We start from the raw sequence: 56110 nt of genomic DNA, 5'->3' as shown, positions 1-56110 counted from the left end.
TACGCCTGGCGTTACCCGTTCCTGCTGGGCGGCGTGTTCGGCGTAATCGGCGTCTGGCTTCGCCGCTGGCTCAGCGAAACCCCGGTGTTCATGGCCATGCAGGCCCAGCGGGATGCAGCTGTCGAACTGCCGTTGCGCACGGTCTTGCGTGAACACCGTCTGGCCATGCTGCCGGCGATGATCCTCACCTGCGTATTGACCTCGGCGGTGGTGGTGTTCGTGGTGATCACCCCGACCATGATGCAGAAAACTTTCGGCATGACCGCCAGCCACACCTTCGCCCTGAGTGCCTTGGGCATTGTCTTTTTGAATATCGGCTGTGTACTCGCCGGGCTGCTGGTCGACCGCATTGGCGCCTGGCGCACGGTGATGCTTTATAGCCTGCTGCTGCCATTGGGCATCGGCGTGCTCTATACCTGTCTGATCATCGGTGGCAACTGGATCGGCCTGGCATACGCGGTGGCCGGTCTCGGTTGCGGGGTGGTCGGCGCGGTGCCGTCGGTGATGGTCAGCCTGTTCCCGGCGCGGATCCGTGTCTCGGGGATTTCCTTCACCTACAACATTGCCTACGCCGTCTGGGCGAGTATCACACCGTTGTTGCTGATCGGTCTGATGCCGTGGAGCCCATGGATCTGCGTGATCTTCTGCGCGGTGATGGGGGCTGTGGGTGTGAGCAGTGCCGCGTATTTCGGGACGCGGATGCCAAAAGTTGGCACCTGCTCGACTGCTGGCGCGATGTAATCGTAGGCAGCACCGTACGTGTAGCAACTATTTTTGTAGGACAACCCTGAAACACTCTTCAGAAAATATCCCCCAGGCCGATGGTTAGGCTGCATACCGCTTTCTATCCCTGTCCATCGGTGTATCCCCATGTTCAACAAACGCTTGAAGCAGGAGCTGTCGGCTCTTCGCGAAGAACTCTCCAGCCTCCAGCAAGTGAAGGAAAGTCTGGAAAGCGAGATGCTGGTCCTGACCCTCGATGCCGATGGGCGGATTCAATCGGTCAACCAGAACTTCATCGGCGAGATGCTCTACAAAAGCAGCGACCTGATAGGGCGACACATCGAAGACATCGTCCCGGCGCATGTGAAGTCGGACGAATTCCACCACCGCTTCAAGGTCGCGCTGACCCGTGGCGAGCACTTTGCCGGCACGGTGCGTTTGTTGCGCGGCAATGGTCAGGAAGCCTGGCTGCGCTCGATCGTGCAGCCGGTCCGGTCCGCGGGCGGCCAAATCAAGAACTTCTCGATTTATTCCAGCGACCTGACCCGCACCATCGAAGCGTCTCGTGAACATGAGAACCTGATCGGCGCGCTCGTGCGTTCCACGGCAGTGATCGAGTTCGACCTCAATGGCAACGTGCTGGCGGCCAACGACCGGTTCCTCAGCGGCATGGGTTACAGCCTGGCGCAGATCAAGGGCAAACATCACCGCATGTTCTGCGAGCCCGAGGAATACAACAGCGCCGGGTATCAGGACTTCTGGCGCCGCTTGAATGCAGGCGAGTTCTTCGCCGAGCGTTTCAAACGTATCGACAGCCATGGCCGTGAGGTCTGGCTGGAGGCGTCCTATAACCCGGTGGTCGATGCCAACAACAAGCTCTACAAAGTGGTGAAGTTCGCCACGGTGATTACCGATCAAGTCAATCAGGAGCAAGCCGTCACTGAAGCTGCCAACATTGCCTACAGCACCTCGCAGCAAACCGACAGCAGCGCGCAGCGCGGTAACGCCGTGGTGACTCAGGCGGTCAACGTGATGCGTGATTTGGCCAAACACATGCAGACCGCCGGCGAAGGCATCGAAGCGCTGAACGAGCAATCGCTGGTGATCGGCACTATCGTCAAAACCATCAGCGGGATTGCCGAACAGACCAACCTGCTGGCGCTCAACGCGGCCATCGAAGCGGCTCGGGCCGGGGAACAGGGGCGTGGTTTCGCGGTGGTGGCGGATGAGGTCCGGCAATTGGCTTCGCGCACCAGCCAGGCAACCGATGAGATTGTCGGCGTAGTGCGCCAGAACCAGGACATGGCGCGCAACGCCGTGGCGCTGATGACCGAGGGCAAACTCCAGGCTGAACAGGGGCTGGCGCTGGCGGCAGAGGCGGGGACGGTGATCGTCGAGATTCAGGACGGTGCACAGAAAGTGGTGAACGCAGTCGGACAGTTTGCCAATCAGTTGGCGACTTGATGCCTGCCATCGCGGCGTAAATCGCTACAATCGGCGTTTTCCCCAGGAGCAGCCATCATGAGCGTTTCTCACCGCCGCCCGGTTCCCTTGGCCAAGGCTTATCGTCTGCTTAATCACGGCCCGACCGTGTTGGTCAGCGCGGCGCATGACGGCCAGCGCAACATCATGGCGGCGGCCTGGGCCATGCCACTGGATTTCGAGCCGCCGAAAATTGCCGTGGTGTTGGACAAGTCCACCTGGACACGGCAATTGCTGGAGGCTTCGGGTACGTTTGTGCTGAACGTTCCCTGCGCCGCTCAGGCTGATATCGTCCAGACCGTGGGTTCGACGTCCGGCCTGGAATTGACCCGGGACCAAGGCCGGGACAAATTCCAGGTCTATGGCTTGGCGACCTTCAGCGCTGAATTGATCGATGCGCCGATGCTCGAAGGCTGCGTCGCCTGGCTGGAGTGCCGACTGCTGCCGGAGCCAAGTAATCACCAGCAGTACGATCTGTTCCTGGCCGAAGTGATTGCCGCTCAGGCAGACGAGCGGGTGTTCAGTGACGGTCGCTGGCACTTCGAAGGGCAAGATGCGTTGCGCACCTTGCACCATGTGGCGGGCGGACACTTCCTGAAAATCGGCGATCCAGTGGACGGCAAAACCTTGCAGACGTAAGCAGCCGGCCTTTCACACCCAGACGTCATTTTGCGCCGTGCGCTCGCCACCTTCGTTCCCCGTGTTCAGCACACCCTTGGGTTCGATCAGCAGGAGTTTCACCTCCTGCTCGGCGAACGGTTTGTGCTCGACACCTTTTGACACCACATACATTTCGCCGGCGTTCACCAGCACGTGGCCATCGCGAAAGTCGATGCGCAGTTGCCCTTCGAGGACGATGAACGTTTCGTCGGTATCCAGGTGATCGTGCCAGATGAAATCCCCCAGCAGCTTCACTACCTTGAACTGGTAGTCGTTCATTTCGGCGATGACCCTGGGCGTCCAGTACGGGCCGATCCTGGCGATTTTTTCAGCGAAATTCAGGCTTTCGTAAGCTTTCATGAAGCAGCTCTCGTGGTTGATCGTAAATCCACGATAGCCCGCGCATCAGTGTGCTTCTTGAACGATTGTGCGTGGCTCAGCGGCGGTGCATTTTCATCCAGCGGGCCGGCGACAGGCCGTAGGTTTTGCTGAACTGCCGGGTCATGTGGCTCTGGTCGGTGAAGCCGGCGATCAGCGCGGCGCTGACCAGTGACTGGCCCTGGATCAGCAGCGAGCGGACCAGGTCGAGGCGGCGCATGGTCAGGTATCGATAAGGGCTGGTGCCGAACAACAGACGAAAATCCCGCGACAGACTCCAGCGATCGCGGCCGCTGTGTTGCGCCAGTTCTTCCAGCGTTACGGTGCGATCCGGCGCGCTATGGATGAACTCCCGCGCGCGTTCGGCGGCCACGTAGTCGAAACTCTGGCGGGTGGCAGACACGCCGGAAACGCTGTTCAAGGCTTGGGCCAGGTCGAACAGTGCATCATGTTCTTCCAGAGGCTCGAGGGGGCCATCGAGGCTTCGCAGCAGCACGGCAGTGGCGGCGAACAAACGTGGATCGTTCGACAGTCCGGTCTTGATAAACGGCAACGGCTGGCCGCCGAGCATCTGCTGGATCAGCGCCGGCTCGATGTACATCATTCGGTATTGAAAGCCGGTCTCGGTGCCGGCTTCGCCATCGTGAACTTCGTCCGGGTGTAGCACCATGGTCCCGCCCGGCAGACTGTGGCGCCAGCCACCGCGGTACTGAAAGCTCTGCACACCGGCCAGTGTGTGGCCGATTGCATAGGTATCGTGGCGGTGAAGGTCGTAGCCGTGGCCTGCAAAAAAGGCCTCGAAACGCTGAAGCCCGCCAACGTCGGGCGCGCGGTGGAACCAGTCGATGGGAGGCGTGTGCTTGGCCATGGTGGTGTTGCCTTGAGCTCGATGCTGAACACGTTACCCCACCGAGCAGCCGCCTGTCTGCCGCCGATCGAATCATCCGGCCGGTAGAAAATCCCGGACTAATGTTGCAAGGTGTTACATCTTCTCCCTAGCCACGAAGGCGACCCACATTATGGATATGTTCCCTCTTAGCTACGCCGCTCCATTGTTGTCATTGGCGCTGCTGTGGACGGTTGCGGTGGTGACGCCGGGGCCGAACTTTTTCAACATCGCGCAATTGGCGGCCAGTCAATCCAAGCATCACGGCGTAGTGGCCGCACTGGGCGTGGCGACAGGCACTGTGCTTTGGGGCCTTGCGGGCGGGTTGGGAATCAAGTCACTGTTCAGCGCAGCCCCGACCCTCTACCTGAGCTTCAAGATTGTCGGTGGTTGTTACTTGATCTATCTGGGATTGAAGCAATTCAAGCGCAAACCGCCTTTGGTTGCGGACGATAGCGGCTCGGTTGAGGGGGCGGGGCGCACGTTGTTGTCAGTGTATGGCCAGGGCTTTCTGGGCAATATGACCAACCCAAAATCCGCACTGTTCGTCGCGACGATCTTCGCTACGGCCATGCCCGCTTCTGTGCCACCAATGTTGCTGGCGTTGGCAGTGCTGACCATGGCGACCTTGTCCTTCAGTTGGTATTGCAGCGTGGCGCTGCTGTTTGCCAGCCGTCGGGTCGCGGGTGCTTATGATCGTTCGCGTAAATGGCTGGATCGCTTCGCCGGCAGTTGCTACCTACTGTTCGGCGCGCGTCTGGTGGCCAATCGTTGAGGAGTTCTGAATGAGCAAACTGCGGGTAGGCATTATTTTTGGCGGCCGTTCGGCTGAACACGAAGTGTCGCTGCAATCGGCGAAAAACATCGTTGATGCATTGGATCGGTCGCGCTTCGAACCGGTGCTGATCGGCATCGACAAGCAAGGCCACTGGCATCTGAATGACCCTTCAAACTTCCTGCTCAATCAGGAAAACCCGGCGCTTATCGCCCTTAACCAATCCAACCGTGAACTGGCCGTCGTGCCGGGCAAGGTCAGTCAGCAATTGGTGGAAACCTCCGGTCAGGAACTGCTGGGCCACGTTGATGTGATCTTCCCGATCGTCCACGGCACCCTGGGTGAAGACGGTTGTCTGCAAGGGCTGCTGCGCATGGCTGACCTGCCGTTTGTAGGGTCCGACGTGCTCGGTTCCGCCGTCTGCATGGACAAGGACATCAGCAAGCGCCTGCTACGTGACGCCGGGTTGGCGGTTACGCCGTTCGTCACCTTGACCCGCGCCACCGCTGCGCGCACCGGGTTCGCCGAGGTGCAAGGCAAACTCGGCCTGCCGCTGTTCGTCAAACCGGCGAACCAAGGATCTTCCGTCGGCGTGAGCAAGGTGAATGACGAAGCCGAGTACGCGGCGGCAATAGAACTGGCCCTGGGTTTCGATGAGAAAGTCTTGGTGGAGTCCGCCGTCAGCGGTCGCGAGATTGAATGCGCGGTGCTCGGCAATGAAGACGCCATCGCCAGCGGTTGTGGCGAGATCGTGGTGCGCAGCGGGTTTTATTCCTACGACAGCAAATACATCGATGCTCAAGCGGCGGAAGTGGTGGTGCCGGCTAACATCAGCATCGAAGCCAGTGAACGCATCCGCGCCTTGGCCGTCGAGGCGTTTCAGGTGTTGGGCTGTTCCGGGCTGGCGCGGGTCGACGTGTTCCTGACCGAGAGTGGCGAAGTGCTGATCAATGAGATCAACTCGTTGCCCGGCTTCACCCGCATCAGCATGTACCCCAAGTTATGGCAGGCCACCGGTATGACGTACAGCGAGCTGGTCAGCCGTTTGATCGAGCTGGCGCTGGAGAAACATCAGGCGCGGCAGGCGCTGAAGATCTCTCGCTAGGCTGAATACAACAATAGTTATTCGAGGAGACACGTCAGGCTGTGGCGGAACGAGGCCTGGCGTCGGGCGTGAGTGCGACGGCGGTGATCAAGGCGTCGCATATCATTTTGGGTGTGCCGGCCTGATTCAAACCCGGCCGGCACATGATCAAGCCTGCTTTACCGGCTTGATCAGGCTCTGCGCGGGTATCCCGAATAAATCGTGAAGTTTCCAGATCATTGGACGCGTCAACGCACGTTTGCCATTGAGCACTTCATACACTCGGTTTGTGCGGCCAATGGCAGGTGCGAGGTCAGCAGCAGACAGTCCGGACTGCTCCATACGAAACTTGATTGCATCGATCGGATTGGGCAAGTCCACGGGAAACCGCTTCGATTCATAGGCTTCGATCAGCGTGATCATACTGTCGAAGTAATCATCCTCAGGGGTGCCAAGCTCTGGTTCGTTGTCGAACAGCACTGGCACGTTCTTAAGGGCTGCACGGTAGTCCTCGTCGGTGTGAATGGGGCGAATGTTCATGGGTTACTCCATCTCGACGGTATCAGCGTCGATTGCGTCGTACTGTTTATGAGTGCCAACTCTATCCAAGAAGCAGTCACTTGCGGGTAGGAAAAGGCTACGTGAAGTGGCTGATCAGGATTTGTCAGATGTAAAAAAGGGCCTACCTCCCGGTAAGCCCTTGCTCATTCCAGCGTAAGACTCAATCCCCCAACGCCGCCCCCTCACGCCGCGGATCAGCCCCGCCCGCCAACGACGTTTTCCCCTGCGCATCCTTGACCCGGACAATCGCCTGGGTCCCGCTGGTCATGTCGATCTCGTTCACGCTGTGCCCTTTGTCCTTCAGCGCCTGAATCAGTGCCGGGCTGAACTGCCCCTGTTCCAGTTCTGTCGGGCCGTTGCGGCTGCCGAAGTTGGGCAGGCTGATGGCGGCTTGTGGGTCGAGGTTCCAGTCGAGCAGGCCGATGGTGGATTTGGCGACGTATTCGATGATCTGCGAGCCGCCGGGGGAGCCGATGGTGGCGAGGAATTCGCCGCTCTGGCGGTCGAAGATCAGCATCGGTGCCATGGACGAGCGTGGGCGTTTGCCGGGTTCGACGCGGTTGGCAACCTTCTGGCCGTTTTCTTCTGGGATGAACGAGAAGTCGGTCATCTGGTTGTTCAGCAGGAAACCCTGAACCATAAGGTGCGAGCCGAACGCGGATTCCACGGTGGTGGTCATGGACACGGCGCCGCCTTCGTCATCCACCGCCACCACTTGCGAGGTGGAGATGCGCAGGGGCGAACGGTCCGGTGCGTAGGCGACCTGAATGCCCGGCGGGGTGCCGGGTTTGGCGGTGCCCATGCTGCGATCGCCGATCAGCGCGGCGCGGCTGGCCAGGTACGTCGGGTCCACCAGACCTTTGACGGGGACGGGCACGAAATCTGCGTCGGCCACGTACAACGCACGGTCCGCGTAGGCCAGGCGTTCGGCTTCGGAGATCAGGTGCACGGCTTCAGGCGCCGGCTCAACGCCCGCAGGTTGGCTGGTCTTGACCGGTTTGAGTGGTGCCAGGGCAAAACGCGGGTCACGGGTTTCCAAAGCCTGCAAGGTGCCGAGGATCTGTGTCACGGCGATCCCGCCTGACGACGGCGGCGGCATGCCGCAGACCTGCCAGCGCTTGTAGTCGGTGCACAGCGGCGCGCGCTCCTTGGCGCTGTAGCCTTTGAGGTCGTTCAGCGACAGGCTGCCGGGGTTGGCGTGGCCCTGAACCTTGGCGACGATCTCTTGTGCGACGGGGCCTTTGTACAACGCATCCGGTCCTTCCTTGGCAATGCGTTTGAATACGGCGGCCAGCGCCGGGTTTTTCAGCGCCGTGCCGACGGCTTTCGGGCTGCCATCGGCATTCAGGAAGTAAGCCACCATATCCGGTGAGCTTCGTATGGATGAGTCCGAGGCGATCAACTGATGAAGGCGTGGCGAGATGGCGAAGCCTTGCTCCGCGAGTTTGATCGCCGGTTCGAACAGCCGCGCCCACGGCAGATGACCGTGTTTCTGATGGGCCAACTCCAGCGCCCGCAACACGCCCGGTGTCCCGACTGAACGACCGCCAATCTGCGCCTGGGTGAACGGCATCGGTTTGCCGTCGGCTTGCAGGAAAAGCTTCTCGGTGGCGCCGGCCGGAGCGGTTTCGCGACCGTCATAAGTGCGTACAGCCTTGCCATCCCAGAGCACGATCAACGCACCACCGCCAATGCCCGAGGATTGCGGCTCGACCAGGGTCAGCACGGCCTGCATCGCAATCGCGGCATCGATTGCCGAACCACCCTGGCGCAACATCTCCCGCCCGGCCTCGGCCGCCAGCGGATTGGCCGCGGCCGCCATGTGTTTTGAGGCGTATTGGGTTTGCAGGTCAGCGCGATAACCCGACGCGACTTCTGGCGCAACCGGCAACGTCGAAGAGGTCGGGGCACTACAGGCTGCGAGGGTTAAAGCAGCGGCGATCAGCGAAAGGGCTGACAGGCGATAGCGACTCAAGTGGAAGGCTGAGAACACGTGGGGGGCACTCCGTCCGTGGGAAAAGATCAGGGGACTTTATCGGCCGAAAGGGAGTGACGCAAACCAGGGGCTACAGTAAAGACACTTTCGCCCTTCATGACTCCACGGATTTTCTGTAGGGTCGAGGGCAACAGACTGGCCAGAAGATCAACAAGAGGCAGACATGCAGACCGAGTTCCCCACCCAGCCAAGTTACCGCACCCAGCGTGATCAATTCCTGGCCGCAGCGACCGCGGCCGGTGCGACGCTGACCGAGTACCCGCATCCACTCAAAGGGCCGTTCGGTGAGCCGTTGAGCACCGCTGTCGCCGTGCTGGGTGATCCGGGCGCCAAGCGTTTGCTGATTGCGCTGAGTGGCACTCATGGCGTCGAAGGCTTCTATGGTTCGGGATGTCAGATCAAGTGGTTGCAGGAGTTGGGCAAGCGTTCTCTGCCGGCCGATGTTGCGGTGGTGATGATCCACCTGATCAATCCCTGGGGCACTGCGTGGCTGCGTCGGGTCAACGAAGACAACATCGACTTGAACCGCAATCACCTGAACTTCGACCAAGCATTGCCAGATAATCAGGCCTATGCAGCGCTGCATGAAATCTATGCCTGCACCCAGTTGCAGGGCCCGGAGCGTGATCGCGCCGATACCGTGCTCGACGAACAGATCAGCGAGCACGGTTGGCCAGCGGTCATGTCGATTGTCGAGGGTGGCCAGCACCGTCATCCCGATGGTTTGTTTTACGGCGGACTGGCACCGAGCTGGTCGAACCGCACGTTGCATCAAATCATTCAAAAGCATGTCTCGCATGCCGAAGTGGCCATGTGTTTCGACTTGCACACCGGCGCCGGGGAGTACGGTCATCCGATGTTGCTGACCATTACCGAGGCGGCGTATCCAGCGCTTGCAGATGCGCAGGCCATTTATGGTCCGTGGCTCTATACCTTGCATACGGGCGCCGACACACTGAGCGAAACCGGCGTTGCGGCCACCGCCACCGGCTACACCTCGCAGGCGTTGATCAATGCGTTGCCGCACGTGCGGTTGATGCCGTTTGTGATTGAGTGCGGGACGTATCCCGGCGCGGAGGTTCATCGTTATCTGCGCGATGATCACTGGCTGCACCTGCACGGCAATCCGAGCGATGCCGTGGGGCGCGGGATCAAACTGAATCTGGTTGAGCAGTTCTATCCCGCCGACAGCGACTGGCAGGCGATGGTCTGGCTGCGTACCTGGCAGATTTGGGAACGGGCGTTGTCAGCATTGCCGGCCATTCGTTCCTGACGCGACCTGCGGGGAAGTGGGTTCTTGTTGCCGGAACTTATGCGGTTCGACTCTTCCTGAACCGCAGCATGCTTTCTTCGCCGTAGGCACTTTTCTCGAGGCATAAAAAAACGGCCTACCTTTCGGTAAGCCGTTTTTAGTACTTGGTGGCTACACAGGGACTTGAACCCCGGACCCCAGCATTATGAATGCTATGCTCTAACCAACTGAGCTATGTAGCCAAGTGGCGCGCATTATTGGCTCGTAACAGAGATGTGTCAAGCGTAAATCTAAAATATTTCTCTACGCTTTCAACCGCTTATCCGCCTGACCCGAAAAAACGGGCCAGGGGAGGGCGTCAACTGAGCTGAAATCTCCCGGTATTGGCACTCAAGGCCTTGCTGCCCTGGCTCAAGGTGTCCGCTGCCAGATTCACCGCCTGCGCGCCTTCGAGCAAGCGTACCGCCGCCTGATCGACTTGCTGGATGTTGCCGCTGACCTCGTCGGCGGTGGTCGCTTGCTCGTCGACCGCGGTGGCGATCTGCGCCAGGGTGTCGGTGACGCTCTGCACCGCACTGGCAATTTCCCCCAGGCGTTCGCCGAGGCCGGTGACGGCCTGGGCGTCGGACTGAGCCTGGTCGCAAGCGGCTTCCATCAGGCTCACCGCTTCGTTTACGGTGCTGCGCAGGCTGTCGACAGTGCCGGCAATCTGCGCGGTGGAGGTCTGTGTGCGTTGCGACAGGCTGCGCACTTCATCGGCCACCACCGCAAAGCCGCGACCTTGCTCACCCGCGCGAGCGGCCTCGATGGCGGCATTAAGTGCCAACAGGTTCGTCTGCTCGGCAACCCCGCGAATGGTATCCACCACCAACTGTATCTGCTGCCCTTGCTCACTGACCCGGCCCAGTGCCGCAGCGGTGTCGTTCAAGCGCTGATTGAGTTGCTGAATGCTCGCCGTCGTGCGCTGGCTGTCACGGCTGCTGTCGGCGGCGATGCGCTGGGTGTGCTGAGCGCTGCCAGAAGCCTGTTCGCAACTCTGGGCGACCCCTTGGGAGGTGGCGGCCAATTGCGTGGCCGCTGCCGCGATCTGGCTGATCTGCAACTGCTGAGCTTCGACTTCCCCAAGGGCGCCGCTGGAGTGATGGTTGAGGGTGCGTACCGCGTTGCTCAGCTGCAAGGTTTCATGGTCGACCCCCAGCAGGCTGTTGCGCAGTTGCACCACCGCGACGTTGAGCGCGGTGCTGATGGCGGCCAGTTCGTCGCGGCCTTGCACCGGTACTTGCAGGCTCAGATTGCCGTCGCGCAAGGCTTCGGCCAGCAGGGTGATGCCGCTGGCGCTGCGACGGATCGAGGTCTGCAAGCAGATGAACAGGTACAGCGCGGCCAGCAGCAGGCAGCCAAAAATGCTCGCTACCAGGATGAACTGGCGGACGGCCGAACCGTGGTAATAGTCCAGACGCTGATCCAGCGACACCAACGACTGCTGACGCAACGAAGCGAGGTCGGAGAGTAGGCCGTCGAGGCTGCGTTCAAACTCTTGCGGCTTGAGTTTGATGCTGCCGTCGAACACGCCGTCATCGAGAACTTTCAACTCGGCGTCCAGGTGTTTGAGGCTGTCATGGTATTGCCCGGCCCAGGCTTGCAATGTGCTGGGCAGTCGCGTTTCCAGCAGGCTTGCGGTTTTGACCAGTTGCTCCCGGGCATCGCCGATGCGGCTGCGCAAGTCCCGCAGTTGCAGACGGCTTTGCAGGGTGAATTGCCCGGACACCACCGATGCCTGACCAACGCTGGCGAGACGGCCGACTCGTTCAATCAGGTCTGGCGCGTGCTGCGTGGAGATCTGCGTCAGCAAATAGGTCTCCAGCCACGGCGCCAACGTCAGGCGATTATCCATGGCAATCTGTTCGCGCAAGGCTTGCAGGGCACTCAAGGCATTGGTGAAACGATCGTAACCGTCCGGCCACCAACCGACGCTGCTCAGGCTTTTCGAATCCAGGCCGTTGAGGGCGGTTTGCAGGGCCTGATAACGAGTCAGGGTTTCGCCCTCGGCGCCTTCGGTTTGCAGCGCGTTGCCGAGGTCCAAGGTGGCTTGGGCGACGGCTGGCTGAACCGTATCGAAAGCAGCCATCGCGGCGATCGTCGCGGGTGTCGGCTGACGGCTGGTTTCCGTGGCGCGCCAGCGAGCCGCGCGGTCACGCTGAGCCGCGAGCAGATTATCCAGAGCATCCAGGGCGAGCAGTTGCCGAACCCCGGCACGTTCGCCGGCGATCAGGTGCAGTTTGTCGCGATAGTCCTGACCGATCATCCACAGACTGCCCGTCAGCGGCAGGATAAACAGTAGAAATAACAGCTGAAATTTGCGTGCGAAGCCAAAACGCCCCAGCAGCCCGATCCCCGGTGATAAAAAAGCCTGCATGCCTCATGACTCCTCTGAACACCACGCACCATTGGCGTGCGTCGCAACCGTTGCGATCGCGACCTGTGTCCTTTTAAAAGGCCTCGAAAGTTCACCCTCGTCAGCTCTGTAGGCCGGCTCTGTAGCGAAACTTCCCATTCTCGGTCCCCTTTGTAAGGGGCCGCGTTGAAGCGGATTACCAAGGCAAGATTCAGACCATGGCGTTGCGCTATCACCTTTTCAACGATGAAAATCGAGGTCGTTAGCAGGCTAAGGGGATGGCGCTGCTGCACCGAAAAATGGCACATTGACGCACCTGCCCGTGTGCACCCATCTGTTGTATGGAAACTCTTATGGCTATCAGCAATGTCCAGACCGGCGCGCAGCCGGCATCCGCGACTTCACAAAGCAGCCCTTTGGTCATGCGCATCATCGGCGCCGTGGCACTGGCGCATTTGATCAACGACTTGATCCAGTCGGTGCTGCCTTCAATCTATCCGATGCTCAAGGCCAACTATGGCCTGACCTTCACCCAGGTTGGCTTGATCACTTTGACGTTCCAGCTGACGGCTTCGCTGTTGCAGCCGTGGGTGGGTTACTACACCGATCGGCACCCCAAACCCTGGCTGCTACCCGCCGGGACGGTTTGCACATTGATCGGCATTTTGATGATGTCGGTGGTGGGCAGTTTTCCGATGATTTTGCTGGCTGCAGGGTTGATCGGTATCGGCTCCTCGACCTTTCACCCGGAAGCTTCTCGCGTGGCGCGATTGGCCTCGGGCGGGCGATTTGGCCTGGCGCAATCGACCTTTCAGGTCGGTGGTAATGCCGGCTCGGCCTTCGGTCCGTTGCTGGCGGCGGCGATCATCATTCCGTTCGGTCAGGGCCATGTGGCCTGGTTTGGATTGTTCGCGGTGTTTGCGCTGTTCGTGCTCTATCGGATCAGCCGCTGGTACGCCAACCACCTGAGTCTGTTCAAACTCAAGCAAGGCCAGGCGGCGACGCATGGCTTGTCGAAGAACCGCGTGATCAGTGCACTGGTGGTACTCGGGCTGCTGGTGTTCTCCAAGTATTTCTACATGGCCAGCTTCACCAGTTACTTCACCTTTTACCTGATCGAGAAATTCGACCTGTCGGTGGCCAGTTCACAGTTGCACCTGTTCCTGTTTCTCGGCGCGGTAGCGGCGGGGACCTTCTTCGGTGGGCCGATCGGCGACAAGATCGGGCGTAAGGCAGTGATCTGGTTCTCGATCCTAGGCGTAGCGCCGTTCACCCTGATCCTGCCTCATGTGGACCTGTTCTGGACCAGCATCCTCAGCGTCGTGATCGGCTTCATCCTGGCGTCAGCATTCTCGGCGATCGTGGTGTATGCCCAGGAACTGGTGCCGGGCAATGTCGGAATGATTGCCGGGGTTTTCTTCGGACTGATGTTCGGCTTTGGCGGGATTGGTGCGGCGTTGCTTGGGCATTTGGCGGACATACACGGCATCGAATACGTGTACTTGCTGTGTTCGTTCCTGCCGTTGTTTGGTGTGCTGGCGATCTTCCTGCCAAGAACCAAAAAGGCCTGACTCCACATAACTCCCCCTGTGGGAGCGGTGGTGTGGCGGACAATTATTTCAGGTGCAAAAAAGCCGCGTAAGAGCGCGGCTTTTTCTTGGGCGGGTGTTTGACGCGTTATCAGACTTTGGCGGGGTTCTGTTTCTCCGGATCAATGCCATAAAGAGCAATCGCTTTGGCTACTTTCTCCCGCGGCAAAGTGCCTTCGTCCGCCAGAGCCTTCAATGCGGCGACGGCAATAAAGTGGCGATCGACCTCGAAAAACTTGCGCAATGATTCGCGCGTGTCCGATTGACCGAACCCATCTGTGCCCAGTGCGATGAAGCGACGCTTGGGCACGAAGGGGCGGATTTGATCAGCGAATATTTTCATGTAGTCGGTCGCGACCACGATGGGCCCCTGTTTGTCCTCCAAGCTGCTCTCCACATGGCTGACGCGTGGCGTCTCTTGCGGATGCAGCAAGTTCCAGCGCTCGACGTCCTGACCTTCACGACGCAGTTCAGTCAGGCTCGTCACGCTCCAGACTTCACTGCTGACGCCGAAGTCGGATTCCAGCAGCTGTGCGGCGGCGATGACTTCCAGCAGGATCGAACCGCAGCCCATCAACTGCACATGCTTGTCGTCGTTCTGCACGCTGGTGGCCGGAAGCGGGTACAGGCCCTTGAGAATCCCTTGTTCGGCCCCTTCGGGCATGTCCGGGTGGGCGTAGTTTTCGTTGAGCAGGGTGATGTAGTAGTAGATGTCCTCGTTCTCGACGTACATGCGCCGCATGCCGTCCTGGATGATGACGGCCAACTCGTAGGCGTAGGTCGGGTCGTAGGACACGCAGCAGGGGACGGTCGAAGACAGTACGTGGCTGTGGCCATCGTCGTGTTGCAGGCCTTCACCCATCAGGGTGGTTCGCCCTGAGGTTGCGCCGAGCAGAAACCCCTTGGCGCGCGCATCACCGGCAGCCCAGGCGAGGTCGCCTACGCGCTGGAAGCCAAACATGGAATAGAAAATGTAGAAGGGCACGGTCATCACTCCGTGGGTGCTGTACGACGTGCTGGCCGCGATCCAGGAGGAGATCGCGCCGGATTCGTTCAGGCCCTCCTGCATGATCTGACCGTCCTTGGCCTCCTTGTAGTAGCTGAGTTGGCCAGCATCCTGGGGCGTGTAGAGTTGGCCGACATGGGAATGAATGCCAATTTGGCGAAACAGGCTTTCCATGCCGAAGGTTCGTGATTCGTCCGGGACGATGGGTACGATCACTTTGCCAATATTCGGATCCTTGAGCAGCGTCCCCAGGATGCGCACGAAGGCCATGGTGGTGGAAATCTCGCGTTCGCCCGTACCTTTGAGCTGGGTGTTGAGAGTCGACAACGGCGGGATCTGCAGCGGCTCTGCCACACTGATTCGTTCTGGAATATAGCCCCCCAACTGGGTGCGCCTGGCTTGCAGATAGCGTGCTTCGACACTGTCCGCAGCAGGCTTCAAGTAGGGCATTTCACTCAGTTGGTCGTCAGTGATGTCCAGCGAAAAACGATCACGGAATGCCTTGATCGCATCGTCGCCCATCTTCTTCAGCTGGTGATTGATGTTCTGTCCTTCGCCCGCTTCGCCCATACCAAAACCTTTGACGGTCTTGGCCAGAATGACGGTCGGCCCTCCGGTGTGGCGCATGGCAGCCGCATAGGCGTTGTAGACTTTCTCCGGATCGTGGCCGCCGCGAGAAAGCTTCCAGATTTCTTCATCGCTCAAGTCACTGACCAGCTCCAGCAACTCGGGGTATTTACCGAAGAAGTGTTCGCGTACGTAAGCACCGTTCTGGGATTTGTAGTTTTGATATTCGCCGTCGACGCACTCCATCATGCGCTGGCGTAGCAGGCCGCTTTTGTCCTTTTCCAACAAGGAATCCCAGCCACCGCCCCAGATCACTTTGATCACATTCCAGCCTGCCGCCCGGTACAGGCTTTCGAATTCCTGGATCACTTTGCTATTGCCGCGCACCGGACCGTCCAGGCGCTGCAGGTTGCAGTTGACGACGAAGATGATGTTGTCGAGTTTTTCCCGGCCCGCCAGGGAGATCGCTGCCAGGGACTCTGGTTGGTCCATTTCCCCATCGCCCAGGAACGCCCAGACTTTTCGACCTTGGTGTTCTTTCAGGCCGCGATCCTCGAGGTAGCGCATAAAGCGTGCCTGGTAGGCTGCGGTGATCGGACCCAGCCCCATGGACACGGTGGGGAACTGCCAGAAATCGGGCATCAGCCGAGGGTGTGGATACGAAGACACGCCATCGCGATCGGTCTCGCGCCGAAAGTTATCCAGTTGATCTTCGCTCAGGCGTCCCTCGAGGTAGGCGCGCCCATAGATGCCTGGTGAGGAGTGACCCTGGATATACACCATGTCACCACCAAACTGCTCGGTCCGGCCGCGGAAGAAATGTTCGAAGCCGACGTCGTAGAGGATGGCGGCCGAGGCATAGGAGGCGATATGCCCGCCAACGTTTGAATGTTTTCCGGCGCGCAGGACCATGGCCAGGGCATTCCAGCGGATATAGGCATTGATCCGTCGCTCCACGCCCAAGTCGCCGGGATAAGCTTGCTGCCGGTCCACGGCAATGGTGTTGACGTAGGGAGTGGTGACACGCCCATAAAAGTCACCATGCTGGCTGACATCGAAATCCAGCAACTGATCGATCAAGTAATGGGCTCGAGGGCGACCTTCGACGCTCAAAACCGATTCGATGGATTCGAGCCATTCGCGAGTTTCTTGTGGATCCTCGTCGAGAAACACGGGTTGTTGTGCCATCGTCGTCTCCTGGATAGTGCAGCGGGAGCACCGAGTCATTCGGTGCCGTGGCGAAGGGGGATCGTCGTGCGCCAATCCTTTAGAATGCTTGTAGTTGCAATTGCAACCATGTGGGGAACTTATCGTGCTGCGCGTTACAATTGCAACTAAATCGATTTCATTGGAAGGGTGAAGCATGTCTTCAAGCGAGCCGGATACCTGGTTCAGATTCGTCAGGGCTCATCGGTGCCTGATACGGGAAATCGAGCGCCGTCTGGCAGCGGCCGGGCTACCTGCTTACGCTTGGTACGATGCGTTGTGGGGGCTGGAAAGCGGCCCGAATGGAACCCGACGCATGAATGAATTGGCCGATGTAATGGCTATCGAACGCTACAACCTCACGCGCTTGATCGACCGCCTGGAAGCCGAGGGCCTAGTCGAGCGCAGTCGTGCCAGCGATGACGGCCGTGGAGCCTATGCCGCCATCACCGAGAGCGGCAAAGTGTTGCGCAAGAAGATGTGGCAGGTTTACGAGGGCGCCGTTGACGAATTGTTTCTGTCGCAATTCGATGATCAGCAACAACGCTTCTTCAGTGATGCCCTGGAGCGCGCGGCCAGTGCCGCGCGAAACAGCGCGCGTTAGCCGCGAATGCTTCATTGCAACAGATAGCGCCGCATCGCCTGCTCGACGTACTCCTGGGGGATCTTGTCTTCCTGAGCCAGGGCTCGCAGCGCCAGGGTGACAATCCAGCGCTTGTCTATCGTCCTGCCCGACGTCGGTTCGGCGGGTAACGATGCGGTTGAGTCGGCACCGAGTGCTACAAAATGCGCGGTTATGTGTGCACCGATCGGATCGACTACATGCTGTGCGTAGCCGGTCACGGCAATGACCGGAGAGTTCTCTTCATTCAGGCATTCGCGCAGATGCGAGGAGCGCTGGGGCATGCCGGGATGCACCCTGTTCCAGCGTTGTGCGCTGTCGGCATCCCGCGCCAGACGTGTATAGCTAGGGCAACTCCAGAGCTCGCTGGCCACGCCCCAATCGTCACGTAACATCCGTGCCGCTGAAATCACTGCGCGCAAGGCCAACCCGGCGCCCAACAGGCGAACTTTGGGTTGCTCTACGCCGGTTTCCATCTCGCTGACTTTGTACATTCCCTTGGGGGCCTGGCTCGCACCGAGATCACTTATTGGTCCAATGAAGTCATTGGGCTGATCGTGAAGGGCCATGTAATAAAACCCGTTGCTACCGTCGACATACAGACTCTGCAAGGCCGCAATCGCAATGGCACGCGCCTCTGCGCCGCTGGCTGGATCGTACGGCAGGCATTGCGGATTTGCGGCCAGCCAGAGCGGCACCCAAGGATGAGCCCCCTTGGGCCAGGCGCAGGACACCGTTTCAATGTCATTGCAGAAAATTCCGCGCTGATCAGACTCATTCGACTGTGCGCAAAGCTCTGCCGAAGTCGCGGCACTGGTCAGATACAGCAAGGGTTTTTCGCTGGAACGGGCCTGTGGGCTGAATCGCAGTGGCCAAGCGCTGATTCGTGTGTGCGCTGCTTCAGCGCCCGGTTGCTGGTTGGATCGCACCACCCAGATATTCCTTGCCGTTTTCGGATCCCTTTCCAGGCGATCAGCTATATCGATCATGGTGTAGAGCGGTGAAGAGAGTCCTTCATTGGCCTGATGTGCAAACGTCTGGATTTTTTCGATGCAGGCCTGGGCCGCCAGGCCGGTCTCTCGGGTTGTGCTGAAACTGGAAAAACCGATCATATTTCAAAGCACTCCGTGCGTTCCGTCGTCCTTGCACCATACTGCAGGCCTCAATGTGATTGCAAATGCAATTATATTCAGAGCCGCCAAAAGGAGTCGATCTATGACCATGGGCGTCATTGGTCGCGTACTCAATCAACATTTCGGATGGAGGAGGATGGCAATCCCAAGACAAAAAAATCCCCGTATCATCGAATGATTACGGGGATTTGGAGTTTATCGAGGTCCGTGTAAATCCACGGTCACCGTCACACGTTAAAACGGAAGTGCATCACGTCGCCGTCTTTAACGATGTAGTCCTTGCCTTCCAGACGCCATTTACCGGCTTCTTTGGTGCCGGCTTCGCCCTTGTACTGGATGAAGTCGTCATAGGCGATGACTTCGGCGCGGATGAAGCCTTTTTCGAAGTCGGTGTGGATCACGCCAGCGGCTTGTGGTGCGGTGGCACCGACGCGGACGGTCCAGGCGCGGACTTCTTCGACACCGGCGGTGAAGTAGGTCTGCAGGTGCAGCATTTCGTAGCCGGCGCGGATGACGCGGTTCAGGCCAGGCTCTTCGAGGCCCAGGGCTTCGAGGAACATGTCTTTCTCTTCGCCGTCTTCCAGCTCGGCGATTTCGGCTTCGATCTTGTTGCAGACCGGAACCACCATGGCGCCTTCTTCTTCGGCGATGGCTTTGACGATGTCCAGCAGCGGGTTGTTCTCGAAACCGTCTTCAGCGACGTTGGCGATGTACATGACCGGCTTGGTGGTCAGCAGGTGGAAACCACGAATCACCGCTTTGTCGTCGGCGCCCATGGTTTTCATCAGCGTACGAGCAGGTTTGCCGAGGGTGAAGTGAGCAATCAGTTGCTCCAGCAGGCCTTTCTGAACCACGGCGTCCTTGTCGCCACCCTTGGCGTTACGGGCGACTTTCTGCAGTTGCTTTTCGCAGCTGTCGAGGTCGGCGAAGATCAGTTCCAGGTCGATGATTTCGATGTCGCGTTTCGGGTCGACGCTGTTGGAGACGTGAATCACGTTCTCGTCTTCGAAGCAGCGGACTACGTGCGCGATGGCATCGGTTTCACGGATGTTGGCGAGGAACTTGTTGCCCAGGCCTTCACCTTTCGAGGCGCCGGCTACCAGGCCAGCGATGTCGACGAATTCCATGGTGGTCGGCAAGATGCGCTTTGGATTGACGATGGCGGCCAGGGCTTCCAGGCGCGGATCCGGCATCGGCACGATACCGGTGTTCGGCTCGATGGTGCAGAAGGGGAAGTTCTCGGCCGCAATACCGGATTTGGTCAGGGCGTTGAATAGGGTGGACTTGCCGACGTTAGGCAGGCCGACGATGCCGCAATTGAATCCCATGGTGTTTTCCCCGAGGAGTGAGTCAGGCCTTCTGGCTGTGCAGGTTTTTCATCGCGCGGTTCCATTCACCGGCGAGGATATCCGGCAGCACGCCGAGGGCAAAGTCGATGCTGGCATCGAGTTTTTCCTGTTCGGCGCGTGGCGCACGACCCAGGACGAAATTTGAAACCATACTGGCAACGCCCGGGTGGCCAATGCCAAGCCGCAAGCGGTGAAAGGTATTCTGATTGCCCAGTTGCGCGATGATGTCGCGCAACCCGTTGTGACCGCCATGGCCGCCGCCCTGTTTGAGCTTGGCAACGCCCGGTGGCAGGTCGAGTTCGTCATGCGCCACCAGGATTTCTTCAGGCGTGATGCGGAAGAAGCCGGCAAGTGCCGCGACGGCCTGGCCGCTGCGGTTCATGTAGGTGGTGGGAATCAGCAGACGAACATCCTGACCCTGATGCGAATAGCGCCCGGTCAGGCCGAAATATTTGCGATCCGCCACAAGATTTACGCCTTGTGCGTTCGCGATGCGCTCAACAAAAAGGGCCCCTGCGTTATGCCGGGTCTGTTCGTATTCAGCGCCTGGATTTCCCAGGCCAACGATCAGTTTGATGGCGGTCACGATAGGGGCCCTTCCTTGGAGTGGTGGATAACATCGCCGCAACCTGTGTGTGCGGCGAAAGTGGACGACAAGTGCTCATTTACCATTATGTAAACTCCGCGTTCTCGCCCGCTTTCTCGCTACGTTCCAGTCCGCGATGTTACTTGATCACTCCGGCTTCACAGAGTGAATTACTCTGCTGCGCCTTCTTCGGTAGCTTCTGGAGCAACACGTGGAGCGTGAACGTTGGCAACAGCCAGGTCGTTACCGTGAGCCAGAGCAACAAACTCAACGCCTTTAGGGGCTTTGAGGTCGGACAGGTGAATGATCGAGCCGACTTCGGCGTCAGCCAGGTCAACTTCGATGAACTCAGGCAGATCTTTCGGCAGGCAAGACACTTCGACTTCAGCGATAACGTGCGAAATTTCGCCGCCTTTCTTGATCGGAGCAGCTTCGCCAACGAAGTGTACAGGCACGGTAGCGGTCAGTTTCTGGCCAGCTACAACGCGTACGAAGTCAGCATGCAGCACGTGGCCTTTAGCCGGGTGACGCTGCAGAGCTTTGATGATTACGTTTTGCTTGGTGCCGCCAACGTTCAGCTCGATGATGTGGCTGTAAGCAGCTTCGTTTTCGAGCAGTTTGGCAACTTCTTTAGCCAGCATGCTGATGGATTCAGGGGCTTTTTCGCCACCGTAAACTACAGCAGGTACCAGGCTTGCGAGACGACGCAGGCGGCGGCTCGCACCTTTCCCCAGGTCGGAACGCACTTCAGCATTCAGAGTAAATTCGTTCATGTTGTATCTCCAAAATAACCACATTCGCCCCAGCGTTTGCGACCAGCGCTAAAGGCGATATGGGCAAAAAAGCCCCGCCCCGACAGGAATGCCGGGGCGGGGCGCTTTTCGTCAACGAGACATTCGAGAAGGGCAGGGCCCTTAACGGAACATCGCGCTGATCGATTCTTCGTTGCTGATGCGGCGAACCGCTTCGGCAACTACCGGCGCGATATCCAGTTGACGGATACGCGAGCAGGCTTGAGCAGCTGCGGACAACGGGATGGTGTTAGTCACCACCAGTTCGTCCAGCATTGAATTTTCGATGTTTTCGATCGCCCGACCGGACAGCACAGGGTGTGTGCAGTAGGCGAAAACCTTGGCAGCGCCATGCTCTTTCAGGGCCTTGGCCGCGTGGCACAGAGTGCCGGCGGTATCGACCATGTCATCGACCAGAATACAGGTACGCCCTTCGACATCACCGATGATATGCATCACTTCAGAGTGATTGGCTTTCTCACGGCGTTTGTCGATGATCCCGAGATCCACGCCCAGGGATTTGGCAACAGCACGTGCACGCACGACGCCGCCAATGTCCGGGGACACGATCATCAGGTTTTCGAAGCGCTGATCTTCAATGTCATCCACCAATACTGGGGAGCCGTAGATGTTATCTACCGGAATATCGAAGAAACCCTGGATTTGGTCAGCATGCAGATCAACCGTGAGAACACGGTCGATGCCGACTACGGTAAGCATGTCAGCAACGACTTTCGCGCTGATAGCCACACGTGCGGAACGCGGACGGCGATCCTGACGGGCATAACCAAAGTAAGGAATAACAGCAGTGATACGAGTAGCCGAGGAGCGGCGGAAGGCATCAGCCATCACTACCAGTTCCATCAGGTTATCGTTGGTCGGAGCGCAAGTCGGCTGAATAATGAAGACATCTTTACCGCGGACGTTTTCATTGATCTCGGCAGTAATTTCGCCGTCGGAGAACTTACCGACAGAGATGTCACCGAGAGGGATATGCAGCTGACGTACAACACGCCGAGCCAGATCGGGGTTAGCGTTCCCCGTAAAGACCATCATCTTGGACACGCGCAGTACCTAGAGGCTGAGGGTAACCTGGATGAGTATTAGAAAATGGCAGGGGCGGCTGGATTCGAACCAACGCATGGCAGGATCAAAACCTGCTGCCTTACCGCTTGGCGACGCCCCTGTATCTGTTGCAACGAGTACCCAGTACTCGATTCCTTTTAGAGCAGACTTTGCAGCTTGCGATGCAACATCGAAACGTTGCTTCCCTTTGCTACAAACCCTGTAAGGGTCTCTGTAAGAAGGGCCGAGACTTTATCAGCTTCAGCTTTGCTTGGGAAGCCCCCAAACACACAACTTCCAGTTCCGGTGAGTTTTGCTTCGGTAAATTTACCTAACAAATTCAATGCGTTACGTACATCTGGGTAACGCCTTGCTACCACCGGTAAGCAGTCATTTCGACTGTTTCCCTTGGGAACGGGGCGCACTTTAATGGGAGAAGAGTTACGTGTCAACAACGGATCTGAAAAAATTTCTGCTGTACTTACAGAGACTTGCGGCACAAGCACGAGATACCACGGTTCTTCGGGGTCTACAGGGGTCAGTTTCTCCCCCACGCCTTCGGCAAAAGCCGCGTGCCCACGCACGAAAACCGGGACGTCGGCGCCAAGCGTCAGGCCCAAAGTGGCCAGTCGATCCTCATCCCAACCCAGTTGCCAAAGATGATTGAGGCCGAGCAAAGTCGTCGCGGCATTTGAACTGCCGCCACCAATTCCACCGCCCATGGGCAAGATTTTTTCGATCCAGATGTCGATACCGAGCGAACAACCGGATTGCTCCTGAAGTTTTTTTGCCGCTCGAACAATCAGATTGCTGTCGTGAGGAACGCCATCGAATTCGGTGTGCAGTCGAATCACACCGTCATCACGAACGGCGAACGTGATTTCATCGCCGTAATCGAGAAACTGAAAAATAGTCTGCAGCTCGTGGTAGCCGTCTTCACGGCGACCGAGGATGTGCAGCATCAGATTGAGTTTGGCCGGGGAGGGCAGCGTCAAACGCGGAACCGTCATGTTCACTGCCCCAATTTGCGAGGTTGCCATTCCTTGATCACCAGCGTGACGTCAAGGTCGGTGCCGTGCAGTTTGATCCGCTCGGGTAGCCAAAAGCCGTTTTGTTCGGCATAGCTGAGGTATTCGACCTGCCAGCCATCCTGCTCAAGATTGGCCAGGCGGCTGTCGGCATCCAGCGTCAGACGGCTTTTGCTGTCCGGAGCCGGGAGCCCGCGAACCCACCAGGCCAGATTGGACACCGGTAACTTCCAGCCCAGTTGTTCTTCGACCAACACTTCAGGCGTCGGCGCTTCATAGCGGCCCTGATTGGCGACTTCCAGCGAGACCTTGCCGGGGCGACCGGTCAGGCGTGCTGCGCCGCGACCCAGGGGGCCGGAGAGGCGAATGTCGTAGTAATCCTGTCGCTGCAGCCAGAACAATGTGCCGCTGCCCGAATCTTTCGGGGCGCGAATGCCGATCTTGCCGTTGATCTGCCAGCCGTCAAGGCTGGTCAGTTGCTGTTTGTACACGCGCCATTGGGCCGGGTTGCCTTGACCCTGGACTGACTCGCGGGCCCCGAAGCCCGCGCAACCGGCGAGCAGGGCGATGAAGCTGAAAACAATGAGGTGGCGCAAAAACATGATTTTAAAGAGTCTCTGATCCGGTCAGGCGCTTGATGGTGCTGCGCAGGATGGGGCTGTCGGGCTGCTCCTTGAGGAACTTGCTCCAGATTTGTTTGGCTTCCCGTTGCTTGCCGTTGGCCCACAGGACTTCACCCAGGTGCGCGGCAACTTCCTGATCGGGGAAGCGCTCCAGCGCCTTGCGCAGCAGGCGTTCGGCTTCGTCGAAGTTGCCCATGCGGAAGTTCACCCAGCCGAGGCTGTCGAGTACCGCCGGGTCTTCCGGATTGATCTGGTGCGCCTGTTCGATCAAGGCCTTGGCTTCGGCGTAGCGCGTCGTGCGGTCGGACAGGGTGTAACCGAGGGCGTTCAGCGCCATCGCGTTGTCCGGGTCGCGCTTGATGATCAGTCGCAGGTCTTTTTCCATCTGCGCCAGATCATTGCGTTTTTCCGCTAGCATGGCGCGGGTGTACAGCAGGTTCAGATCGTCCGGGTATTTCTGCAAGGCTTGCTTCAATACATTCCAGGCCTTGTCGGGCTGTTTATTGGCGGACAAGGTTTCCGCTTCGATCAAATACAACTGAATCGCGTAATCGGGCTGCTCATCGCGCTCCGCAGCCAGACGGCTTTGGGCTTCGGCGGTCTTGCCGTTGTTCATCAGGATATCGGCCTGACGCAATTGCGCTGGCAGGTAATCGTTGCCCGGGCCGACCTGGGCGTACTCGATCAGCGCACCTTGAGGGTCGTTGCGCTCTTCAGCGATACGGCCGAGGTTCAAGTGCGCCGAATCGACGTGGCTTTCCCGGGCGATCAGGTCTTCCAGATAGCCCTTGGCCTCATTCCAGGCCTTGGCTTCCAGGCAGACCAGCGCCAGGGAGTAACGCAGTTCGTCGTCTTCCGGGTACTGCTGAACCAGGCTCGAGAACTCGGCTTTGGCGTCGTCCATGCGGTCCTGTTCAACCAGCATGCGCGCGTAAGTCAGGCGCAGGCGTTTGTCGTCCGGGTATTTCTTGATGCTTTTTTGCAGCAGCGGCAACGCTTCATCGCCACGACTGAGGGTCTGCAGCAGGCGCGCGCGTAGCAGAATCGGTGCTATTTCGCCGTCGTCCGGTGGGTTGTCTTCCAGCAGGCGCAGTGCGCCCTTGGCGTCACCGTCCTGTTGCAGCAATAAGGCTTTACCGAAAATCAGCTGACCGTTGTTCGGATGGCGCTGTAATAAACGGTCAAAACTTTTCATCAAGCCGTTGCGCGTGTCCTGGTCGGTGTCGGCCGCAGACAGGGCGAGGAAGTCGAAATGCGTGTCGCCCTTGCCTTGCAAGACTTTCTCCATATAGGCCATGGAGTCGTCATAACGCCCGGCACGAGCCAATTGCACGGCAGCTGCCCGTTGCGCCTCAAGGTCTTGCGGGGCGTTTTTCGCCCAGATCAAAGCGGTGTCCAGGGCAGCCTGATCGGCGCCCAGGTACTCTGCGATACGGAATGCCCGTTCGGAGATGCCCGGATCTTGAGTATTGATGGCCTGGGTCACGTAGTTGTCCAGGGCAATGTCGAAACGATTGCGCTGGCCAGCCAGTTCGGCGCTCAACAGACTGAAGATGGTTTCTTCACTGAATGAGCTGTAAACCTTGGGCTTTTCAGGGGCCGGAGTGCTGTCTTCGACCGGCGGCGTACCGTCCGACGAAACGGGTGCCAAGGCCTGGCAGCCGCTGAGGAAGACAAAAGCGAGGAGCAACGCGGAAGATCTATTCATATAGGAAGAGGACGACTAACCTGCGGTCGGATCATCATGACACAAGCCTTCAGCCAAACATAACCGAGTCTCAATTGGTGTCTTTATAGAGGCAGGTCATTGGGACAATAGTCAGCAGTAGTTGTTCTGGCTCTGTCGAAGTAGGACAATTGCCGGCTTCACGTCACCATCAGCGACTTTGAATGGCCTTCCTTGCACTCGGTATTAACCACAAGACTGCTTCAGTAGACGTCCGCGAGCGCGTGGCCTTTACCCCTGAGCAGCTGGTGGAGGCCTTGCAGCAGCTCTGCCGACTTACCGACAGCCGCGAAGCAGCGATCCTCTCCACCTGCAATCGCAGTGAACTCTATATAGAACAGGATCACCTTTCGGCTGACGTTATTTTGCGCTGGCTGGCCGACTATCACCATTTGAGCCTCGAAGAGCTGCGCGCGAGTGCTTATGTGCACGAAGATGATGCGGCAGTTCGTCACATGATGCGGGTGGCCTCCGGGCTCGATTCGCTGGTGTTGGGCGAACCGCAGATTCTCGGTCAGATGAAATCGGCCTACGCCGTGGCCCGCGAGGCCGGCACTATCGGTCCGTTGCTCGGGCGGCTGTTTCAGGCCACGTTCAACGCGGCCAAACAGGTGCGCACCGACACTGCCATCGGCGAGAACCCGGTGTCCGTGGCGTTTGCCGCGGTCAGTCTGGCGAAACAGATTTTCAGCGACCTGCAACGCAGCCAGGCCTTGCTGATCGGCGCCGGCGAAACCATCACCCTGGTCGCCCGCCATCTGCACGAGTTGGGTGTAAAGCGCATCGTCGTCGCCAACCGCACCCTGGAACGCGCGAGTATTCTGGCCGAGCAGTTCGGCGCCCACGCGGTGTTGCTCTCGGAAATCCCGGCCGAACTGGTGCGCAGCGACATCGTTATCAGTTCCACCGCCAGCCAGTTGCCGATCCTGGGCAAGGGCGCGGTGGAAAGCGCCTTGAAACTGCGCAAGCACAAGCCGATCTTCATGGTAGACATCGCCGTCCCCCGGGATATCGAGCCGGAAGTCGGCGAACTGGACGACGTTTACCTTTATAGCGTCGACGATCTCCACGAAGTGGTCGCCGAGAACCTCAAGAGCCGCCAGGGCGCAGCCCAGGCGGCGGAGGAGATGGTCTCGATCGGTGCCGAAGATTTCATGGTCCGCCTGCGTGAACTGGCGGCGGTGGATGTGCTCAAGGCCTATCGCCAACAAAGCGAGCGCATGCGCGACGAAGAATTGCAGAAGGCCCAACGCATGCTGGCCAACGGCAGCAGCGCCGAAGACGTGCTGGTGCAACTGGCGCGCGGCCTGACCAACAAACTCTTGCACGCACCGAGCGTGCAATTGAAAAAGCTCTCTGCCGAAGGCCGCCTCGATGCGCTGGCCATGGCCCAGGAACTCTTTGCCCTGAATGAGGGCTCATCGGATAGCTTTTCGGATAAAAAACCGCAATGAAAGCGTCACTGCTCAATAAGCTGGACATCCTCCAGGACCGTTTCGAGGAATTGACCGCCTTGCTTGGCGACGGCGAAGTCATTTCCGATCAGAACAAATTCCGCACCTATTCCAAGGAATACGCGGAAGTCGAACCGATTGTCGAAACCTATAAACAGTTGCTCAAAGTACAAAGCGATCTCGAAGGCGCTCAGGCGCTGCTCAAGGACAGCGACCCGGACATGCGCGAAATGGCCGTGGAAGAAGTCCGCGAAGCCAAAGAGCAATTGATCGAAATCGAAGCCAGCCTGCAACGCATGCTGCTGCCCAAGGATCCGAACGATGGGCGCAACGTGTTCCTCGAAATCCGCGCCGGCACCGGCGGTGACGAGGCGGCGATTTTCTCCGGCGACCTGTTCCGCATGTATTCGCGTTACGCCGAGCGTCGCGGCTGGCGGGTGGAAATCCTCTCGGAGAACATCGGTGAACACGGCGGCTTTAAAGAAGTCATCGCCCGCGTCGAAGGCGACAGCGTCTACGGCAAGCTGAAATTCGAATCCGGCGCCCACCGCGTACAACGGGTTCCCGCTACCGAATCCCAGGGTCGCATCCACACCTCGGCCTGCACCGTAGCCGTATTACCCGAGCCGGACGAGCAGGAAGCAATCGAGATCAACCCATCGGATTTGCGCATCGATACCTACAAATCCTCCGGTGCCGGTGGTCAGCACGTTAACAAAACGGACTCGGCGATCCGCATCACGCACTTGCCGTCCGGTATTGTCGTCGAGTGCCAGGAGGAACGTTCCCAGCACAAGAACCGCGCCCGGGCGATGTCCTGGCTGTCGGCCAAGCTCAACGATCAACAGACCAGCGCCGCCGCGAACGCTATCGCAAGCGAGCGTAAATTACTGGTCGGTTCGGGCGATCGCTCGGAGCGGATCCGCACGTATAACTTTGCCCAGGGTCGGGTTACCGACCATCGGGTCAACCTGACGTTGTATTCCCTCGACGAAATCCTCGCGGGTGGCGTCGATGCGGTGATCGAGCCGTTGCTGGCCGAATACCAGGCCGACCAACTGGCAGCGATAGGTGAGTAAATGACGATCATTGCCAGTTTGTTACGCGCCGCCGACCTGCCAGATTCGCCCACCGCGCGCCTGGATGCCGAATTGTTGCTGGCCGCTGCGTTGGGCAAGTCCCGCAGTTTTCTGCACACCTGGCCCGAGCGCATCGTTCCGAGCGAAGCGGCGCTTAAATTTGCCGAGTATTTGCAGCGCCGCCGTGGCGGTGAGCCAGTGGCTTACATCCTCGGTCAGCAAGGTTTCTGGAAACTTGATCTGGAAGTTGCGCCGCATACGCTGATCCCGCGCCCGGACACCGAACTGCTGGTGGAGACCGCGCTGGAACTGCTGCCGGCCACACCTGCCACGGTACTCGACCTCGGCACTGGCAGCGGCGCCATTGCCCTGGCCCTGGCCAGCGAGCGTCCGGCCTGGAAGGTTACCGCCGTGGATCGCGTGCTCGAAGCCGTGGCCTTGGCCGAGCGCAATCGCCAGCGCTTGCACCTGAATAACGCCACCGTACTGAGCAGTCATTGGTTCAGTGCGCTGGAAGGTCAGCGTTTTCAGCTGATCATCAGCAACCCGCCTTACATCGCCTCCGCCGACCCTCATCTGGTGGAAGGCGACGTGCGCTTCGAACCGGCCAGTGCCTTGGTGGCTGGCGTCGATGGGCTCGACGATCTGCGTCTGATCGTCGCCCAGGCGCCGGATTATCTGGCTGCGGGCGGTTGGCTGATGCTTGAACACGGTTACGATCAAGCCACTGCGGTACGCGATTTGCTGCTGACTCGCGGTTTTGAAGAAGTCCACAGCCGCACCGATCTGGGCGGTCACGAACGTATCAGCCTGGGGCGCCTGCCGTGCTGAATGATCGGGAATTGTTGCGCTACAGTCGGCAGATTCTGTTGCAGCACGTCGACATCGACGGCCAGTTGCGACTGAAAGAAAGCCGCGTGTTGATCGTCGGTCTCGGCGGCCTCGGCTCACCGGTTGCGCTGTATCTGGCAGCCGCCGGCGTCGGTGAGTTGCATTTGGCGGATTTCGACACGGTCGACCTGACCAACCTGCAACGCCAGATCGTTCACGACACCGACAGCGTCGGGCTGAGTAAGGTCGATTCGGCTATTCGCCGACTGACTGCAATCAATCCCGAGATTCAGTTGATCGCCCATCGCACCGCGCTGGACGAAGACTCCCTGGCCGCCGCCGTGGCTGCGGTGGATCTGGTGCTGGACTGTTCCGACAATTTCTCCACCCGCGAAGCGGTCAACGCTGCGTGTGTCGCCGCCGGCAAACCGCTGGTCAGTGGAGCTGCGATTCGGCTGGAAGGGCAGTTGTCGGTGTTTGACCCGCGTCGCCCGGAGAGTCCGTGCTACCACTGTTTATATGGTCACGGCAGCGAAGCCGAACTGACCTGCAGCGAAGCCGGCGTGGTAGGGCCTTTGGTTGGCCTGGTTGGCAGCCTTCAGGCGCTGGAAGCCATGAAGTTGCTGGTGGGTTTTGGCGAACCGCTGGTGGGGCGTCTGTTGTTGATCGATGCCTTGGGCTCGCGCTTTCGCGAATTGCGGGTCAAGCGTGATCCGGGCTGCAGCGTCTGTGGTTCGAAGCATGCGTGAAGCGCCGATTGGCGTGTTCGACTCCGGCGTCGGTGGGCTTTCGGTGCTGGCCGAGATCCAGCGTTTGCTACCCAACGAGTCACTGTTGTACGTAGCCGATTGCGGGAATATTCCCTACGGCGAGAAAACCCCGGAGTTCATCCGTCATCGTTGCAGCGTGATGGCCGGTTTTTTTCAGCAGCAGGGCGCCAAGGCCTTGGTGCTGGCTTGCAACACGGCGACTGTCGCTGGCGTTGCAGACTTGCGGCGTGATTATCCCGAGTGGCCCATCGTCGGAATGGAGCCAGCGGTCAAACCGGCCGCTGCCGCCACCCGCAGCGGTGTGGTCGGTGTGCTCGCCACCACCGGCACCTTGCAGAGTGCCAAGTTCGCCGCGTTGCTCGACCGATTCGCCACCGATGTGCAAGTCATCACCCAGCCGTGCCCCGGCCTGGTGGAGCTGATTGAAAGCGGCGATTTGCACAGCGAGGCATTGCGCCAGTTGCTTGCCAGGTATGTCGAACCGCTGCTCGGCGCCGGGTGCGACACGATAATTCTTGGCTGCACGCATTACCCCTTCCTAAAGCCGTTGCTTAAGCAGATGATCCCCGATGACATCAGCCTGATCGACACCGGCGCCGCTGTAGCGCGGCAACTTCAGCGTCTGTTGGCCGAGCGTGAATTGCTCGCCCAAGGGCCTGCACGTGCTGCGCAGTTCTGGACGAGTGCCGATCCGGAGCATTTCAGAAATATCTTGCCGATACTGTGGAATACTGCTGGCGTTGTGCGAAGCTTCAAGGAGTAAACAATACTCGGGGCAAGCGAGTAATTGGGGTGAGCGTCTAATTAAACGTGGACGTCTGTAGCGTTAAGCAACAAAAAAACTATACGAAATCGTTCGGAAAGGATGTTTCTAATGAAGCGACTATTCTGCTTGGCCGCGATTGCGGCCGCACTGATGGGGCACAGTTTTACCGCGCAGGCGGCAGGCGTGGAGTTCGCGGTCGGCCAGACTAGCGAGTCGACCATGACCTATCGACTGGGCATGCAATTCGATTGGGACAAGAGCTGGTTGCAGAGTGATATCGGTCGTTTGACCGGTTACTGGAGCGGTGGTTACACCTATTGGGAAGGCGACAAGACCTCCAGCAACCACAGCCTGTCGTTCGCGCCGGTGCTGGTTTATGAGTTTGCCGGGCAGACCGTCAAACCCTACCTGGAGTTGGGGGTTGGTGTAGCGGTTTTCGCCAATACCGAAGTCGAAAACAACCAACTCGGCAATGCCTTTCAGTTTGAAGATCGCTTCGGTTTTGGTCTGCGTTTCGCAGGCGGGCATGAAGTCGGTATTCGAGCGACGCACTATTCCAATGCCGGAATCAGCAGCCAGAACGATGGTGTAGAAAGTTACGCACTGCATTACACGATGCCGTTGTAAGCCTGGACTCGGTCAATGTGGGATCGCCGCACCGTCGCTCCTACATTTGATTTTGGGTGCCTTCTTGTTCACCGATACGCCGTGGTAATCCCTTGGCGTTCGTCGATGCATTCCGGTGCGCCCATCTCGAACTCCCGGCAGATCAGCGGGCGTTTTTCATAGATGGTGCACATCATCGTGTTGCGATCCAGCGCGGCGCACCAGCCGTCATCCAGGCGCAGCATGACTTCCCCACCCCAGTCATCGGTATCGATAAAACGTTCGGGCACGCCTGTGTCCGTGATCAGCATGACTTCGAGCTGACAGCAGCAGGCTGCGCAGGTCGAACATGTGACCGCAGGCTCGGCGATTTGCGTATGGGGAATGGTTTTCATGGCGCCCAGTGTAAGGCAGTGGGCCGGTGCTGTGTGAAAGGCCTGACGGACGCTTGGTCGACGGGCGCGACCACCCCCGAGATGCCACTCCCGGCAATGGTGATTTCAGGGCAGGTCCTTGATCGGCGGATTGCTGCGCACCATGCGTTTGCCGATTGTCAGTTTCCCCCGGTTGGGTACTTTCGACAGTGGCCAGAGGTCGGCCATGAACAACGCCGGAAAGGCTAATTCCATCGGTCGATTCTTGAGTTCGGCGAAGATGTAGCGTGCTGACTTGTCCACTGGCCAGCTAAGTGGCATGGGGATGTTTTCCACCGCCAGCGGCGTCTCGACAAATCCCGGGCTGACCACGGTGACTTCGATGCCTTCCGGTGCAAGATCTATGCGCAACGATTCAAACAGGTATCGCAGCCCGGGCTTTGAGGCTCCATGGGCCTCGGCCCGCGGCAGCGGCAGGTAGGTGACCGAGCTGGCGACGCCGACCAGATGCGGCGCAATACCGGTGCGTAAAAGGGGGCGGGCGGCTTCGATGCAATAACTGCTGGCAAGCAGGTTGGTGCGCACGACGTGCTCGACGATCGACGAATCGAACTGCTGAACGTCGACGTATTCGCAAGTACCGGCGTTGAGGATCACCGTGTCCAGAGCTCCCCACTCCTCAGCAATTTGCTCGCCGATTTCTCGCACGGTCTGGCTGTTGGTCAGGTCTCCGGCCACCACCAGCACTTGGCCCGGATAACGCTGAGACAAGACTTTGAGTGGTGCCACCGAGCGAGAACTCACCGCAAGATGAGCTCCAGTTTTCAGTATTTCTTCTGCCAGCGACGCACCAATGCCGTTGCTGGCACCCGTCAGCCAGTATCGCCGTGGAGGTGTAAAACTCATCCCATTCTCCTTTCAGCCAGTCAATCGCCCGGCATGTTGTCGTGATGGCAGGTTCTTGAACGCGGCCAGCGCCCGTTGGCGAGAGCTGCTCAGATTGACGATCGGCGACGGATAATCCGCCACGCCGAACAGGCCGCCGAGGTTCGCCGGGTTATGCACATCCTTCTTGTTCAACCTGGCCAGTTCCGGCAGCCAGTGCTTGATGAACAGCCCTTCACTGTCGAATTTCTCCGACTGGCTCAGTGGATTGAAAATCCGGAAGTAGGGCGCCGAATCGGTGCCAGTGGACGAGCTCCACTGCCAGCCACCGTTGTTCGCCGCCAGGTCGCCATCGATCAGATGACGCATGAAAAAACGCTCGCCTTCACGCCAGTCGATCAGCAGGTTCTTGGTCAAGAACATCGCCACCACCATGCGCAGACGGTTGTGCATCCAGCCGGTTTCAAGCAATTGGCGCATGGCCGCGTCGATAATCGGCAGACCGGTACGGGCCTCTTGCCAGGCCAGGAGTTCATCTGGGGCATCGCGCCAGGCGAGGGCTTCGGTTTCTGGGCGGAAGGCGCGATGACGCGAAACACGTGGGTAACCCACCAGAATGTGTTTGTAGAACTCGCGCCACAGCAATTCGTTGATCCAGGTGACGGCGCCGACTTTGCCACTTTCGAACTCGCCCTGATTGCTTTGCAGGGCGGCATGCAAGCATTGGCGGGGGGAAATCACCCCGGCGGCGAGGTAGGCCGAGAGTTGACTGGTGCCGGGTTTGGCCGGGAAGTCGCGTTCGTTTTTGTAGTCGTCGATCTGGGCATCGGCGAAGGTGTCGAGGCGGCGGTGGGCTTCGGCTTCACCGGCAGGCCAAAGACTGCGCAAGCTGTCGCTGGGCGTTGCGAAGCCTTCAACGTTTGATGGGATCTTGTCGTTGCCGATCGTCAGCGGCGTCTGCATGGCGGGTGCTGAGATTCGCTTCGGTAGTGACCCGCGCAGGCGGTCGTAACACGCCTTGCGGAACTGGCTGAACACCTGAAAGTAAGTGCCCGTTTTGGTCAGTACGGTGCCCGGTTTTAACAGCAGTTGATCAAGGTAGCTAAAAAAGTCGATGGCATTGGCGTTCAGCGTTTCGGCCACGGCTGCGTCACGACGACTTTCATGAATGCCGTACTCCTCGTTGACGTGCACCGCATCAATCTTCAACTGTTGGCAAAGATCGAGCAGCACCTTGGGTGCTTCATCCCAGCGAGATGCCTTGCGGATCAACAAGGGAATGTTCAGTTCGCCCAACGTGCGGCTTAACTCGTTCAGGTTGCGCAGCCAGAAATCCACTTTGCACGGCGCGTCATCGTGTTCCAGCCATTGCTCCGGGCTCAGCAGATACACCGCCACAGTCGGGCCCCGGGCTGCGGCGGCCGAGAGGGCGGTGTTGTCCTGTAGGCGCAAGTCGCTGCGCAGCCAGATCAATTGCAGGGGGGTGTCCATACGATTCATTAAAAATTCGCCATTAAATAAGCCCACGCTGAACCAGGCCCTGGTGTGCCGCTAACGGATCTTCAGCCAGGAACAAGTCAGTAATCTTGAACGTTCGTGTGGACAACTCGGCGTGGTGGATACACACCGTGGGTCCGGCAATCATTTTTGGGCAACTGATACCATTCAAAAGTTTCGGCAGCTGCGAAAGGGTTATGGCTTTGCTGGAATACAGCAGTACGCCGCGGGCTTGCAGGTGATCGACCGCCAGCGCGAGTTCGCCGGCGGGGAGTGGCCAGTCGAACACTTCCACCGGGCAATCGGCGCTGCTGATCAACCAGGCGGTCAGCCACAGGTGAGGTTCCAGTGGCAGGTCCGATTGATTGATCAACAACAGTGGCGCGGTGCGTAACTGACGGTTGTTATGGTAGATGCGTGCGCCAAATTTGCTGCGTAACCAGGAGTAAAAAAACACCCGCTCCATCTGCGCGCCGAACTGTCCTTGCCAGCGTTGCTCCAGTTCAGCCAGCAGCGGCATCAGTAGTTGTGCGCACAAGGTCCGTGGTGGATACAGCGCCATGGCCTGATTGACGGTGTCATCGACGGTGCGTTCGTTCAGTTGAGTGACCGCTTGCAGCAGCGTATGGCGCAGCACTTGCCAATCGTTTTCGACGGATTCGGTAAAAACCTGGGGTGTGTCGAGCAGTTGCTTGACCTGGCTGACGGCCACGCCGCGGTTGAGCCAGGTGAGGATCGTCAGGATACGTTGAACGTGTTCGGCAGAGAACAGCCGATGACCCTTGGGCGTGCGTTGCGGCACGATCAGGCCATAACGACGCTCCCAGGCCCGCAGGGTGACAGCGTTGACGCCGGTCTGCCGTGCGACCTCACGGATCGGCAACCAGCCTTCGTCGAGTGCTTTCTTGAAGTCGGCGCCGAGGTCTTCGCTGGCGCTGGTGTCGAGTGGGCTTTTCATTGGATTGTCATTAGATCGCGTTTCGCAGACTGAGATTTTCCGGATGCGGTTGCAGGTAAACCTGTTGCGCAATGTACGGGTCCGGGTGTTGACGGAAGTAGTGTTTGAGCAGCGTCAACGGCACCACCAGCGGCACGATACCGAGGCGGTACTGGCCGATGACGTGCTGCACTTCCTGTTTGTCTTCAGGGCTGATCGTCTGTTTGAGATAGCCACTGATGTGTTGCAGGACGTTGGTGTGGGTGCGGCGTGTGGCGCATTTTTTCAAAGCCGCCATCAGCTCGCTGAAATAGCGTGGGCCGAGTTCGTTTGGGTCGGTCTGGCCCATGTTGCCCAGCAGGTTGCCCAGGGTTTTGTATTGCACCGGGTTGTGGGCCATCAACAGGTATTTGTAGCGCGAGTGAAAGTCTGTGAGGCTGCGGCGAGTGAGGCCTTCGCGCAGCAACTGCTGCCAGGCACTGTAGGCGAACACGCGGGTGAGGAAGTTTTCTCTCAGCACCGGGTCGTTGAGTCGGCCGTCTTCCTCCACCGGTAAATCCGGATGCAGCGCGCAGAAAGCCTGGGCGTAGATGCCACGGCCACCACCGTCCACCGGCGCGCCGTTGGCGTGGTAGACCTTGACCCGATCCAGGCCGCATGACGGGGATTTCTGCATGAAGATGTAGCCGCAGATGTCGCCCAGTTCCGCAGCCATTTTCTGACCATACTCGGCGAGCGGCCGGGTGACATTGAGTGTTGGGTTAACGGTGCCGACGGCTTCGGGATGTTCGGGATCGCCAACCAGGCGGATCGGTTCCCGAGGAATGCCGAGGCCGATGGCGACTTCGGGGCAAACCGGGAAAAAATCGAAATAGTCAGTAAGGGTACGACTGCACAGCCGCGATTCCTTGTGCCCGCCGTTGTAACGCACTTCTGCGCCCATCAGGCAGGCGCTGATGGCGATCTTCGGTTTCACGGTGACGTGGAGCATCGGAGCACCTCGAATCTAAACCTGTACAGACTGTTCGCTCTGTACAACATAACCTCATCATAGATTCAAAGGTGTACAAGTCAAATTTTTTGTATAGGTTTTACCGTCGGCCTCCTACCGGACCGATGCGGTTCACTGCAGATGCGCATGCAAGCGGCGGGCGGCTTCCTGGCCGCTGAGCCAGGCGCCTTCGACACGACCGGACAAGCACCAGTCGCCACACACATACAACCCTAGATCGGCATCGGCCAAGGCTCCCCATTCATGGCTGTTGGCGGGGCGGGCGTAGAGCCAGCGGTGGGCGAGGCTGAAGGTCGGGGCGGGCATGGCGCTGTGCAGCAGCTCGGCAAATGCGCCGTGCAATTGCTCGATCACGGCTTCTTTGGACAGGTCGATATGTTGCCGGCTCCAGGCGCTAGTGGCGTGCAGGACCCAAGTGTCCAGCGTGTTGTCACGCCCTGGTTTGCTGCGGTTGCGAGCCAGCCAGTCGAGCGGACTGTCCTGTACGAAGCAGCCTTCCATGGGCGTATCCAGCGGTGTCTCGAATGCCAGCGCGACAGCCCAGGTCGGGTCCATTTTCACCCCGGCGGCGGCACCGGCGAGTTTCGGCGCGGAGGCCAGCAGTGCAGTCGCCTGAGGCGCTGGCGTGGCGATAATCACATGACTGAACGGGCCGTGGGTGAAGCCTTCCGCGTCCTGCAGATGCCAGTGCTCTTCGCCGCGATAAACCTCGGTAATGCGGCAGGCGAAATGCACTTCCAGGTCGCCGAGCAGGCCGCGGGTGATGGCGCTCATGCGCGGCGTGCCGACCCAGCGCGTCTGTTCGTCCGGCGACAGGTTGAGCTGGCCACCATGGTAGGTGTAGAGCTGCGGCATCCATTCAGCGACCCAGCCGTTGCCTTGCCAGCGCTGGACTTCAGTGACGAAGCGGCGATCGCGGGCAGTGAAATATTGCGCGCCCATGTCCAGAGCCCCCGCATCGCTGCGCTTGCTCGACATACGTCCGCCACTGCCGCGGCTTTTATCGAAAAGTTGAACGACATGCCCGACCTCTGTCAGGGCTTGGGCGGCGGAGAGCCCGGCGATGCCGGTGCCGATGATTGCGATAGGTACAGTCATAGGGGCCTCGTTTACCTTTCTGTACAGACTACGCTGTGGTTTAAACCTGTACAATATTGTTTTTTGGTATAACTTTTAGCATTCTCGTTCTGACAGCTTGGCCTATTGTTAAACACAGAGCCTGCCCGATACCAAAGATCCCTGCTTATAAAAATAGACTAGTGATCAGGGTTAAACGCCACGCGAGGAAGAAGTCATGCACATATTGCTGACCGGCGGTACTGGTTTGATAGGACGTCAGCTCTGCGCACGCTGGTTGAGTCAGGGGCATCGCCTGACGGTCTGGAGTCGCAAGCCTGGAAAAGTCGCGAAAATCTGCGGTGCCCAAGTGCGCGGAGTGGCCCGCCTCGAGGAAATCGGCCAAGAACAGGTGGATGCGATTATCAATCTGGCAGGCGCACCGATTGCCGATCGGCCTTGGACAACCCGACGCAAAGCGCTGTTGTGGAGCAGTCGCATCACCCTGACTGAAACCCTGCTGGCCTGGCTCGAAACCCGTGAACAAAAACCGCAGGTGTTGATTTCGGGGTCTGCGGTCGGTTGGTACGGTGACGGGGGGGAGCGGGAATTGACCGAGAAATCTCCACCGGTCATCGATGATTTCGCCAGTCAGTTGTGCATCGCCTGGGAAGAAACCGCCCAGCGTGCCGAAGGCTTGGGCATTCGCGTGATCTTCATTCGCACCGGGCTGGTGTTGTCGGCAGAGGGCGGCTTTTTGTCGCGGCTGTTGCTGCCATTCAAAGTGGGGCTGGGCGGGCCTATCGGCAGTGGTCGGCAGTGGATGCCATGGATTCATATCAACGATCAAATCGCCCTGATTGATTTTCTTCTGCATCAGGAAAACGCCAGTGGTCCTTATAATGCCTGCGCGCCAAAACCGGTGCGCAACCGAGAGTTTGCCAAGACGTTGGGCAGCGTACTGCACCGCCCGACGTTCATGCCCATGCCGGCCCTGGCGTTAAGGGTGTGTCTGGGCGAATTGTCATTGCTGTTGCTGGGCGGCCAGAAGGCCGCACCGGCTCGCTTGCTGGAAGCGGGTTTCACTTTCCAATTCACTGACTTGCGCGCGGCTCTGGACGATCTGTCCAGCCGCCTTTGAAATAGGACGTTGCATGACCGATCACGCATTGCTTCTGGTCAACCTGGGCTCACCGGCCTCCACCTCGGTGGCGGATGTGCGCAGTTACCTCAATCAATTTCTGATGGACCCGTATGTGATCGACCTGCCATGGCCGGTGCGACGTTTGCTGGTGTCGCTGATCCTGTTCAAGCGCCCGGAGCAGTCTGCTCACGCCTATGCCTCGATCTGGTGGAAGGAGGGCTCGCCGTTGGTGGTGCTCAGCCGTCGCCTGCAACAGACCATGACGGCCCAGTGGACCCACGGTCCGGTGGAGCTGGCGATGCGTTACGGTGAACCATCGATCGAGTCGGTGCTGGTGCGCCTGGCGGCCCAGGGTCACAAGAAGGTCACTCTTGCACCGCTCTATCCACAGTTCGCCGACAGCACCGTGACCACGGTGATCGAGGAGGCCAAGCGGGTGGTGCGTGAGAAGCAGCTGGATGTGCAGTTTTCGATTCTCCAGCCGTTCTACGATCAACCGGAGTACCTCGATGCGCTGGTGGCCAGCGTCAAGCCGCATCTGGAGCAAGAGCACGATCACCTGTTGCTAAGCTTTCACGGATTGCCGGAGCGGCACCTGACCAAGATCGACCCTACCGGTCACCATTGCTTCAAAAGCGATAATTGCTGCCTGAACGCTTCACCAGAAGTATTGGCGACCTGCTACCGCGCCCAATGCCTGCGCACGGCGTCCGAGTTTGCCAAGCGGCTGGGGCTGCCGGACGGCAAGTGGTCGGTGTCGTTCCAGTCGCGTTTGGGTCGAGCGAAATGGATCGAACCCTACACCGAAGCGCGCCTCGATGAATTGGCTGGAATGGGCGTGAAGAAGGTACTGGTGATGTGCCCGGCGTTCGTTGCCGATTGCATCGAGACCCTGGAGGAGATCGGTGATCGCGGGCGGGAGCAGTTCCGCGAGGCGGGAGGGGAAGAGTTGGTGCTGGTGCCGTGTCTGAACGACGATCCGCAGTGGGCGCGGGCGTTGAGCACCTTATGCGAACGAGCGCCGATAGCCCTGTAGTCATGATCGTTCCCACGCTCGCGTGGGAACGATCGATTCACTCAGAGCAACGACTCATTCGCCTTTTTGTGCTTCCAGCTGTCATTGCCCGGCAGCAACAGGTTCAGCGCAATCGCCGTCACCGCGCACAGCGCGATGCCTTTGAGGCCGAAGTCGTCCGGCCCTGTGCCGGTGCCAACCAGTACGCCGCCGATCCCGAACACCAGGGTCACCGAGACAATCACCAGGTTGCGCGCTTCGCTCAGGTCGATCTTGTGGCGAATCAGGGTGTTCATGCCCACCGCCGCGATCGAACCGAACAACAGGCACAGAATCCCGCCCATCACCGGCACTGGAATGCTTTGCAGCAGCGCGCCGAACTTGCCGATGAACGCCAGGCTGATGGCGAAAATCGCCGCCCAGGTCATGATCTTCGGGTTGTAGTTCTTGGTCAGCATCACCGCGCCCGTCACTTCGGCATAGGTGGTGTTGGGTGGACCGCCAAACAGGCCGGCTGCGGTGGTGGCAATGCCATCGCCGAGCAGGGTGCGGTGCAGGCCGGGTTTCTTCAGGTAATCGCGACCGGTCACGCTACCGACAGCGATCACGCCGCCGATGTGCTCGATGGCTGGGGCCAGGGCCACCGGAACGATGAACAGAATCGCCTGCCAGTTGAATTCCGGCGCGGTGAAATGCGGGATCGCAAACCACGGTGCAGCAGCAATTTTCGCGGTATCAACGACGCCGAAATAGAACGCCATCGCAAAGCCCACCAGCACGCCCGAGATGATCGGCACCAGGCGGAAGATGCCTTTGCCGAACACCGCGACGATCAGGGTGGTCAGCAGCGCTGGCATCGAGATCAGCATGGCCGTCTGATAATGAATCAGCTCGGTGCCGTCGCCAGCCTTGCCCATCGCCATGTTGGCGGCGATTGGTGCCATGGCCAGGCCGATGGAAATGATCACCGGGCCAATCACCACCGGCGGCAGCAGACGGTCAATGAAACCGGTGCCTTTGATCTTCACGGCAAGGCCGAGGAAGGTGTAGACGAAACCCGCCGCCATGACGCCGCCCATGGTCGCCGCGAGACCGAATTGGCCCTTGGCGAGAATGATCGGGGTGATAAAGGCAAAGCTCGACGCCAGGAACACCGGCACCTGACGCCCGGTGACGATCTGGAACAAAATCGTCCCCAGGCCTGCGGTGAACAGCGCCACGTTCGGGTCGAGGCCGGTAATCAGCGGCATCAACACCAGGGCGCCGAAGGCCACGAACAGCATCTGCGCACCCGACAGCACCGTGCGCCAGAGCGGATCGTTGAACTCTTGCTGCATGCTCAAGCGTCCTTCTGCTTGGTACCGAAGATCTTGTCACCGGCATCGCCCAGGCCTGGAATGATGTAACCGTGTTCGTTGAGTTTTTCGTCAATGGAGGCGGTGTAGATGGTCACGTCCGGGTGAGCCTTCTCAACGGCGGCAATGCCTTCAGGGGCAGCCACCAGCACCATCGCGCGGATATCCCGGCAACCGGCCTTTTTCAGCAGGTCGATGGTAGCGACCATGGAGCTGCCGGTAGCGAGCATCGGGTCGATGATCATCGCCAGGCGTTCGTTGATTTCCGGAACCAGTTTTTCCAGATAGGTGTGGGCCTGCAGGGTTTGTTCGTTGCGGGCCACGCCGACGGCGCTGACTTTGGCGCCCGGGATCAGGCTCAGTACGCCTTCGAGCATACCGATACCGGCGCGCAGGATCGGTACTACAGTAATTTTCTTGCCGGCGATTTTCTCGACCGACACCGTGCCGCACCAGCCTTCGATGTCGTAGCTTTCCAGCGGCAGGTCTTTGGTGGCTTCATAGGTCAGCAGGGCACCGACTTCCTGAGCGAGCTCACGGAAATTCTTCGTGCTGATGTCGGCGCGGCGCATAAGGCCGAGTTTATGGCGGATCAGCGGATGGCGGATCTCGAGGATGGGCATGGGAAAGGCTCCGGCGGCGGGCAAAAAAACCGGCCTAGATTAATCTATCCGAGGGTGTTGTCCTATAGACATGAAGTACGTTAGTCCACAAACGCTTGATCTGGCCGAGCGGGATGCGTACCTTTGCCCGCTTTTCCTTAATCAGTCCCCCCTGGAGAGCGCCATGTCCGCTGATCTCGAGCATATCCGTCAAATCATGCGAGAGGCTGACTGCCTGTACACCGAAGCTGAAGTCGAGGCGGCCATCGCCCGCGTCGGTGCACAAATCAACGACCAACTGGCTGAAAGCAATCCGGTGGTGTTCTGCGTGATGAATGGCGGGCTGATTTTCTCCGGCAAGTTGCTGACCCATCTGAACTTCCCGCTGGAAGCGTCCTACCTGCATGCCACTCGTTATCGCAACGAAACCAGCGGCGGCGATCTGTTCTGGAAAGCCAAGCCGGAAGTGTCGTTCATCGACCGTGACGTGCTGATCATCGACGACATCCTCGACGAAGGTCACACCCTGGGCGCGATCATCGACTTCTGCAAACACGCTGGCGCGCGCAAAGTGCACACCGCCGTGCTGATCGACAAGGACCACGACCGCAAGGCTCGCCCGGACCTGAAAGCCGATTTCGTCGGCCTGCCATGCATCGACCGTTACATCTTCGGTTACGGCATGGACTACAAGGGCTACTGGCGTAACGCCAACGGGATTTTTGCTGTTAAAGGCATGTAAGAACATGACCGTGCCGAGCTTTCTCGATCAAACCCTGTTCGCTGAATTGGCCGAGAAAGCCGCAGCCAATTCTCGCGGGCGTCAGCATCACAACTTCCATCAGATGGAAGACGCCTGTCATCGCATGGTGGTTGGCTTGCAGCCTGACACCTATGTCCCGCCTCATCGGCACGTGGGGGAAAACAAGGCTGAAACCTTGTTGGTTCTCAAAGGGCGACTGGGTGTGTTGATTTTCGATGAGTCTGGCGGGGTGCTGAGTAAACAAATCCTGCAGGCCGGTGGCGACTGTCTTGGTGTGGACCTGCCAGCCGGAGTGTTCCATAGCCTGGTGGTACTGGAAGCGGACAGCCTGATGTTCGAGTGCAAGGCCGGCCCCTATCGCCCGGTCGGTGAAGGTGAGCTTGCTCGCTGGGCGCCGCGCGAAGGCGAGCCTGGTGTGGCTGAGTATCAGGCGTGGATGCGCGCGCTGTTCACCTGAACGGCGCGCTCAATTTTCCCCGGCCAGCCAGCGTTCGCTTTTGCGACGAGCCTGTTCCAGGTTGTTCACATAGGCCAGCTGACGCTGTTCCCGATGGATGCCCGCGCGTCTGAGCTTCAGGCGCACTCGTGGGGCGGTCGCCACCAGAATCAGGCCAATGCCGTCCGTGCGGTAATCCCTCAGGATATTGTCGAAGGCCGCCAGCGCCGTCATGTCCAGCATGGGCACGGCGCTCATCTCGACGATCACCACTTTGACCTCCGGACTGAATTTGCGTAGCACCCCCAAGGCTTTTTCGGCCGCGCCGAAGAACAACGGCCCACGAATCGCATAGCAGCGAACATGTGCCGGCAGATCCTGCAAGGCTTGATGGAAGCCTCGGGGCAGTTCGGCGGTGTCCGTAAGATCGCTCATGCGCTTGATAAATAACCCGGCGGCGAGCAGCAGGCCGACGGCGACAGCCATCACCATGTCGAACAACACCGTCAGGCTCAGGCAGGTCAGCAAGACCAGCACATCGCTGCGGGGCGCGATGTGCAAGGTATGCAGCACGTGCCGGGCTTCGCTCATGTTCCACGCCACCATGACCAGTAATGCGGCCAATGCAGCCATCGGCAGGTAGCTGAAAAGCGGTGCGAGGACGAGTATCGCAATCAGCACCACCGCGCTGTGAATAATGGCCGCCAATGGCGAAAAGGCTCCGCTGCGCACGTTGGTGGCACTACGGGCAATCGCCGCCGTGGCGGTAATACCGCCGAACAGCGGAGCGATCAGGTTGCCCAGGCCCTGACCCAGCAGTTCTGCGTTGGGGTCGTGTTTACTGCCGGTCATGCCATCCGCCACCACCGCACACAACAAGGATTCGATAGCCCCGAGCATGGCAATGGCGAACGCCGGCGCCAGCAACTGACGGATCAAGTCGTAAGACAGGTGCAGAGGCTGGCCGTCGGGGCCGGGTAGATTCCACGGCCAATCGAAGCTTGGCAGGAACGGCGGAATGCCAGGGTGGCTGACGCCCTCGACCATATAGCTGAAACGCTCACCCAATGTCGCCACCGCCAGCCCGCTGTGCTCCAGCGCCAAACCCAGGAGCGCGCCGATGGTCAGCGCCACCAGATGCCCCGGAATTCTCGGCACCCACCGTGGCCAGACAATCAGAACGGCCAGGCAGGTGATGCCGATGATCCCGTCCCCTAGCCGGGCGCTGGGCAATGCCAGAATCAGTACGCCCAGCTGTTCGATGTAGTGTTCTGCCTGGCCTGCGGTGTTCAGGCCCAGCAAATCCTTCAATTGCAGGGTTGCAATGACAATGCCGATCCCGGCGGTAAAGCCCAGGGTGACCGGATACGGAATGTACTGAATCAACCGCCCGGCTCGAATCAGCCCCAGGGCAATGAGGATGACGCCGGCGAGCATGGTGCAGAGCAGCAGGCCGCCCAGGCCGTATTGTTGGGTAATGGGTAGCAGAATGACCACGAACGCAGCGGTCGGCCCACTGACATTGAAACGCGAACCTCCTGTCAGGGCGATCAGGGGGGCGGCGATCAGTACCGTATACAACCCTTGCTGGGGCGGTACACCCACGGCAATCGCCAGGGCCATGGCCAGCGGAATGGCGATAATCCCTACGGTCACCCCGGCACTGATGTCGCCGCGCAAGCCTTTGAGGGTGTAGCCGGCGCGCCAGGTCTGACGCCAGGCGGCGAACAACGGGGGAACGGAGAACGACATGAGCACTCCACGGTAGACGGCGCACTGTTGAACGACGGCTGAAAGCTCTTCCAGTATGGCCAGCGTCGTACTGCGAAGTATTGACCCATATCGCTAATTCGCGCGGTTGATCCTCATGCTAGAGTGCTCGGCTTCGCCTTGGGAGCCTGACATGAGCCTTTTGATCCGCAGCTGCGCCGCCCTGTTGCTGACCGTCAGCCTGCCTCTGGCGGCCGCCCCGGCGCCGATGCACGCGCAGTTCCTGCCTCCAGATGACCTGACCCTGCGTGATGCGGAACCCGAACAGCAACAGCTGTTGCAGGTCACCGAGTATTCGGTGGTGGTCGGCAGCCAGCGCCAGTCCAACCAGCAGCCGATTCCGGTGACCTCACCGTTGCTGATCCGCCTCAAGGGCAAATCCTTGAACAAGGGCGCGACCATCAACCAGGTGCTGGTCAATTTCGATGGCGAAAGCAAAAGCCTGAAAAAGCCGATCTACGACGACAAAAGCAAAACCCTGACGCTGTTTTACCCGATGGCTCAGTACCGGGTGGTAATCGACTTGTTGCGCAATGACACGGTGTATTGCCAGTTCCTCAGCTACGCCAACGGTCATGTCTGGGCCGATCTGCACACGGGCGCTGTTCGTCCGCGTTGAGCCCGGTGGCCAGGGAGGGGTAAACTGCCCGCCCCGTGAAATGTCTGCGAGCTGGAGTCGGCAATGCGTAAAGATAAGAAGCAAGTGATTGGTGACGAGATCGGCGATGAGCAGATCAAGCTGTTCCTCGATTTCGAACCGGTCGACGCCACGTCGCCGTCGCTGCACAAACTGATCAAGGCCTATCGCGGCTTGCGCATCGATGACTTCGGGCGTTTTCTGACGTTCTTCGTCGAAGCCGGTCTGGATCTGGACGGCAAGGATGAGCACGGCAATGACTTTGTTGCCCTGATCAAGGATCAGCGCAACGCGGCCGAGTACATCGAACTGATCGAAAAGGCTCGCGGTTAAGATTTTTCAAGGCACAAAAAAACGCCCCGCTCTCAATGAGAACGGGGCGTTTTTTATGCGGCCGAATCAAGCGTAGCTTTCGGTCTCGTTGCTGGCTTCAACCAGTTCCAGCGCGACGTTGTTCTGCACATTGATCTTGCGATACAGCGCAGCATCGGTTTCCAGAACCTTTTCCCGAGCCGGGAAGATTTCCGCCAGTTTGGCAGCCCACTCACCGGACGCTTTGTTCGGGAAGCATTTTTCGATCAGTTCCAGCATGATCGAAACGGTCACCGACGCGCCTGGCGAAGCGCCGAGCAGGGCAGCAAGGGTGCCGTCCTTGGCCGCGACCAGTTCGGTACCGAACTGCAGAACGCCGCCCTTTTTCGGGTCTTTCTTGATGATCTGCACCCGTTGGCCGGCCACTTCCAGGCGCCAGTCTTCGGCTTTCGCTTCAGGGTAGAAGCGACGCAGCGAGTCCAGGCGCTGCTCCATCGACTGCATCACTTCGCTGACCAGGTACTTGGTCAGGTCCATGTTGTTTTTGGCCACGGCCAGCATCGGGCCGATGTTGCCGGCGCGAACCGACATCGGCAGGTCCATGAAGGAGCCGTGCTTGAGGAACTTGGTGGTGAAACCGGCGTAAGGTCCGAACAGCAGAGACTTCTTGCCATCGACGACGCGGGTGTCCAGGTGCGGCACCGACATCGGAGGCGAACCCACGGCCGCCTGGCTGTAAACCTTTGCCTGGTGGTGTTTGACCACTTCCGGGTTGTCGCAACGCAGCCACTGGCCGCTGATCGGGAAGCCGCCGAAACCTTTGCTTTCTTCGATGCCCGAAGCTTGCAGCAGCGGCAGTGCCGCGCCACCGGCGCCCAGGAACACGAATTTCGCGTCGACGTCGCGGGAATTGCCGCTGTTGACGTCCTTGATGCTGACGGTCCAGCCGTTGCCGTTACGCTTGAGACCGGTCACGCGCTTGCAGTACTTGACCTGGGCATCGGGTGCGCTGGTCAGGTGCTTGAGCAACTGATTGGTCAGGGCGCCGAAGTTGACGTCGGTGCCGTTCATGACGCGGGTGGCGGCGACGACTTCGTCGGCCGGCCGGCCAGGCATCATCAGCGGCATCCACTCGGCCATGGTGGCCTTGTCTTCGGTGTATTCCATGTCCGAGAAGGCGTGGTGCTTGCTCAGCGTCTTGAAGCGTTCCTTGAGGAAGGAAACGCCATCGTCGTTCTGGACGAAGCTCAGGTGCGGAACCGGACTGATGAATGTCTTGCACGAGCCGAAGGTACTTTTCTTGGTCAGGTAGGACCAGAACTGCTTCGACACCTCGAACTGGGTGTTGATGTGCACGGCTTTCTTGATGTCGACGGTGCCGTCGGCGGCCTGCGGCGTGTAGTTGAGCTCACACAGCCCGGCGTGACCGGTACCGGCGTTGTTCCACGGGTTCGAACTCTCCGCAGCACCGGAATCCATCAGCTCGACGACTTCCAGCTTGATCGCGGGGTCGAGCTCTTTGAGCAGTACAGCAAGGGTGGCACTCATGATGCCGGCCCCAACCAGTACTACGTCGACTGCTTCGTTATGCGCCATTTAACGCGTCTCCAAAATCTGCAGCACCAAATTGTCGGCATGGCTGCCAGGCGTTCAGGGGCGTGTCAGTGATGCCCCAGGTACCCATGGCAGTATCGCCATGTCCGAATCTTCGCAATTTTTCGCAACTTCGACGGACGCTACCGGCCGGGTCTAAAAGAGTTACATGAACTCACTTCAACGCGCGGCTGGCAATTCGACTTATGGTCGATACATCCGTTTGTGCAACCAAATCCGTAGGGGACAGGCTTCAGGCTCCGGTGTTCGAGGTGTACTCGGTCCTGTGTCGTTGGGCTGTTTCAGACGCTAATGGTGCATATTCAGACGCAAAACTATTCATTTGCTCGCCACACTCTTGTGAAGTTGTGAAAACCCGTTTTTTTCACGCTCTTTTGAAGACGTGAACCTCAAAAAAGGGCTGCCCCAGCCTGGCACCGTGCCCGGATGGATTGCCGCCATGGGATACATGACAGGCAAAACGGGCAAACAGCTCAGTGACCGAGCGTAATGACAGCTCTGCAGATTCGCGAAAAGTGGGGGTTTTGCTCAAGGAACAGCAAGCGCGCCAGCTTCACTCGATCTGTGTGGGCGGCTCTCTGTAGGGCGGTGCGGGGTGTCAATACAAGCGCATTGACGATGCTGCGAGGCCCGATCAGGAGACGTCCTTATAATCGGGGGGAGATTGTAGCGAAGAAACGCAGGGAAATGGTCGTGTTTAATGACTTTTATTAGGTGTTCGGTCAGGTGGCCAACAGGTGTTGAGCTTGCGCACGTGGCTGGCGCTGGTTGACACGGGCGCTAGGGGGCAGGGGATGGTGTAACCAGTTGAGCCGGATTTCCTCGATTTCGACCCAGCCATCGCCCATCGGCTGGAGGCTGCACTGTTTGAATGCCTGGCAATGGCCGTTGCGGTCGAGCAGGGCGAAGCAGCGATGCAGAGGGCGCGGAGTGAATAGCGAGATGAGATAGCGCATGGCGAAGTACCTCGTAGGGTGACTGCTGTAAAGGTTGCCAGCGAGCCGTGACGAGCAAGTGTATGGGCGGTGACATCTATGTGACAGGAACCCGGCTCCCAAGGGTTTGTCAGACATTTCAGTAATCACTGCAGGGCTCTAGTTAGCCGCAGTGGCGCACCGCTATACTGCGGGCCTTAGTGCCTGATTCTGGAGAGAAGCGCATGTTGCAACGCCTGTTGTTCGGTTTGATCACTGTGACCAGTTTGACCCTGGTCGGCTGCGCCCACAGCCCGCAACAACTGAATCCGGAACCCAAGCTGACGGCTCAGCTGGCGCCGGTCGGCCATGGTCAGCCGGTGGTGGTTCGTGTGGTGGACGGTCGTCCGTCGCCGACTCTGGGCACCCGTGGTGGCCTGTACCCTGAGACCAGCGCGATCACCGTGCAGGGCGCGCAGATTCTGCCGAAGTTGCAGGCTCAGGCCGAAGCGGCCGTGCGGTTGTTGGGCTTCACCCCAACCTCCAATGCGCTGAACGCTCCGCAGTTGACCGTGACCCTGGCCGAGCTGAAGTATCAGTCGCCTAAAGAAGGCATGTATGTAACTGAGGCCACCATTGGCGCGACGTTCCGCTCCGATGTGCAGAATGCCAATCGTCGTTACAGCGGTCGTTATGGTGCGTCCCTGGATCAGCGTTTTGGTATGGCGCCGAATCAGGAAACCAATACCAAGCTGGTCAGCGATGTGTTGAGCGATGCGTTGACGCGTCTGTTCAAGGATCCGACGATTGGTCAGATTCTCGGCGAGTAAGCGTTCGCTGGATTCAAAAAAGCCCGGTGCCAGTGATGGTCCCGGGTTTTTTCATGCCTGTCGATTTCCTACGGACCTGCACTGAACAACTGTGGGAGCGAGCTTGCTCGCGAATGCGGAGTATCAGTCAACATCAATGCAGCTGACACACCGCCATCGCGAGCAAGCTCGCTCCCACAAGGGATCTGCGGTGTCAGGGGGCGCCAGACTGGCGTATGCAGATGACGGCGCCGTGACACAGGGCAGGGATTGGTCAAATGATTCGTTATTTGTCGGAAAGCAAGGGCAGGTGGCGAGGCTTTCGGTAAACTTCGCGCCGCGGTCGTCGGTTCGGCGTCTGCCACCTGTTTTGCTGAGGTTCGTGATGTCGTTGCATTTGATTTCGCTGTTTACCAACCATCCCGCCAAGTTGATCAACCTGTTGGCCTTGTTGTTTGCCTTTCCGGGCGGCTGGTTGCTGCATGCCACTCGTCGCCGCGAACAGCGCGCGCTGGCCGTTCTCGAAGCGCAAAGCCAGAGCCGTCGTATCGATGGCCCGACGTTGATGCTGGACGGCGCGACCTTGCGCATGAACCGGTTTTTCTATCGATTCGGTTTTGCCTGCCTGGGATTGGCGCTGCTGGTGTCGTGGATCAGTACACGCTTCTGACAGCAAAATACGCAACAATGAAAACGGCGCCCGAGAGCGCCGTTGTCGTATCCAGCCAAAAACGTTACAGCGGCAATCCCGCTTTCACACGGTACTGATTGCGCACCGGCGTCGCGTATTGCAGCACCATGAACGGACGATGCTCCTCGGGGCACGCGTCCAGACGCTGTTGCCATTGCTCCTTAGCCTTGGCCAGTTCGTCGGCCGCAAACACCTCGGCGGCTTTCGGCACCTGCAATTGCGGGTCGGCGTCTTTCCACTGGGCGTAAGCGAGGTAGTGCACCGGGAACAGGCGGTAGCCGCCGAGGATCTGCCGGTCCATCTCGATCGCCAATTGCTTGGTGTCGTCGAACAGCTCGGTGATCGGCGAGGCGAAGTTCACATGCACGCGGCCCTTGTAGCCGGTGATGCCCTTGGCGATGCTCACATCGTCCTCGCCCGGCACTTTGGTGTAGCTGCCGGTGGTGGCGCGGATGAAGAGTTCGCGGGCCTTGGCTTGATCGCACGGGTCATATTCGTAGCTGATCGACACCGGAGTGAGGTTCAACGACTGAATGACTTCGCCGAACGGCTCGTCCTTGCGGCTCATGTGGAACATTTTCAGGATTGCCGACTCGGTGCGGTCGTCGCCGTCCTTGGCCCGGCCTTCGGCCTGGGCGATCCAGATCGAGGCGCAATCCTTGCGGATCGAGTGGTTGATGTAGGCCGACAGCAGCTGATACGCCGCCATCTTCTCGCGGCGACCGGTGATCGAACGGTGCACGATGAAGCTCTTGTTCAGGCGCATCAGATCGCTGACGAAGGGCTTTTGCAGCAGGTTGTCGCCGATCGCGATGCGCGGTGTCGGCAAGCCGGCGTGGTACACGGCATAGTTGACGAAGGCCGGGTCCATCACGATGTCGCGGTGGTTGGCAATGAACAGGTAGGCGCTGCCGGACTTGAACTGCTCGACGCCGGTGTACGTCACCCCGTCCGTGGCTCGCTCAATGGTGTGGTCGACGTACATCTCGACTTTATCCTGCAACGTGGCCACCGACGTGACGTCAGCGAACTCACGGCGCAGCCGATGAGCTATAAGAGGTTTGAGCATCCAGCCGAAAGCACCGGCAAAACGCGGGAAGCGGAAGTGGATGAGGATATCTAGAAACGCCTTGTCGCCGAGCAGCCGGTCCAGCACTGCCGGGACTTCGCTGTCATTGTAAGGTCGGATGGCATCGAATTCGCCCATCATGCTCTCTTGTTAGAAACGGCTAGGGTAAGTAAAGGTTTTGATCGAAAACCAACGGGGCACGGTCTGAAAAGTTAGCCAGACAAAAATAGCCCTGCAAATAGACCGGCGATTATACGCACAAGTCACCTGGGAGACCGCGATGCTGGAAACCGAGCGCTACGAATGTCCGTATTGTGGTGAAGAGGCTGAGGCCGTTCTGGACTTGTCCGGTGGCGATCAGACCTATATCGAAGACTGTCCGGTGTGTTGTCGCCCCATCACGTTTGTTCTGCAGACTGACGGTCACGAATGGTTGCTCGAAGTTCATAGCGAAAACGAATGAAAGGGGCACCCCATGCAGCGAATCTACGAGCCGGAAAACCTCATGGAAGGTGAGTTGCTGCAAAGCATGTTGGCCAGCGAGGGCATAGAGGCCCATTTGGTGGGCCGCGATTTGCTCGGTGGCAGCGGCGAGTTGCCGATCTTTGGCCTGCTGGGCCTGTCAGTCGATAACGACGAGGCCGAGTACGCCCGGGAGTTGATCACCGCGTACAATGCCGCGCTGCCACTGCCCGGCGATGAACCGGAAAGTTTTCCCGGTACGCTGGTCTGTTAGGCTGACGTTCGTTTTATCAAGAGTCGTGTTGCCCCATGTGTGGACGTTATGCCCTGTTTCGCTGGAACCCCGCCTTCGCGGCCCTGCCTGGCTTCCCCGCCGATCAGCAGGCCCAATGGAATATTTCCCCCAACGATTCGGTGTTGATGCTGCGCGCGGGTGTTGACGGCCAGCGCGAGTTGGCCCGCGCGCGTTGGGGTTTGACGCCGCCGTGGCTGACCGATTTGTCCCGTACGCCAGCCCATGCCCGGGCCGAAACCGTCGCTGAGCAACCGATGTTTCGCCAGGCCCTGCGCGAACGCCGTTGCCTGCTGCCGGCCAACGGCTTTTATGAATGGCGCGGAACGCAGCGCAAGCGTCCGTTCTGGCTGACGCCGGGACAGGGCTCGACGCTGTTTTTTGCGGCGATTTGGGAAGCGTATCCGGTGCAGGAGCAGGTGTGGCTGAGTACGGCGGTGATCACTCAGCCGGCGGCGAGTCAGCGTCGGCCGCTGATTCTCGATGCGGCGGGGCAGGAGGCGTGGCTCAATCCAGAGACTCCGTTGCATGCCTTGCAAGCGTTACTCGCCAGTGAGCCCGCAGCGTTGCGCGAGCGGGTGTTGGCGAATCTGGTGAACGATCCGAAGCTCAATGGGCCGGAGTGTCTGACCCCCGGCTAACCTCTCAATGATCGTTCCCACGCAGAGCGTGGAAGCGATCATTGAACCCTAAACCTTGAATTGATTGATCAACCGCCGCTGCTGCTCAGCCAGCTTGGTCAGATCCGCACTCGCCGCACTCGACTCATCCGCTCCGCCCGCCACTTCATTGGCCACTTGCCCGATGTTGATCACGTTCCGATTGATGTCATCAGCCACCGCACTCTGTTCCTCGGCCGCACTGGCAATCTGGGTGTTCATGTCGTTGATCACCGACACCGCCTGCGTAATCGTCTCCAGTGCCTCGGCCGCTTTCGCCGCGTGCTGCACGCTTTCATCGGTGCGGCTCTGACTGTCCTCCATTACCCGCACCACATCGCGCGTGCCTTGTTGCAGTTGCTGAATCATGGTCTGAATTTCTTCAGTGGCTTTCTGAGTCTTCTGCGCCAGGTTGCGCACTTCATCGGCTACCACCGCAAAACCGCGTCCCTGTTCGCCGGCGCGGGCCGCTTCGATGGCCGCGTTCAAGGCCAGCAGGTTGGTCTGTTCGGCGATCCCGCGAATGGCCGTCAGGATCGCGTTGATGTTCTCGCTGTCCTTGGCCAAGGTTTGCACCACGCCGACAGCCTTGCCGATTTCTATCGCCAGCACGCCAATCGAGTTCGACGTGTCCCGCACGATTTGCATGCCCTGCGCTGCTGCCTGATCCGCATGGCTGGCAGCTTGCGCAGCCTGGGTCGCGTTGCGCGCCACGTCCTGGGCGGTGGCAGTCATCTCATGCACCGCCGTGGCCACTTGATCGATCTCGGCCATTTGCTTGTGCACGCCGATGTTGGTGCGGATGGCGATGTCGGCGGTATGTTCCGACGAGTCGCTGACGCTCTGCACCGAAGTCACCACCTGGGTGATCATCACCTGCAACTTGGCCAGGAAGGTGTTGAAGCCTTTGGCGATCGAGCCCAATTCGTCGGCGCGGTCGCTGGTCAGGCGTCGAGTCAGGTCACCTTCGCCCTGAGCGATGTCGTCGAGCATGGCAACCATCTGCTTCAGCGGCCGGGCAATGCCGTGGCCCACCAGCCAGATCACCAGCAAGCCGATACCGGCAATCAACAAGCCGACCATGGCCATGCCGAAGGTGTCGGACTTGCGCTGGGCGTCCAGATCACCCTGAAGCTTTTGCAGGTCGGCCATCACCGCGTTCAGCGGCAGTTGCAGCATGAGGGTCCAGCGGGCGTCGGTCTGGCCAATACCGAACGGCAGGTACAACTCGATCCGGCCCTGGGCCTTGTCGACGGTGTAGGTGACTTCGCCGCGCTTGAGATTGGCCATGTTGGCGATCTGCTGGCTGTCGAGGATGTCGCTGACCTTCTCGCCGAATTTGCTTGGGTCCTTGGTGTAGGCAACGATCCGGCTGTTGCCGCCAATCAGGGCCATTTCACCAGCGCCGCTGTACAGCTTCTGATTCGCCCCAAGGAGCATTTCCTGGATGAAGTTCACTGAGAGGTCGGCGCCGACGATGCCCTGGAAGGCGCCATTGAGCATGATCGGTTCTATAAAGGAGGCGAGCATGACGATCTTGTCGCCAACCTTGTAGGGCGCCGGATCGATCACGCAGGATTTTTTGGTTTCTTTCGAGCACAGGTAGTACTCGCTGGCGCGAACGCCGGTGGACAGGGTTTTCTGGTCGTCGACGTCCACCAGTTTGTCCAGGCCCAGGCTGCCGTCTTCGTTACGGAACCACCATGGCAGGAAGCGCCCGTTGCTGGCGTCGATGCCGACAACCTTGGTGTCGACGTAGGCCGCGTCGTTGTGATCGAGGGCGTTTTTTTCCCAGCCGATGTAGGTGCCGAGAATTTTCGGGTTCTGGGTGACGTTTTCCTTGATCAGACTGATCAATTGCTCACGGTTCAGGTTCAACTGTGGCTGGCCATCGGCGCCCGGGGTGCCGATCAATGCATTGACTCGCACCAGTCCGCCGGCAATCAACAGTGGCGCTTCGAGCTCGCGCTGGATCTGGCTGACCTGGGTTTGCGCCAGTGACGTCAGGCGTTGTTCGATGACTTGCTCGAATTGTGCCTGGGTCCGCTGCTGGACCATGTCCTGTGTCCGTGCGCCGGAAAACAACGCGTACAGCACCAGGGCTGCCACGACACTAAGAACGATGGCGCCGGCGAGGGCCGCCACGGAAAACTGGATCGACTTGAATTTCATTGGTGCTCCGCACGCAAGAGGACGTCTGCGGTGCTGTATCGGCGGGGTGTCGATGGTCATGAGCGGGGTTTGGCGAATTGGCTGTTTTGGAATGTTTGATGTCGTAAATGAATTAGTGTGTGCTACACGTCCGTTGTATCTGGCGCCGATACAATTCACCGCCTAGGATACGCCGCATGTTTTCAGGGAGTTTTTTGATGAGCAAGACATTGGTTTTGTGTGCACTGAGCGCAGGTCTGCTGCTCGCCGGTTGTCAGTCGGTCAATACCACCAGCGGTGGTGCGGTGGGCGTTGAGCGCAAGCAGTACATGTTCAGCATGTTGTCGACCGACGAGGTCAACCAGATGTACGCCCAGTCTTATCAAAAGACTGTCGGCGAGGCGAACACCAAAGGCGTGCTGGACAAGACCAGTAACGAGGCCAAACGTGTCCAGGCGATTGCCGACCGGCTGATTGCCCAGGCGCCGGTTTTCCGTCCGGATTCGGCCCAATGGAAATGGGAAGTCAACCTGATCAAGAGCGACGAGCTCAACGCCAACTGCGGGCCTGGCGGCAAGATCATTTTCTACACAGGGCTGATCGACACCCTGCAACTGACCGACGATGAGATCGCCGCGATCATGGGCCACGAAATCGCCCACGCCCTGCGCGAGCATGGTCGTGAAGCGATGTCCAAGGCTTACGGCATCGAAATGGCCAAGCAGGGCGCCGGTGCCTTGCTTGGTCTGGGTCAGGACAGCCTCGCGCTGGCGGATACCGTGGCCAACTACGGCATGACCTTGCCCAACAGTCGCGCCAATGAAAACGAGGCGGACCTGATCGGCCTGGAACTGGCCGCTCGCGCCGGTTACAACCCGAACGCCGCGATCACCCTGTGGAACAAGATGACCAAGGTTTCGGAAGGTTCGTCGCCGGAGTTCATGAGCACTCACCCGGCGTCGTCGAGTCGTATTGCTTCGTTGCAGGCGGCGATCCCGAAAGTCATGCCGCTGTACGAGAAAGCCAGAAAGTCCTGATAGTCATGTGGCGCGGCTGCTGACGCCACCCCTTCAAGTCTAAACATACAAGCGAGCTTGCTCGCGATGAGCGATGACGCGGAGTCACTGACTTACCGCGTCAAACCCAACCGCTGCTCTGCATCGCCTTGTACACCGCGACAATGGCGAGGATGAAGAACGCCGACGCCGCCAGGCGACGGATCAGGGTGAGCGGCAATTTATCCGCGGCAAAGTTACCCGCCAAAACCACTGGCACGTTGGCAATCAGCATGCCGGCGGTAGTGCCGATGATCACCAGCCACAGTTCCGGGTATTGCGCCGCGAGCATCACCGTGGCGACTTGAGTCTTGTCGCCCATCTCCGCAAGGAAAAACGCGATCAGCGTGGTCAGGAACGGTCCGAACTTGCGGGCGGTGCTGGCTTCGTCGTCATCCATCTTGTCCGGCACCAGGGTCCACAATGCGGTCGCGGTGAAGCTCGCGGCGAGGATCCAGTGCAGCGTCGCATTCGAGAAGAAACTACCGACCCAGGCACCTACCGCGCCGGCGGCCGCGTGGTTGGCCAGGGTTGCAGCGACGATACCGGCGATGATCGGCCAGGGTTTACGAAAGCGAGCGGCGAGAATGAGCGCGAGCAGTTGCGTCTTGTCGCCGATTTCGGCCAAGGCAACGATTGCGGTGGGAACGAGAAGTGAATCCAGCATCAGGTTTTTCCTAAGGGGCGGGTCGACACGGCTATGACACGTACAGCCTTCCCGCCCCGGGTAAGGTGTTCGTGTCATAGGTCTTGTCAAACCCTGCGATCCGTCTGATGCGGACGCTTGGGTCGCATACGCCATGGTCTGTTGACCAAGTATGTTGACGTATGCCGGACGAGCATGGCGCTCGTGGGAGACTACTCCCCTAGGACGGAGCGGATTCTGCCTAGGCAAATCCGATTGGGCAAGCCTCTTTTTTAGAAAGTAGTCCTAGCCGCGTTTGGCTCGGTAGATCCTGAAACCCTGTCCTTCAGCCTTGATCGCACATACGCCCAGATGCTCTTCGATCAGCGGTTGATACTTCAGAAAGCTGTTCGCCACCAAGCGCAGTTCGCCACCGTTTTTCAGATGTTTGGCCGCTTTTCGAAGCAAGTTCTCGGTAGCAAAGTAGTCGGTGTGAACCCCGACATGGAATGGAGGGTTGCTCAAAATCGCACTCAGCCCCATCGGTGCGGCGTCGATACCGTCACCGGTAATCACGTCTGCTTCCAGACCGTTGGCAGCCAATGTCAGGCGACTGCTGGCAGCCGCAAACGCATCCACATCAAGCAAGGTGACCTGGTTGTGTGGATAGCGACGTTTCACCGCTGCTCCCAACACACCGGCACCACAACCGAAGTCCAGCAAATGGCCGCTCGGCAATTTGTCCAGATGTTCCAGCAAAAGTGCGCTGCCGCGATCCAGCCGACCGTGGCTGAACACGCCCGGCAGACTGATGACTTTTAGCGGACCTTCGGCCAGCGACAACTCATAGGTCTGGGCCAGGCTTTCCAGCGACTTGGCTTCTGGCGCAGTGGCCACGGTCACCTGCCACAGCTGGCAATGCCGCGCGCTGTCGAGCTTGCGCGGTTTGCCGAAGGGGTTCAGTTGCTTGGCCGCGCCTTCGATG

The 56110-nt window shown here is 59.2% G+C and carries 55 protein-coding genes, 2 tRNA genes, 1 pseudogene and 1 riboswitch (2 of these 59 only partly in view); of the genes and pseudogenes, 27 read left to right on the top strand and 31 right to left on the bottom strand.

The window, feature by feature from the left end; all coding sequences use genetic code 11:
• From MO767_RS17280 to MO767_RS17270, 3 genes are all read left to right on the top strand, one after another.
• On the top strand, positions 1-741 hold the 3' portion of the coding sequence (locus MO767_RS17280; RefSeq protein WP_282481475.1) for an MFS transporter. The gene continues 573 nt to the left of window position 1, outside the view; the window shows 741 of its 1314 coding nt (coding positions 574-1314); its start codon lies off the left edge, out of view; its stop codon occupies positions 739-741.
• A 129-nt stretch (positions 742-870) separates the two neighbouring features.
• Positions 871-2187 (top strand): PAS domain-containing methyl-accepting chemotaxis protein, encoded by a 1317-nt coding sequence (locus MO767_RS17275; protein ID WP_282481474.1) that lies wholly within the window; start codon positions 871-873, stop codon positions 2185-2187.
• A gap of 57 nt (positions 2188-2244) precedes the next feature.
• The gene (locus tag MO767_RS17270) at positions 2245-2844 is read left to right on the top strand and encodes a flavin reductase family protein (RefSeq protein WP_282481473.1); all 600 of its coding nucleotides are present in this window, start codon (positions 2245-2247) and stop codon (positions 2842-2844) included.
• Positions 2845-2856: 12 nt separating this feature from the next.
• Here the strand turns inward: MO767_RS17270 and MO767_RS17265 are convergent, their stop codons facing one another.
• Both MO767_RS17265 and MO767_RS17260 read right to left on the bottom strand, forming a co-directional pair.
• Entirely contained in the window at positions 2857-3225 is a 369-nt protein-coding gene (locus tag MO767_RS17265) for a cupin domain-containing protein (RefSeq protein WP_111451254.1), read from the bottom strand.
• A 76-nt stretch (positions 3226-3301) separates the two neighbouring features.
• Positions 3302-4111, bottom strand: a complete 810-nt coding sequence (locus MO767_RS17260) for an AraC family transcriptional regulator (RefSeq protein WP_282481472.1) — start codon at positions 4109-4111, stop codon at positions 3302-3304.
• 151 nt (positions 4112-4262) lie between these two features.
• On the opposite strand from MO767_RS17260, the gene MO767_RS17255 reads away from it, so the two are divergent.
• From MO767_RS17255 to MO767_RS17245, 3 genes and pseudogenes are all read left to right on the top strand, one after another.
• Complete coding sequence (locus tag MO767_RS17255) at positions 4263-4904, top strand: LysE family transporter (RefSeq protein ID WP_282481471.1); 642 nt, start codon at positions 4263-4265, stop codon at positions 4902-4904.
• Between the two features lie 10 nt (positions 4905-4914).
• Entirely contained in the window at positions 4915-6009 is a 1095-nt protein-coding gene (gene ddlA, locus MO767_RS17250) for a D-alanine--D-alanine ligase (protein ID WP_282481470.1), read from the top strand.
• Positions 6010-6038: 29 nt separating this feature from the next.
• A pseudogene (locus tag MO767_RS17245) lies at positions 6039-6134 on the top strand (transporter); the annotation flags it as partial.
• A gap of 22 nt (positions 6135-6156) precedes the next feature.
• Here the strand turns inward: MO767_RS17245 and MO767_RS17240 are convergent.
• Together MO767_RS17240 and ggt are read right to left on the bottom strand one after the other, a co-directional pair.
• A complete protein-coding gene (locus tag MO767_RS17240) occupies positions 6157-6528 on the bottom strand; it encodes a helix-turn-helix domain-containing protein (protein ID WP_282481469.1) in 372 nt (123 codons plus the stop codon).
• A 181-nt stretch (positions 6529-6709) separates the two neighbouring features.
• The gene (gene ggt / locus MO767_RS17235; protein WP_282481468.1) at positions 6710-8542 is read right to left on the bottom strand and encodes a gamma-glutamyltransferase; all 1833 of its coding nucleotides are present in this window, start codon (positions 8540-8542) and stop codon (positions 6710-6712) included.
• A 166-nt stretch (positions 8543-8708) separates the two neighbouring features.
• Between ggt and MO767_RS17230 the strand changes: the two genes are divergently transcribed.
• Entirely contained in the window at positions 8709-9818 is a 1110-nt protein-coding gene (locus MO767_RS17230; RefSeq protein WP_282481467.1) for a DUF2817 domain-containing protein, read from the top strand.
• 144 nt (positions 9819-9962) lie between these two features.
• On the opposite strand, the gene MO767_RS17225 is transcribed toward MO767_RS17230, so the two are convergent.
• Both MO767_RS17225 and MO767_RS17220 read right to left on the bottom strand, forming a co-directional pair.
• Positions 9963-10039: transfer RNA gene (locus tag MO767_RS17225), tRNA-Met, on the bottom strand.
• Between the two features lie 116 nt (positions 10040-10155).
• Positions 10156-12213 carry a methyl-accepting chemotaxis protein gene (locus MO767_RS17220; RefSeq protein ID WP_282481466.1) on the bottom strand — a complete coding sequence of 686 codons (2058 nt, stop codon included), beginning with the start codon at positions 12211-12213 and terminating at the stop codon, positions 10156-10158.
• Positions 12214-12545: 332 nt separating this feature from the next.
• Between MO767_RS17220 and MO767_RS17215 the strand changes: the two genes are divergently transcribed.
• Entirely contained in the window at positions 12546-13763 is a 1218-nt protein-coding gene (locus MO767_RS17215; protein WP_123365631.1) for an MFS transporter, read from the top strand.
• A gap of 109 nt (positions 13764-13872) precedes the next feature.
• Here the strand turns inward: MO767_RS17215 and aceE are convergent, their stop codons facing one another.
• Positions 13873-16542 carry a pyruvate dehydrogenase (acetyl-transferring), homodimeric type gene (gene aceE / locus MO767_RS17210; RefSeq protein ID WP_282481465.1) on the bottom strand — a complete coding sequence of 890 codons (2670 nt, stop codon included), beginning with the start codon at positions 16540-16542 and terminating at the stop codon, positions 13873-13875.
• Positions 16543-16717: 175 nt separating this feature from the next.
• On the opposite strand from aceE, the gene MO767_RS17205 reads away from it, so the two are divergent.
• Positions 16718-17164, top strand: coding sequence for a MarR family transcriptional regulator (locus MO767_RS17205; RefSeq protein ID WP_282481464.1), 447 nt, complete (start codon positions 16718-16720; stop codon positions 17162-17164).
• Between the two features lie 11 nt (positions 17165-17175).
• Here MO767_RS17205 and MO767_RS17200 read toward each other — a convergent pair whose 3' ends face one another.
• The 9 genes from MO767_RS17200 to MO767_RS17160 all read right to left on the bottom strand — a co-directional run bounded on the left by MO767_RS17200 (position 17176) and on the right by MO767_RS17160 (position 25465).
• Positions 17176-18294, bottom strand: coding sequence for a pyruvate dehydrogenase (locus MO767_RS17200; RefSeq protein WP_282481463.1), 1119 nt, complete (start codon positions 18292-18294; stop codon positions 17176-17178).
• 248 nt (positions 18295-18542) lie between these two features.
• Positions 18543-19643, bottom strand: a complete 1101-nt coding sequence (gene ychF, locus MO767_RS17195) for a redox-regulated ATPase YchF (protein ID WP_008153431.1) — start codon at positions 19641-19643, stop codon at positions 18543-18545.
• 22 nt (positions 19644-19665) lie between these two features.
• A complete protein-coding gene (gene pth / locus MO767_RS17190; protein WP_008153430.1) occupies positions 19666-20250 on the bottom strand; it encodes an aminoacyl-tRNA hydrolase in 585 nt (194 codons plus the stop codon).
• A gap of 170 nt (positions 20251-20420) precedes the next feature.
• On the bottom strand, positions 20421-21023 hold the full coding sequence (locus MO767_RS17185; RefSeq protein ID WP_282481462.1) for a 50S ribosomal protein L25/general stress protein Ctc: 603 nt from the start codon (positions 21021-21023) through the stop codon (positions 20421-20423).
• A gap of 141 nt (positions 21024-21164) precedes the next feature.
• A complete protein-coding gene (locus MO767_RS17180; protein WP_003208392.1) occupies positions 21165-22106 on the bottom strand; it encodes a ribose-phosphate pyrophosphokinase in 942 nt (313 codons plus the stop codon).
• A gap of 46 nt (positions 22107-22152) precedes the next feature.
• Positions 22153-22227, bottom strand: a tRNA-Gln gene (locus MO767_RS17175).
• A 37-nt stretch (positions 22228-22264) separates the two neighbouring features.
• Positions 22265-23116: a 4-(cytidine 5'-diphospho)-2-C-methyl-D-erythritol kinase gene (gene ispE / locus MO767_RS17170; RefSeq protein ID WP_282481490.1), complete on the bottom strand. Its 852-nt coding sequence runs from the start codon at positions 23114-23116 to the stop codon at positions 22265-22267.
• A gap of 2 nt (positions 23117-23118) precedes the next feature.
• Positions 23119-23736, bottom strand: coding sequence for a lipoprotein insertase outer membrane protein LolB (lolB, locus tag MO767_RS17165; protein WP_223429638.1), 618 nt, complete (start codon positions 23734-23736; stop codon positions 23119-23121).
• Between the two features lie 4 nt (positions 23737-23740).
• Positions 23741-25465, bottom strand: a complete 1725-nt coding sequence (locus MO767_RS17160; protein WP_282481461.1) for a tetratricopeptide repeat protein — start codon at positions 25463-25465, stop codon at positions 23741-23743.
• 182 nt (positions 25466-25647) lie between these two features.
• Between MO767_RS17160 and hemA the strand changes: the two genes are divergently transcribed.
• The 6 genes from hemA to MO767_RS17130 all read left to right on the top strand — a co-directional run bounded on the left by hemA (position 25648) and on the right by MO767_RS17130 (position 31010).
• Positions 25648-26937: a glutamyl-tRNA reductase gene (hemA, locus tag MO767_RS17155; RefSeq protein ID WP_282481460.1), complete on the top strand. Its 1290-nt coding sequence runs from the start codon at positions 25648-25650 to the stop codon at positions 26935-26937.
• On the top strand, positions 26934-28016 hold the full coding sequence (prfA, locus tag MO767_RS17150; protein WP_282481459.1) for a peptide chain release factor 1: 1083 nt from the start codon (positions 26934-26936) through the stop codon (positions 28014-28016). The genes hemA and prfA overlap by 4 nt, the downstream gene beginning before the upstream one ends.
• The gene (gene prmC, locus MO767_RS17145) at positions 28017-28847 is read left to right on the top strand and encodes a peptide chain release factor N(5)-glutamine methyltransferase (protein ID WP_282481458.1); all 831 of its coding nucleotides are present in this window, start codon (positions 28017-28019) and stop codon (positions 28845-28847) included. It abuts the gene before it with no gap.
• Positions 28841-29596 (top strand): molybdopterin-synthase adenylyltransferase MoeB, encoded by a 756-nt coding sequence (locus MO767_RS17140; protein WP_282481457.1) that lies wholly within the window; start codon positions 28841-28843, stop codon positions 29594-29596. Before prmC ends, MO767_RS17140 begins: the two co-directional genes overlap by 7 nt.
• A complete protein-coding gene (gene murI / locus MO767_RS17135; protein ID WP_282481456.1) occupies positions 29589-30380 on the top strand; it encodes a glutamate racemase in 792 nt (263 codons plus the stop codon). The genes MO767_RS17140 and murI overlap by 8 nt, the downstream gene beginning before the upstream one ends.
• Before the next feature lie 111 nt (positions 30381-30491).
• Positions 30492-31010, top strand: coding sequence for an acyloxyacyl hydrolase (locus MO767_RS17130; protein WP_282481455.1), 519 nt, complete (start codon positions 30492-30494; stop codon positions 31008-31010).
• A 68-nt stretch (positions 31011-31078) separates the two neighbouring features.
• On the opposite strand, the gene MO767_RS17125 is transcribed toward MO767_RS17130, so the two are convergent.
• The 6 genes from MO767_RS17125 to MO767_RS17100 form a co-directional block, all read right to left on the bottom strand.
• Entirely contained in the window at positions 31079-31384 is a 306-nt protein-coding gene (locus tag MO767_RS17125) for a YkgJ family cysteine cluster protein (RefSeq protein WP_008153413.1), read from the bottom strand.
• Between the two features lie 105 nt (positions 31385-31489).
• A complete protein-coding gene (locus MO767_RS17120; protein WP_282481454.1) occupies positions 31490-32269 on the bottom strand; it encodes an SDR family oxidoreductase in 780 nt (259 codons plus the stop codon).
• A 12-nt stretch (positions 32270-32281) separates the two neighbouring features.
• Entirely contained in the window at positions 32282-33727 is a 1446-nt protein-coding gene (gene phrB, locus MO767_RS17115) for a deoxyribodipyrimidine photo-lyase (protein ID WP_282481489.1), read from the bottom strand.
• A 34-nt stretch (positions 33728-33761) separates the two neighbouring features.
• Positions 33762-34703 carry a MerR family transcriptional regulator gene (locus tag MO767_RS17110; RefSeq protein WP_282481453.1) on the bottom strand — a complete coding sequence of 314 codons (942 nt, stop codon included), beginning with the start codon at positions 34701-34703 and terminating at the stop codon, positions 33762-33764.
• 10 nt (positions 34704-34713) lie between these two features.
• Positions 34714-35673 carry a DUF523 and DUF1722 domain-containing protein gene (locus MO767_RS17105; protein WP_282481452.1) on the bottom strand — a complete coding sequence of 320 codons (960 nt, stop codon included), beginning with the start codon at positions 35671-35673 and terminating at the stop codon, positions 34714-34716.
• A gap of 132 nt (positions 35674-35805) precedes the next feature.
• Positions 35806-36792, bottom strand: coding sequence for an NAD(P)/FAD-dependent oxidoreductase (locus MO767_RS17100; RefSeq protein ID WP_282481451.1), 987 nt, complete (start codon positions 36790-36792; stop codon positions 35806-35808).
• Positions 36793-36988: 196 nt separating this feature from the next.
• Here MO767_RS17100 and MO767_RS17095 point away from each other — a divergent pair, with 196 nt between their 5' ends.
• Both MO767_RS17095 and hemH read left to right on the top strand, forming a co-directional pair.
• A complete protein-coding gene (locus MO767_RS17095; RefSeq protein ID WP_282481450.1) occupies positions 36989-37891 on the top strand; it encodes a TIGR01777 family oxidoreductase in 903 nt (300 codons plus the stop codon).
• A 13-nt stretch (positions 37892-37904) separates the two neighbouring features.
• A complete protein-coding gene (gene hemH / locus MO767_RS17090) occupies positions 37905-38930 on the top strand; it encodes a ferrochelatase (protein ID WP_282481449.1) in 1026 nt (341 codons plus the stop codon).
• A gap of 41 nt (positions 38931-38971) precedes the next feature.
• Here the strand turns inward: hemH and MO767_RS17085 are convergent, their stop codons facing one another.
• Both MO767_RS17085 and upp read right to left on the bottom strand, forming a co-directional pair.
• Entirely contained in the window at positions 38972-40246 is a 1275-nt protein-coding gene (locus MO767_RS17085) for a uracil-xanthine permease family protein (protein ID WP_282481448.1), read from the bottom strand.
• Between the two features lie 2 nt (positions 40247-40248).
• Entirely contained in the window at positions 40249-40887 is a 639-nt protein-coding gene (gene upp / locus MO767_RS17080; protein ID WP_008025893.1) for a uracil phosphoribosyltransferase, read from the bottom strand.
• Between the two features lie 163 nt (positions 40888-41050).
• On the opposite strand from upp, the gene MO767_RS17075 reads away from it, so the two are divergent.
• Positions 41051-41608 carry a hypoxanthine-guanine phosphoribosyltransferase gene (locus tag MO767_RS17075; RefSeq protein ID WP_282481447.1) on the top strand — a complete coding sequence of 186 codons (558 nt, stop codon included), beginning with the start codon at positions 41051-41053 and terminating at the stop codon, positions 41606-41608.
• Positions 41609-41612: 4 nt separating this feature from the next.
• Positions 41613-42086 carry a WbuC family cupin fold metalloprotein gene (locus MO767_RS17070; protein WP_282481446.1) on the top strand — a complete coding sequence of 158 codons (474 nt, stop codon included), beginning with the start codon at positions 41613-41615 and terminating at the stop codon, positions 42084-42086.
• Between the two features lie 9 nt (positions 42087-42095).
• Here MO767_RS17070 and dauA read toward each other — a convergent pair whose 3' ends face one another.
• Positions 42096-43817 carry a C4-dicarboxylic acid transporter DauA gene (gene dauA / locus MO767_RS17065; protein WP_282481445.1) on the bottom strand — a complete coding sequence of 574 codons (1722 nt, stop codon included), beginning with the start codon at positions 43815-43817 and terminating at the stop codon, positions 42096-42098.
• Positions 43818-43968: 151 nt separating this feature from the next.
• On the opposite strand from dauA, the gene MO767_RS17060 reads away from it, so the two are divergent.
• Complete coding sequence (locus MO767_RS17060; protein ID WP_008153398.1) at positions 43969-44454, top strand: hypothetical protein; 486 nt, start codon at positions 43969-43971, stop codon at positions 44452-44454.
• Between the two features lie 63 nt (positions 44455-44517).
• Positions 44518-44805: a PA4642 family protein gene (locus tag MO767_RS17055; RefSeq protein ID WP_008153397.1), complete on the top strand. Its 288-nt coding sequence runs from the start codon at positions 44518-44520 to the stop codon at positions 44803-44805.
• Between the two features lie 66 nt (positions 44806-44871).
• Here MO767_RS17055 and mqo read toward each other — a convergent pair whose 3' ends face one another.
• Entirely contained in the window at positions 44872-46380 is a 1509-nt protein-coding gene (mqo, locus tag MO767_RS17050) for a malate dehydrogenase (quinone) (RefSeq protein WP_282481444.1), read from the bottom strand.
• Positions 46381-47120: 740 nt separating this feature from the next.
• The gene (locus MO767_RS17045; protein WP_282481443.1) at positions 47121-47354 is read right to left on the bottom strand and encodes a hypothetical protein; all 234 of its coding nucleotides are present in this window, start codon (positions 47352-47354) and stop codon (positions 47121-47123) included.
• A gap of 203 nt (positions 47355-47557) precedes the next feature.
• Here MO767_RS17045 and MO767_RS17040 point away from each other — a divergent pair, with 203 nt between their 5' ends.
• Positions 47558-48142, top strand: a complete 585-nt coding sequence (locus tag MO767_RS17040) for a YajG family lipoprotein (RefSeq protein WP_123365654.1) — start codon at positions 47558-47560, stop codon at positions 48140-48142.
• Positions 48143-48506: 364 nt separating this feature from the next.
• Entirely contained in the window at positions 48507-48791 is a 285-nt protein-coding gene (locus MO767_RS17035) for a hypothetical protein (protein WP_282481442.1), read from the top strand.
• Positions 48792-48855: 64 nt separating this feature from the next.
• Here the strand turns inward: MO767_RS17035 and MO767_RS17030 are convergent, their stop codons facing one another.
• Entirely contained in the window at positions 48856-50019 is a 1164-nt protein-coding gene (locus MO767_RS17030) for a 1-acyl-sn-glycerol-3-phosphate acyltransferase (protein ID WP_282481441.1), read from the bottom strand.
• Positions 50020-50161: 142 nt separating this feature from the next.
• Between MO767_RS17030 and MO767_RS17025 the strand changes: the two genes are divergently transcribed.
• From MO767_RS17025 to MO767_RS17015, 3 genes are read left to right on the top strand one after another with little or no spacing between them, the layout of a single operon-like run.
• The gene (locus MO767_RS17025; RefSeq protein ID WP_129441317.1) at positions 50162-50344 is read left to right on the top strand and encodes a CPXCG motif-containing cysteine-rich protein; all 183 of its coding nucleotides are present in this window, start codon (positions 50162-50164) and stop codon (positions 50342-50344) included.
• 12 nt (positions 50345-50356) lie between these two features.
• Complete coding sequence (locus MO767_RS17020) at positions 50357-50617, top strand: DUF2007 domain-containing protein (RefSeq protein WP_008153386.1); 261 nt, start codon at positions 50357-50359, stop codon at positions 50615-50617.
• Between the two features lie 35 nt (positions 50618-50652).
• Entirely contained in the window at positions 50653-51276 is a 624-nt protein-coding gene (locus MO767_RS17015) for an SOS response-associated peptidase (protein WP_282481440.1), read from the top strand.
• Positions 51277-51324: 48 nt separating this feature from the next.
• Here MO767_RS17015 and MO767_RS17010 read toward each other — a convergent pair whose 3' ends face one another.
• Positions 51325-53466 (bottom strand): methyl-accepting chemotaxis protein, encoded by a 2142-nt coding sequence (locus tag MO767_RS17010; RefSeq protein WP_282481439.1) that lies wholly within the window; start codon positions 53464-53466, stop codon positions 51325-51327.
• A gap of 197 nt (positions 53467-53663) precedes the next feature.
• On the opposite strand from MO767_RS17010, the gene MO767_RS17005 reads away from it, so the two are divergent.
• Positions 53664-54482: a M48 family metallopeptidase gene (locus MO767_RS17005; RefSeq protein WP_282481438.1), complete on the top strand. Its 819-nt coding sequence runs from the start codon at positions 53664-53666 to the stop codon at positions 54480-54482.
• A gap of 100 nt (positions 54483-54582) precedes the next feature.
• Here MO767_RS17005 and MO767_RS17000 read toward each other — a convergent pair whose 3' ends face one another.
• Positions 54583-55167, bottom strand: a complete 585-nt coding sequence (locus MO767_RS17000) for a TMEM165/GDT1 family protein (protein ID WP_008155932.1) — start codon at positions 55165-55167, stop codon at positions 54583-54585.
• Positions 55168-55256: 89 nt separating this feature from the next.
• Positions 55257-55379: riboswitch (yybP-ykoY riboswitch) on the bottom strand.
• A 52-nt stretch (positions 55380-55431) separates the two neighbouring features.
• A protein-coding gene (locus tag MO767_RS16995) for a class I SAM-dependent methyltransferase (RefSeq protein WP_282481437.1) crosses the window boundary here: on the bottom strand, positions 55432-56110 show its 3' portion. The gene runs 320 nt beyond the window's last position; only the last 679 of its 999 coding nucleotides appear in the window; the start codon falls outside the window, past its right edge — the gene reads right to left on this strand; the stop codon is at positions 55432-55434.

The sequence above is a fragment of the Pseudomonas sp. UYIF39 genome, assembly GCF_029963765.1.
Classification (GTDB): Bacteria; Pseudomonadota; Gammaproteobacteria; order Pseudomonadales; family Pseudomonadaceae; genus Aquipseudomonas.
The sequence above is the reverse complement of the archived record's forward strand: the minus strand, read 5'-3'. Positions and strand labels throughout refer to the sequence as shown.

Excerpts from the sequence above, each read along its gene's own strand:
- MO767_RS17200 (WP_282481463.1), bottom strand. The coding sequence starts at position 18,294 with ATGATCGGTTTTTCCAGTTTCAGCACAACCCGAGAGACCGGCCTGGCG.
- MO767_RS17000 (WP_008155932.1), bottom strand. The coding sequence starts at position 55,167 with ATGCTGGATTCACTTCTCGTTCCCACCGCAATCGTTGCCTTGGCCGAA.
- MO767_RS17015 (WP_282481440.1), top strand. The coding sequence starts at position 50,653 with ATGTGTGGACGTTATGCCCTGTTTCGCTGGAACCCCGCCTTCGCGGCC.
- MO767_RS17010 (WP_282481439.1), bottom strand. The coding sequence starts at position 53,466 with ATGAAATTCAAGTCGATCCAGTTTTCCGTGGCGGCCCTCGCCGGCGCC.
- MO767_RS17040 (WP_123365654.1), top strand. The coding sequence starts at position 47,558 with ATGTTGCAACGCCTGTTGTTCGGTTTGATCACTGTGACCAGTTTGACC.
- upp (WP_008025893.1), bottom strand. The coding sequence starts at position 40,887 with ATGCCCATCCTCGAGATCCGCCATCCGCTGATCCGCCATAAACTCGGC.
- MO767_RS17160 (WP_282481461.1), bottom strand. The coding sequence starts at position 25,465 with ATGAATAGATCTTCCGCGTTGCTCCTCGCTTTTGTCTTCCTCAGCGGC.
- MO767_RS17030 (WP_282481441.1), bottom strand. The coding sequence starts at position 50,019 with ATGGGCGAATTCGATGCCATCCGACCTTACAATGACAGCGAAGTCCCG.
- MO767_RS17025 (WP_129441317.1), top strand. The coding sequence starts at position 50,162 with ATGCTGGAAACCGAGCGCTACGAATGTCCGTATTGTGGTGAAGAGGCT.
- MO767_RS17055 (WP_008153397.1), top strand. The coding sequence starts at position 44,518 with ATGCGTAAAGATAAGAAGCAAGTGATTGGTGACGAGATCGGCGATGAG.
- prmC (WP_282481458.1), top strand. The coding sequence starts at position 28,017 with ATGACGATCATTGCCAGTTTGTTACGCGCCGCCGACCTGCCAGATTCG.
- MO767_RS17035 (WP_282481442.1), top strand. The coding sequence starts at position 48,507 with ATGTCGTTGCATTTGATTTCGCTGTTTACCAACCATCCCGCCAAGTTG.
- MO767_RS17100 (WP_282481451.1), bottom strand. The coding sequence starts at position 36,792 with ATGACTGTACCTATCGCAATCATCGGCACCGGCATCGCCGGGCTCTCC.
- MO767_RS17265 (WP_111451254.1), bottom strand. The coding sequence starts at position 3,225 with ATGAAAGCTTACGAAAGCCTGAATTTCGCTGAAAAAATCGCCAGGATC.
- murI (WP_282481456.1), top strand. The coding sequence starts at position 29,589 with ATGCGTGAAGCGCCGATTGGCGTGTTCGACTCCGGCGTCGGTGGGCTT.
- MO767_RS17240 (WP_282481469.1), bottom strand. The coding sequence starts at position 6,528 with ATGAACATTCGCCCCATTCACACCGACGAGGACTACCGTGCAGCCCTT.
- dauA (WP_282481445.1), bottom strand. The coding sequence starts at position 43,817 with ATGTCGTTCTCCGTTCCCCCGTTGTTCGCCGCCTGGCGTCAGACCTGG.
- ychF (WP_008153431.1), bottom strand. The coding sequence starts at position 19,643 with ATGGGATTCAATTGCGGCATCGTCGGCCTGCCTAACGTCGGCAAGTCC.
- MO767_RS17185 (WP_282481462.1), bottom strand. The coding sequence starts at position 21,023 with ATGAACGAATTTACTCTGAATGCTGAAGTGCGTTCCGACCTGGGGAAA.
- MO767_RS17045 (WP_282481443.1), bottom strand. The coding sequence starts at position 47,354 with ATGCGCTATCTCATCTCGCTATTCACTCCGCGCCCTCTGCATCGCTGC.
- ddlA (WP_282481470.1), top strand. The coding sequence starts at position 4,915 with ATGAGCAAACTGCGGGTAGGCATTATTTTTGGCGGCCGTTCGGCTGAA.
- MO767_RS17260 (WP_282481472.1), bottom strand. The coding sequence starts at position 4,111 with ATGGCCAAGCACACGCCTCCCATCGACTGGTTCCACCGCGCGCCCGAC.
- MO767_RS17095 (WP_282481450.1), top strand. The coding sequence starts at position 36,989 with ATGCACATATTGCTGACCGGCGGTACTGGTTTGATAGGACGTCAGCTC.
- prfA (WP_282481459.1), top strand. The coding sequence starts at position 26,934 with ATGAAAGCGTCACTGCTCAATAAGCTGGACATCCTCCAGGACCGTTTC.
- MO767_RS17060 (WP_008153398.1), top strand. The coding sequence starts at position 43,969 with ATGAGCCTTTTGATCCGCAGCTGCGCCGCCCTGTTGCTGACCGTCAGC.
- ispE (WP_282481490.1), bottom strand. The coding sequence starts at position 23,116 with ATGACGGTTCCGCGTTTGACGCTGCCCTCCCCGGCCAAACTCAATCTG.
- MO767_RS17270 (WP_282481473.1), top strand. The coding sequence starts at position 2,245 with ATGAGCGTTTCTCACCGCCGCCCGGTTCCCTTGGCCAAGGCTTATCGT.
- MO767_RS17110 (WP_282481453.1), bottom strand. The coding sequence starts at position 34,703 with ATGAAAAGCCCACTCGACACCAGCGCCAGCGAAGACCTCGGCGCCGAC.
- MO767_RS17125 (WP_008153413.1), bottom strand. The coding sequence starts at position 31,384 with ATGAAAACCATTCCCCATACGCAAATCGCCGAGCCTGCGGTCACATGT.
- MO767_RS17130 (WP_282481455.1), top strand. The coding sequence starts at position 30,492 with ATGAAGCGACTATTCTGCTTGGCCGCGATTGCGGCCGCACTGATGGGG.
- MO767_RS17075 (WP_282481447.1), top strand. The coding sequence starts at position 41,051 with ATGTCCGCTGATCTCGAGCATATCCGTCAAATCATGCGAGAGGCTGAC.
- hemA (WP_282481460.1), top strand. The coding sequence starts at position 25,648 with ATGGCCTTCCTTGCACTCGGTATTAACCACAAGACTGCTTCAGTAGAC.
- MO767_RS17275 (WP_282481474.1), top strand. The coding sequence starts at position 871 with ATGTTCAACAAACGCTTGAAGCAGGAGCTGTCGGCTCTTCGCGAAGAA.
- lolB (WP_223429638.1), bottom strand. The coding sequence starts at position 23,736 with ATGTTTTTGCGCCACCTCATTGTTTTCAGCTTCATCGCCCTGCTCGCC.
- MO767_RS17105 (WP_282481452.1), bottom strand. The coding sequence starts at position 35,673 with ATGCTCCACGTCACCGTGAAACCGAAGATCGCCATCAGCGCCTGCCTG.
- MO767_RS17220 (WP_282481466.1), bottom strand. The coding sequence starts at position 12,213 with ATGCAGGCTTTTTTATCACCGGGGATCGGGCTGCTGGGGCGTTTTGGC.
- MO767_RS17205 (WP_282481464.1), top strand. The coding sequence starts at position 16,718 with ATGTCTTCAAGCGAGCCGGATACCTGGTTCAGATTCGTCAGGGCTCAT.
- MO767_RS17020 (WP_008153386.1), top strand. The coding sequence starts at position 50,357 with ATGCAGCGAATCTACGAGCCGGAAAACCTCATGGAAGGTGAGTTGCTG.
- MO767_RS17120 (WP_282481454.1), bottom strand. The coding sequence starts at position 32,269 with ATGAGTTTTACACCTCCACGGCGATACTGGCTGACGGGTGCCAGCAAC.
- hemH (WP_282481449.1), top strand. The coding sequence starts at position 37,905 with ATGACCGATCACGCATTGCTTCTGGTCAACCTGGGCTCACCGGCCTCC.
- aceE (WP_282481465.1), bottom strand. The coding sequence starts at position 16,542 with ATGGCACAACAACCCGTGTTTCTCGACGAGGATCCACAAGAAACTCGC.
- MO767_RS17085 (WP_282481448.1), bottom strand. The coding sequence starts at position 40,246 with ATGCAGCAAGAGTTCAACGATCCGCTCTGGCGCACGGTGCTGTCGGGT.
- MO767_RS17215 (WP_123365631.1), top strand. The coding sequence starts at position 12,546 with ATGGCTATCAGCAATGTCCAGACCGGCGCGCAGCCGGCATCCGCGACT.
- MO767_RS17005 (WP_282481438.1), top strand. The coding sequence starts at position 53,664 with ATGAGCAAGACATTGGTTTTGTGTGCACTGAGCGCAGGTCTGCTGCTC.
- MO767_RS17230 (WP_282481467.1), top strand. The coding sequence starts at position 8,709 with ATGCAGACCGAGTTCCCCACCCAGCCAAGTTACCGCACCCAGCGTGAT.
- MO767_RS17255 (WP_282481471.1), top strand. The coding sequence starts at position 4,263 with ATGGATATGTTCCCTCTTAGCTACGCCGCTCCATTGTTGTCATTGGCG.
- mqo (WP_282481444.1), bottom strand. The coding sequence starts at position 46,380 with ATGGCGCATAACGAAGCAGTCGACGTAGTACTGGTTGGGGCCGGCATC.
- MO767_RS17070 (WP_282481446.1), top strand. The coding sequence starts at position 41,613 with ATGACCGTGCCGAGCTTTCTCGATCAAACCCTGTTCGCTGAATTGGCC.